Consider the following 55,382-nt stretch of genomic DNA (forward strand, 5'->3'; position numbering starts at 1 on the left):
GCGACAGAGCGTCAAAATCATGCCGGAGCCGGCAGGCCAGCACACCCATATCCTGCACCAGGAAACAGGCTACGAAAAAGGTAACGAGCGTCCGGCGGAAAGGGCGATTCGGTGAGAGAGGGCGCAACAGGACGGCCCTCCCGGAAGCAATCCGGGAGGGCCGTTCTGGCGAGCGTTACTGGTTCTTAGCGCTCGATGTCGCCGCGGATGAAGGCTTCAACCTTCTCGCGGGCGATGTCGTCGTTGAACTGCTCCGGCGGGGACTTCATGAAGTAGCTCGAAGCCGAGAGCAGCGGGCCGCCGATGCCGCGGTCCAGGCCGATCTTGGCGGCGCGGATGGCGTCGATGATCACGCCGGCGGAGTTCGGTGAGTCCCAGACCTCAAGCTTGTACTCGAGCGACACGGGAGCGTCGCCGAAGTTGCGGCCCTCAAGGCGGACGAAGGCCCACTTGCGGTCATCAAGCCAGGCAACGTAGTCCGACGGGCCAATGTGGACGTCGTCTGCGTGGAGCTCGGCCTCTACGTTGGAGGTCACGGCCTGCGTCTTGGAGATCTTCTTCGATTCGAGGCGGTCGCGCTCAAGCATGTTCTTGAAGTCCATGTTGCCACCAACGTTGAGCTGGTAGGTGCGGTCCAGGGTGACGCCGCGGTCTTCGAAGAGCTTGGCCATGACGCGGTGCGTGATGGTTGCACCGATCTGGCTCTTGATGTCGTCGCCAACAATCGGCAGGCCGGCAGCGGTGAACTTGTCTGCCCATTCCTTGGTACCGGCGATGAACACCGGCAGGGCGTTGACGAAGGCCACGCCGGCGTCGATGGCGCACTGGGCGTAGAACTTGGCTGCCTGGTCCGAACCGACGGGCAGGTAGCAAACCATGACATCGGCTTTGGCTTCGCGCAGGGCGGCGACGACGTCGACGGCTTCTTCGGGAGCCTCAACGATGGTCTCGCGGTAGTAGCGGCCCAGGCCGTCCAGGGTGTGGCCGCGCTGGACCTTCACGCCGGTGGCGGGAACGTCGGCGATCTTGATGGTGTTGTTCTCGCTGGCGCCGATGGCGTCCGCGAGGTCCAGGCCAACCTTCTTGCTGTCCACATCGAAAGCAGCAACGAACTCAACGTCGTTGACGTGGTACGGGCCGAACTCAACGTGCATCAGACCCGGGATCGTGGACTTCGGGTCGGCATCGCGGTAGTACTCGACACCTTGGACCAACGACGCGGCGCAGTTACCTACGCCGACAATGGCAACACGAATCGGATGTGAAGACACGGAACTCCTTTGGAAAAAACCTCAGGTGCCATGCGCTGCTCCGCTGAGCCCGGAGAGCGGCTGATTGGCACGGCGCCATTCGGCGCATACTTTTGCATTCTAACCAACAGGAGAGGGGCCGCCGTTATTCCCGGCAAGCCCCTCTCCCAATGTGTCAGTTGCTTGAGGCTATTTTTGTGCCCAGCGGTTGATGTCCGATTCGACGGCGAATTCGTCGATCGCGGTCAGCTCTTCCTCCGTGAAGTCAAGCTTGTTGAGGGCGCCCAAGGTGTCTTCGAGCTGGGCGACGCTGGATGCCCCCACCAGCGCGGACGTAACCGGCGAGCCCTTGGGCTGGTCGCGAAGGATCCAGGCAATCGCCATCTGCGCGAGGGACTGGCCGCGCCCTTCGGCGATCGCGTTCAAGCCTCGCACCCGGTTCAATCTGTCTTCCGTCAAGGAGGCCTCGGACAGGAAGCGCTCCTTAGCCGCACGGGAGTCAGCCGGGACGCCATTGAGGTAGCGGTTGGTCAGCATGCCCTGGGCGAGCGGCGAAAAGGCAATGGAGCCTGCGCCCACCTGGTCCAGGGCTTCGTAAAGGTTGGGCGAGCCATCTTCGGTCCAGCGGTTCAGCATGGAGTAGCTGGGCTGGTGGATGAGCAAGGGGGTGCCGAGGTCCTTCAGGATCCGGGCCGCTTCCAAGGTCTGCTCCGGGGTGTAGGAGGAGATACCGGCGTACAGTGCCTTGCCCGAGCGGACTGCGTAGTCCAGCGCGCCCATGGTTTCTTCCAGCGGCGTCTCGGGGTCCGGGCGGTGGCTGTAGAAGATGTCCACGTACTCCAGGCCCATGCGCTGCAGCGACTGGTCCAGGCTGGAGACGAGGTACTTGCGGGAGCCCCACTCACCGTAAGGGCCGGGCCACATGTAGTAGCCGGCCTTGGTGGAGATGACGAGTTCGTCCCGGTACGGCTTGAAGTCGTCCTTCAGGTGCCGGCCGAAGTTCGTTTCGGCGGATCCGTCCGGTGGCCCGTAATTGTTGGCGAGGTCGAAGTGGTTGACGCCCAGGTCGAACGCCCGGCGCAGGATGGCGCGCTGTTCGTCGAATCGCTTGTCGTCACCGAAGTTGTGCCAGAGGCCCAGCGAGATGGCGGGGAGCTTCAGGCCACTGCGTCCGACGCGGCGGTAGGGCATGGTTTCGTAGCGGTTTTCCGCAGCCGAATAAGTCATACGTACCATCCTGCCACCGCGCCGGGAGAGGTGACGGCGCCGTCCGCTATGTGGGCGCCGTCACCTCTTTCCGTCCCGCTTAGGTGACGCGAACGACGGCAGCGCTCTCACCCGGGAGGGTGAGCTTGCCTTCGTTCAGGGCTGCTTCGTGGTCGGTGGACAGGAGCATGGATCCTTCCACCGGGGTTTCCAAAGCCTCTGCGCCAAAGTTGCAAACCACCCGGACAGCACCGCGCGAAAACTGAAGCCAGCGCTCGTCCTCGTCGTACTCCACGGCTGTCTCGGAGAATCCGCCGTCCACCAGTTCCGGGTTTTCGCGGCGCAACTGTGCCAAATCCCGGTAGAGCCCCAGCAGCCGCGCATGCCTGCCTTCCCCGGCTTCCTCCCACTTCAGCTTGGAGCGCAGGAAGGTCTCCGGGTCCTGGGGATCGGGAACCACGGCGGGATCCCAACCCATGCGTTCGAATTCCTTGATCCGCCCTTCCGCCGTAGCCTTCCCCAGGTCTGGCTCCGGGTGGGACGTGAAGAACTGCCAGGGTGTGGAGGCAGCGAACTCCTCGCCCATGAAAAGCATGGGCGTGAACGGCGAGGTCATGGTGAGGACGGCACCGATGGCCAGCTTCCCCTCGGACAACGTCGCAGTGAGCCGGTCCCCGATGGCCCGGTTCCCGATCTGGTCATGGTTCTGCAGGCAGACCACCAACGCGGACGGGTGCGCCAGGTCATGCCGGATGGGCCGGCCGTGATGGCGTCCACGGAAGCTGGAATAGCTTCCGTCGTGCAGGAAGCCGTGCTCAAGTACCTTGGCCAGGACGGCGAGGGAGTCGAAATCCCCGTAGTACCCGGTGGTTTCTCCGCTCAGGTTCACGTGGAGCGCGTGGTGGAAGTCATCGCTCCACTGCCCCTCCAGGCCGTAGCCGTTGTCCTTCCGGGGATAGATGAGCCGCGGGTTGTTCAGGTCCGATTCCGCGATCAGCGTCCGCGGGATGCCGGTCTCGGCTTCGATGCGGTCCCCCAAGGCCCCGAAGTCTTCCAGGATGTGCACGGCGCGTTCGTCGCGAAGTGCGTGGACCGCGTCCAAGCGCAGGCCATCAACGTGGTAGTCGCGCAACCACATGGCTGCGTTCTCCAGGATGTACCGGCGGACCCAGTCGGACTCCTGGCCGTCAAGGTTGACGGAGTCGCCCCACGTGTTCCCCTCCCCGGATTTCAGGTACGGCCCGAACTTGGGGAGGTAGTTGCCGCTCGGTCCGAGGTGGTTGTACACCACGTCCTGGATCACGCCAAGCCCGGCCTGGTGCGCGGCGTCGACAAACCGTTGGTAGGCCGCCGGGCCACCGTAGGCCTCGTGGACCGCGTACCAAAGCACGCCGTCGTAACCCCAGTTGTGGACGCCATTGAAGGCATTCACCGGCAGGAGTTCAATGAAATCGACTCCCAATTCCACCAGGTAATCCAGTTTCCCGGCAGCAGCTTCCAGCGTCCCCTCGGGAGTGAAGGTACCCAGGTGCAGCTCGTAGATGAGGGCACCCTTGAGCCCACGGCCTTTCCACGCCTGGTCTTTCCACTCGTGGACAGCGGCGTCGAACGTCGCGGACAATCCGTGGACGCCGTCGGGCTGCCGCCGGGACCTCGGATCCGGGAACGGACCTTCCCCGTCGACTTTGTAGCCGTAACTCGCGCCGTCACCGGCCACGACGCCAGCCGGGGCGCGCCACCAACCCCGCGCTCCGGCGTCGTTGTTTTGCTCCATGGGGTACTCGCTGCCGTCCGCGAGCAGCGTCACCGAAGCGGCGTTCGGTGCCCAGACATCAAAAAGTCCTTCTCCAGCGTGCTCCAACATCATGCTCCCTGTGTTTGTAAGCGTGCGTTGTCTGTGTTCGTCGGATCGTCAGTCGACGGGGACCAAGAGGGCCACCGGGTACCGTTCCAGGAGGGTGCCGAGCTTCAACGGTCCTGCGGGGTAGGCAGTCCCAGTCAGTTCGTCGCGGCTGTCCACCGGCAGCTCAATGGCCGTGTCCCGCCAGCCGCCGTCGCGAGCCAAGCGCTTGGGCAGGCGCGTAGCCACGGTCAGGGCCCCGCGTTCTTCTGGTCCGCGGTCGAACGCAACCACGTGTCCGGCCGCTTCTCCAGTGGCTTGGACAGGACGGTAGCCGCCAAACAGCTCCGGGTGGTCGCGGCGCAGGCGGAGAGCGCGGGAAACCACCAACAGCTTGGCCTCTTCTTCGGTGTACTCCGGCTTGGCACCGGAATCGAGTTCCGCCAAGGCCGCGATCCGGGCCTCGAAATCCACTGGCCGCCTGTTGTCCGGGTCGGTCAGCGAACCGTCCCTGAACTCGGTGCCCTGGTAGACGTCCGGGACGCCGGGCATGGTCAGCTGGATGAGCTTGGCGGACAGCGAGTTGGACGTTCCGTACGGCTCCAGTTCGGCGACGAAGTTGTCCAGCGCGGCTTCCACTTCGGGATCGTCAAAGACGGAGTCGACGGCGGCAGCCACGTGGCGTTCGAAGTCCAGGTCCGGATCGGTCCAGTTGGTGGAATTGCCCGCCTCGCGTGCTGCCTTGAGCGCGTAGGACTGCAGCCGGCTGCGGTCGGCGGGCCATGCCCCGGCAATCGCCTGCCACACCAGCGCGGCCAGAGGACCGTCCGGGATGGTGACCCGGTCCTGCACGGTTCCCAGGAAGAGCTCCCATTCCGGCACCGACTCCGAGATGACGGAGATGCGGGCACGGGCATCTTCGCTGCGTTTGGTGTCGTGGGTGCTGAGCGTGGTCATGGACAGTGGAAGCTCGGCCTGGCGACGGGCCATGCGTTCGTGGAACACCTCGGTGGAAATGGCAAATTCCGCGGGATCGGCGCCCACTTCCGTCAACGTGCCCAAACGGGTGTACCTGAAGAACGCGGTGTCCTCCACGCCCTTGGCCATTACCATGCCCGAGGTCTGCTGGAACCTGCGGGCCAGTTCTCCTGAGGTATCCAAGAGGAGAGGCAGCAAGGCATCAAGGATACCCTTGAGCTCCGGGCGGTGCCGTGCCGCGTGCTCCACGGATTCCTCCAGGACCCCTTGGCTGTACGGAAGGTAGGTCCGGTAGATCGGGAACCAGCAGATGACCTCAGCCAAGGCATCGGCAACGTCAAGCCGGGGCAACGCCTGGGTCTCTGGAGCGAGCCGTGACAAACGAAGTATCTCCGAGCGGAGGATGCCATCGGCAATGCGTCGCTTGGTTCCGTGGATCATGGCCTGATAGTCGGCCGGTTCCGGCGCAGCCCGCAGCCGCGCATCGAGATCGTCCAGGAAGGGCTCTGCCGCGGGGTCTACGAACAAACGATCAACGTCCGCGAGCGCGTCGTAGCCCGTGGTGCCCTCGCATTGGAAGGTTTCCGGGAGCTTCTCCCCCGGTTCAAGGATCTTCTCCACCAGCAAGTAGGCGCCACCGGTTGCCTCACGAAGCCTGGCCAGGTACCCCTCCGGATCGGCGAGGCCGTCCGGGTGGTCGATCCTGAGGCCATCCACCAGGCCCTCGCGGAACCAGCGCGCAATTTCCTGGTGGGATTCGTCGAAGACCCAGGGAACCTCAACGCGGACACCCGCCAAACTATTGACCGCGAAGAAACGCCGGTAGTTCAGCTCGGCATCCGCCCGACGCCACCCCACGAGTTCGTAGTGCTGCCGGACGTGCACCTCGCGGGGGTCGTCGCCCTCGCTGTAGGTTCCATCCGCCAACGGGAAGCGGTGATCGTAATAGTGCAGCTCGCCGTCCGCCACGGTCAGCTGGTCAAGATCGTCATCGCTGCCCAGAACCGGGACGCGGATCTTTCCTCCGCCAAAGTCCCAGTCCACGTCGAAAGCTTCGGCGTACTTGGACGAACGCCCTTCCTTAAGGAGGCTCCACCACCAGGCGTTCTGGCCGGGGGTGGCTACGCCCATGTGGTTGGGAACAATATCCGCCAGGACCCCGAGGCCCTGCTCGTGCGCGGCCTTGGACAAAGCCGCCAGGCCCTCTTCGCCTCCGCGGGAAGGATCCACAGAGGTCGGATCGGTGACGTCGTAACCGTGGTCCGAGCCTTCTTCGGCGGTCAGGATTGGCGAGAGGTAGACCCAGTCGACGCCCAGCCGGTGGAGATACTCCGTGAGCCCGGCGGCATCCTGCAGGGTGAATCCGGGTCGGATCTGGAGCCGGTAGGTGGAGACGGGGGTCTTCACGCCTTCTCCTCCTTGGCTTCTGCGTTGTCGGGAGCAGCGTCGGCGGCCTCGTCTCCGGTAGCCCCGGCATCGTCGTCCTTGTATTCCAAGGGCAGCGACGTCACAGCCGGCGCCGTCATGGAGGCAGTCTCCGGCGTGCTGGTGTGGGTCAGGGCGGCCAGCGATGCCGCGACGGAATGGTCCGGCTCGATCTCCGGAGCCGTGTGGGCGCGGAGCACCACGAGGGACTTACCGGCGACCATCAGGATCCGGTCCGCCTTGACCACGCCGGCATCGGCGCCTTCACCTCCGGTATCGATCATGACGTCCCACGCCGGGGCGTACTCGTCCGAAGGAATGCGGAAGCCCACTTCGTCCTGGTCCGCGTTGAAGTAGAGCAGGAAGTTCACGTCCGTGATCCGGCGGCCCTGGTGGTCCCGGCCACGGATGCCGTCTCCGTTGAGGAACACGCCAACGGAGCGTCCCAGGGCTGTGTCCCAGTCCTCGGGCGTCATGGTGCTGGCGTCCGCGTCGAGCCACACGATGTCCGGAAGACGCTCGCCCTCGCCACGGACCGCTGGCCGGCCGTCGAAGAAGCGGCTGCGGCGCAGGCTGGGGTGCTTGGCGCGAAGCGCGCTCACCGCGGCGGTGAACTCGATCAGTGGCTGGTCCACGTTCTCCCAGTTGATCCATGTGATTTCGGAGTCCTGGCAGTACCCGTTGTTGTTGCCCTGTTGGGTCCGGCCCAGTTCGTCGCCGTGCAGGAGCATGGGCACGCCCTGGGACAGGAAGAGCGAGGCAATGAAGTTGCGCTGCTGGCGTGCGCGCAGGCCCATGACCGTGGGATCGTCCGTGGGTCCTTCCACACCGCAGTTCCACGAGCGGTTGTGGGATTCGCCGTCGTTGTTGTCCTCGCCGTTGGCCTCATTGTGCTTCTCGTTGTAGGACACCAGGTCAGCGAGCGTGAAGCCGTCATGGGCCGTGACGAAGTTGATGGAGGCTACGGGCCGGCGGCCGGAGTGCTCGTAGAGATCCGCGGATCCGGTGAGGCGGGAGGCGAATTCGCCGAGGGTGGAGGGTTCTCCGCGCCAGAAGTCGCGGACGGTGTCCCGGTATTTGCCGTTCCATTCCGTCCACTGCGGCGGGAAGTTGCCCACCTGGTAGCCGCCGGGGCCAACGTCCCACGGTTCGGCGATGAGCTTTACCTGCGAAACCACCGGGTCCTGCTGGATGAGTTCGAAAAAGCTGGAGAGCTTGTCCACGTCATAGAACTCGCGGGCAAGCGTGGACGCGAGGTCGAAGCGGAAGCCGTCCACGTGCATCTCGGTGACCCAGTACCGGAGCGAGTCCATCAGGAGCTGCAGGGAGTGCGGGCTGCGTACGTTCAGGGAGTTACCCGTTCCGGTGTAGTCCATGTAGTACTTCTGGTCGTCTTCTACCAAGCGGTAGTAGGCCGAGTTGTCGATGCCCTTGAAGGACAGCGTGGGCCCCAAGTGGTTACCTTCCGCGGTGTGGTTGTACACGACGTCCAGGATCACTTCGATACCGGCGTTGTGCAGGGAGCGGACCATTGCTTTGAAGTCCTGCACCTGCTGGCCGGTATCGCCCTTGGAGCTGTAGCTGTTGTGCGGGGCGAAAAAGCCGATGGTGTTGTAGCCCCAGTAGTTGTTCAGGCCCTTGTCCTGCAGGATGCCGTCATTGACGAACTGGTGCACGGGCATGAGCTCGATCGCGGTGACACCCAGCTTCTGCAGGTGGGAGATCACGGCGGGATGCGCGACGCCGGCATAGGTACCGCGCTGCTCTTCGGGAATCTCGGGGTGCAACTGGGTGAGGCCTTTGACATGGGCCTCATAGATCACCGACTTGTGGTACGGAATCCGCAGGAGCTTGTCGCCGTCCCAATCGAAGAACGGATTGATGACCACGCCCAGCATCATGTGCGGCGCGGAGTCCTCATCGTTGCGGGATTCCGGGTCTCCCAGGTTGTAGGCGAACAGGGACGGGTCCCAGTCGATCTGCCGGTGGATTGCTTTCGCGTACGGGTCCAACAGCAGCTTGTTGGCGTTGAAGCGCTGGCCCGAGTCCGGGTCGTAGGGGCCATGGACGCGGTAGCCGTACTTCTGTCCGGGCTGCACCTGCGGCAGGTAGCAGTGCCAGACATAGCCGTCCACTTCCTTGACGTCCACGCGGATTTCCTCGCCGTCGTCGTCGAAGAGGCACAGCTCTACCTTTTCTGCCTTTTCGCTGAACAGCGCAAAGTTTGTGCCGGTACCGTCAAAGGTGGCACCGAGCGGATAAGCCGATCCAGGCCAGACTTCCATGCGTTCTCCTCTGGGTGATGCGAACAACTGCTGCAAGCCTACTCATGACCTATGACACGGACAGTAACCTTACGGTCCGGTCCAGTCGCATTCCGCGTACAGCGAACCAAGGACGCGGGGTACCGCGTTCATGATCGCCGAGGCAGTAAGGGGTCCTCCATCGAATTCCTGTGACGCGGCAGAGCCTGCGCGGCCATGGACGCTCGCCGCCACGGCAGCCACGGCAGCCCACCGATCGTCCCGTTCAAGTCCAAGGGTGGCGTAAGCGCCGTCGTCGTCCATCAGGGGCCCGATGGACTGCGCCACCAAGGCGCCCAGAATGCCGCCCAGGACGTCGCCACTCCCCGCGGTTGCCATCCACGGCGTGCCCTCGGACTGGCTGAAGGCCATGCCCGACGGCGACGCCACCAGTGTGGTGGCACCCTTCAGGAGCACTGTGGCCCCGGTGAGTTCGGCCGCCTGGCGGACAAAGTGCAGTGGACGTGCTTCCACGTCGTCACGGGTGACAGCCACCTCGCCGGTGGCAGGCAGCATGCCAAGGAGCGTGGCCAGTTCGCCGGCGTGAGGTGTCAGGATCCAGTTTGGGGGGCACTTCTTCGGCAGCAGGGACAGGGCACCGGCATCGACGATCACCGGCGTTCCAGCCGCAAGCGCCGCCTTCATCGCGTTCTTGACTCGGCCCTGCTGCTCCACGCCGTCTACGCCCGGCCCCAGGAGCCAGGCCTGGACCCGCCCCGGCTCCTCCGATTCCCACAAAGCTTCGGGTGTCCTGGAGAGGACTTGCCGGGCCGCGGCTTCGGGGCCCAGGTACCTGACCATGCCCACCCCTGACAGGGCTGCAGCGTGGACGCATAACGCGGCGGCCCCGACATACCGGGAAGAGCCCGCCACTACGCCCAGGACGCCGCGCGTGTATTTCTGCGAACGCCGTTCCGCTTTGGGGACCAAGCGTGCAAGATCGGATGCCGCCAGGCGGCGCACTTCGGGAGGGAGCAGCCGAAGCGGGGCCTCGATGCCGATCTCAACGACAACCACGCGACCCGCGCAACCTTCGCCAGGATCGACGACGAGCCCCGCTTTAGTACCCCCAAAAGTGACGGTGACATCGGCCCTCAGGACCGGCCAGTGGACCTCGCCGGTGTTGGCGTCCAGCCCGCTGGGGACATCGCAGGCCACAACGCAGGCGGGACCGAGTTCTTGGATCAGGGAGACCAACTCGGCCGCGGCTCCACGCAAGCCACCCCGGGCACCTGTCCCCAGGAGGGCGTCGATCAGCACGTCGGCACCGGCGCAGGAAACCGCGAGCTCCTCGGCGTTGCCTGCGTTCAGCCTGAGCACCCGGCCGCCCGCCGCCTCAAAGGAGGCCAAGCCCTCGGCGTGGGCACCGTCCGAGGCGAGTACCGCCGTCGTACGCATTCCACGCCGCGCGAGCATGGCCGCGGCGAAGAGGCCGTCACCGCCGTTGTTGCCCTTGCCCACCAGGACGGTGACGCTGGCTCCGGCCAGCCTGCGGCGTTTGCGTATCTCCCGGACGACTTCCTGCGCCAGCCCGTAAGCGGCCCGTTGCATGAGAACAGCGCCCCCACCGGAGTCCAGGAACGGTTTTTCCGCATCCCTGATCTGTTGTCCGGTGAAGGCGCTGATCATTATTCTTTTGTGCCCGCTCTAGCCCTCGGCAAGGACAGTCGCCGTAGCGATGCCCCCGTCGTGGCTGATGGACAAGTGCCAGCGCTTGACGCCTTTGCTCTCGGCGACCGCCAGTACCGTGCCTTTGACCTGCACGGTGGGACCGTTCTCGTCCAGGCCGATCCAGCAGTCCTGCCAGTTCATGCCGGCAGGAGCCCCCAGAACCTTGGCCACGGCTTCCTTCGCTGCGAAACGGGCAGCCAGGGAACGGGTGTTGAGTTCCCGCTCAGCAGGAACGAACAAGCGTTCCTTCAGGCCAGGGGTCCGTTCCAGCTGCCGACCGAACCGCTCGATGTCTACGACGTCTACGCCAATGCCAACAATCATGCGGTTATTCTACGGTCACACTCTTGGCGAGGTTACGCGGCTGGTCCACGTCGTAGCCCTTGGCACCGGCCAGTTCTGCGGCAAAGATCTGCAGCGGAACCGTGGTGAGCAGCGGCATGAGGAGCGTGGGAGTCTCCGGGACGTAGAACACGTGCTCTGCGTAGTCCTTGACCGACTCGTCGCCTTCCTCGGCAATCACCAGGGTGCGGGCACCACGTGCGCGGACTTCCTGGATGTTGCTGACCACCTTGGAGTGCAGGGAGTCGCGGCCGCGCGGCGACGGAACCACCACGAAGACCGGCTGGCCGTCGTCGATCAGGGCGATCGGGCCGTGCTTCAACTCGCCGGCGGCGAAGCCTTCAGCGTGGATGTAGGCGATTTCCTTGAGCTTCAAGGCACCCTCGAGGGCCACCGGGAAGCCAACATGGCGGCCCAGGAACAGCACGGACTTCTCGTCCTTCATGCTGCGCGCGAGTTCCCGCAACGGACCGGCGGTGTCCAGGATCTGCTGGATCTTGGCAGGAATCTTGCCGAGGTCCGCCAGGACATCCTTGATCTGGCCGCTGAAGATGTTGCCGCGCAACTGCGCCAGGTACAGGCCCAGCAGGTAAGCAGCGGTGATCTGCGCCAGGAAGGCTTTGGTGGAGGCAACGGCGATTTCCGGACCGGCGTGCGTGTACAGCACGGCGTCGGATTCACGCGGAATGGTGGAGCCGTTGGTGTTGCAGATGGAGATGGTCTTGGCGCCCTGTTCGCGGGCGTAACGGACGGCCATGAGGGTGTCCATCGTCTCGCCGGACTGGCTGATGGAAACCACCAGCGTGTTGGCGTCCACGATCGGATCGCGGTAGCGGAACTCGTGGGCGAGCTCCACCTCGGTGGGGATGCGGCACCAGTTCTCGATCGCGTACTTGGCTACGAGGCCGGCGTAGGCTGCCGTACCGCAGGCCAGGACGATGATCTTGTTGACCTGCTTGAGCAGTTCCGGATCGATGCGGAGCTCATCCAGGGTCAGCTTGCCGTCGAGGTCCGAGCGGCCCAGGAGGGTCTGGCCAACGGCGTCGGGCTGGTCGTGGATTTCCTTCTCCATGAAGGAGCTGAAACCGCCCTTTTCGGCGGAAGCGGGATCCCAGTCGACGTGGTATTCCTTGCCCTCGGCGGGAGCGCCGAAGAAGTCGGTGATCTCCACGGAGTCGGCAGTGATGGTGACAATCTGGTCCTGGCCCAGCTCAACAGCACGGCGGGTGTAGTCGATGAAGCCGGAGACGTCGGAGCCCAGGAAGTTTTCGCCTTCGCCGAGGCCCACAACCAGCGGGGAGTTACGGCGCGCAGCCACAACCACGTCGGGCTGGTCGGCGTGGACGGCCAGGAGCGTGAAGGCCCCTTCGAGGCGCTGGCAGGCCAGGCGCATCGCCTGGGTGAGGTTGCCGGCGTCGCCGTTGAGCTCGTTGCGGAAGATGTCGCCCAGGAGGGCCGCCGCAACCTCGGTATCGGTTTCGGACAGGAAGGTGACGCCCTTGGCCAGCAGTTCCTGCTTAAGCTCTGCGAAGTTTTCGATGATCCCGTTGTGGATCAACGCGAGGCGCCCGCCGTCGGAAAGGTGCGGGTGGGCGTTGCCATCGGTGGGTCCACCGTGCGTGGCCCAACGGGTGTGGCCAATGCCGGTCAGGGATTCCGGGACCGGGTTTGCTTCAAGTTCGCTGACCAGATTGCTCAGCTTTCCGGACTTCTTCCGGGACGAGATGGTCCCGTCAGCCACTACTGCGACGCCGGCGGAGTCGTAGCCGCGGTACTCAAGACGACGCAGCCCCTCCACAACGACGTCAAGGGCGCTGTGTCCAGCTGCCTTACGAGACGAATTGCCAACATAGCCTACGATTCCACACATGGGTCCAAGCCTACCGGCTCAGTCAAACAACTGACGTGGGACATCCCCCCTCCACTTCGGCTGGTGCGTCGTGCATCACGGACAATTCACTTTGCCGTCGTCGCGCATTTCCTGTTCCGCCGCGTGAAGGGCAGAATCGTGAGCGTGACTTTGCAACGCACCGAAGCAAACGGCGACGGCGCTTCTCCCTTTGTTGAGCTCGATCGACACACCTGGTCCCGGCTTGCGGCCCAGATGGAGCAGCCCCTTAATGAAGAGGACATTTTCCGCCTCCGCGGCCTCGGCGATCCCCTGGACATGAAGGAAGTCCGGGAGGTCTATCTCCCGCTTTCGCGCCTCCTGCACCTCTACGTTGAGGCATCGCACCAGCTCCACGCCGCCACCACCACCTTCCTCGGCGAACAGACGCAACGTACCCCCTTCGTCATCGGCGTGGCAGGATCCGTGGCCGTAGGCAAATCCACCATCGCCCGCGTGCTCCGCGAAATGCTCCGCCGCTGGCCCGGCACACCCAATGTGGAGCTCATTACCACCGACGGATTCCTCTATCCCCTGGCCGAGCTCAAACGCCGGCACCTCCTGGAACGCAAGGGTTTCCCGGAGTCCTACGACCGCCGCGCGCTGTTGCGTTTTGTGTCGGAAGTCAAGGGTGGAGCGGAGGAAGTCCGGGCGCCATGGTACTCCCACGTGACCTATGACATTGTGCCGGGACGCGAGGTAGTGGTCCGCCGGCCCGACGTGCTGATTGTGGAAGGCCTCAACGTCCTGGCACCGGCAAGGCCCCGCATCGACGGCAAGCAGGGACTGGCCCTGAGCGACTTCTTCGACTTCTCCATCTACGTGGACGCCAAGACTTCCTACATTGAAGAGTGGTACGTGGACCGGTTCCGCAAGCTGCGTTCCACGGCGTTCGCCCAGCCTGAGTCCTACTTCCACCGCTACGCCACCCTCTCCGACGACGACGCCGAATCCACGGCCCGCGGAATCTGGAAGCGCATCAACGAGCCCAACCTCGAGGAGAACGTGTTGCCCACCCGTGGACGCGCACAGTTGGTCCTGACCAAGGATGCGGATCACTCCATCCGGCGCATGCTCCTGCGGAAGGTCTGATTCGTTGACCCATCCCCAGCCCAGCCGACGTGCTTTCGCAGGCCTTCTCACCGCAGGGGCCGGCATGCTTGCCTTGGCTGCCTGCACCCCGGACAGCACAGCCCCCTCCCCTGCCGTTGCGGACGCTCCCACAGCTTCGCCCAGCGCCACCCCCACTGCCACTCCCAGCGTGACCCCGGCGGCTGCCGCCACCAGCACCCCACCCAGCCCATCGCCGTCGAGCACGGCAACCACGCAGTTCTCCCTCACCGACCCCACCAGCCCGTGGGTGGTGGTCAACAAGCACCGGCCGCTCAACCCGCAGAACTACGTGCCGGCCGACCTGGTGCAGCCGAAGATCCGCCTCGCAGTCAGCGGCGAGGCCACCCTCCTGAACAGCACGACGGCGGCTGCCGCGGAAAAGCTGTTTGGCGCGGCTGCAGCCGAAGGCGTCGTCATGGCGCTGGCATCGGGCTACCGCTCATACTCCACGCAGGTCACCACATACGGCGGGTATGTGGCCAGCAGCGGACAAGCGGCCGCGGACCGGGCCTCCGCCCGCCCGGGCTACTCGGAACACCAAACCGGTTGGTCCTTCGACATCGCTGACGGTGGGGGCGCGTGCAGCTTCCAACCGTGCTTCGCTGAGCAGCCGGCAGCCGTCTGGGCCAAGGCCAACGCCCACAAGTACGGCTTCGTGGTGCGCTACCCGTGGATGTTCCATGAGATCACCGGCTATTACTACGAGTCCTGGCACCTGCGGTACATCGGCGTCGAGGCAGCCACGGCCATGGCAACCAAGGGCATTGCCACTCTCGAAGAGTACTTCGGACTGGAGGCTGCGCCGGATTACCTGGCTTAGCCTGCACGCGAAAGGCGGCCCGCTCCAAACCGGAGCGGGCCGCCTTTCGCGTAGTACGGAGTCCTAGACAGCCACGTCGCTGGTGACGCTCAAGCGTTCCTTCACGACGGCGGCGAGGCTCTTGCAGATACGCTCAGCAGTTTCCATGTCAGCGGCCTCCACCATGACACGGACCAAAGCCTCCGTGCCGGACGGGCGCAACAGGACGCGGCCGGTCTCTCCGAGTTCCTCTTCCGCGGCGACGACGGCAGCTGCTACGCCTTCGTCGGTGGCTGCGCGGCCCTTGTCCACTCCCTTGACGTTGATCATCAGCTGCGGGAGCTTGGTCATCGCGGTGGCCAGGTCCTTCAGGCTGCGGCCGGTGAGGGCTACCTGGGCTGCGAGCTGCAGGCCGGTGAGCACGCCGTCGCCCGTGGTGGCGTAGTCGGAGAGGATCACGTGTCCGGACTGTTCGCCGCCGAGGTTGTAGCCGCCGTCGCGCATTTCTTCCAGTACGTAACGGTCGCCAACGGCGGTTTCGCGGATGGTGATTCCGGCGTCGCGGAGCGCGAGCTTGAGCCCGAGGTTGCTCATGACGGTTGCCACCAGGACGTTGTCCTTGAGCTTGCCCGCCTTGTCCAAGGCCAACGCCAGGATCGCCATGATCTGGTCGCCGTCCACCTCGTTGCCTTCGTGGTCCACGGCAAGGCAGCGGTCAGCGTCGCCGTCGTGGGCGATCCCGAGGTCCGCGCCGTACTTAACCACGGCTTCCTTCAACGGGCCCAGGTGCGTGGAGCCAACGCCGTCGTTGATGTTGAGGCCGTCCGGTTCGGCACCGATCACCACAACGTCGGCGCCGGCGTCCTTGAAGACCTGCGGCGAGCAGCCACTCGCTGCCCCGTGCGCGCAGTCCAGGACGACCTTCAGGCCGTCGAGTCGCTTGGGGATGGTACCGAGCAGGTGGACGATGTAGCGGTCCTCGGCGTCCGAGAAGCGCTGGATGCGTCCCACGTCCCCACCTACCGGACGCTGCGGCTCTTTGCCCAGGTGCGCTTCTATGGCGTCTTCGACGTCGTCCGGCAGCTTCTGGCCGCCGCGGGCGAAGAACTTAATGCCGTTGTCCGGGGCCGGATTGTGGGAAGCAGAGAGCATGACGCCGAAATCGGCGTCGAGGTCGGCTACCAGGTACGCCGCAGCCGGCGTGGGGAGTACACCGGCGTCGAACACGTCCACACCGGAGCTGGAGAGCCCGGCTTCGACGGCGGCGGCGAGGAATTCGCCGCTGGCCCGGGGGTCCCGTGCGACAACGGCGCGGGGCCGCTTGCCGTCGGTTGTGCGGTCATGGCCGAGTACGACGGCGGCGGCCTGGGCAAGCTGCATAGCCAGCTCGGCGGTGAGCAATCCGTTCGCGAGACCGCGCACGCCATCTGTTCCAAATAATCTAGACATCGGCTCAAGTTTAGACGACGACGGCACAGCGACCGTCCACGGCACGTTCCGGAGCGTCACAACCGATGGATTAAACGGCGGAAGCCCGCCCCACCGGAGTGGAACGGGCTTCCTGCGAAGCGCGGTTTAGCGCTTGGAGTACTGCTGAGCCTTACGTGCCTTCTTGAGACCGGCCTTCTTACGCTCGATGACGCGGGCGTCACGAGTGAGGAAGCCAGCCTTCTTGAGGGTGGGGCGGTTGTTCTCGACGTCGATCTCGTTCAGCGAACGAGCGATGCCGAGACGCAGTGCGCCAGCCTGGCCGGAGGGGCCACCGCCGTGGATACGGGCGATGACGTCGTAGGCGCCTTCGAGGTCAAGAACGCGGAACGGTTCGTTGACATCCTGCTGGTGCAGCTTGTTCGGGAAGTAGTTGGCCAGCTCGCGGCCGTTGATGATCCACTTGCCGGAGCCCGGTACAACGCGGACGCGTGCAACGGCTTCCTTGCGGCGGCCAACAGCTGCGCCGGCAACGGTCAGTGCCGGGCGCTCCTTCTTGGGCGCGTCCTCGGCGGGTGCGCTTTCAGAGGTGTAGCTGGTGAGGTTTTCCTCGGCCTCGACGGCCTCGGCGGTCAGTTCTTCGTTCTGAGCCACGGTTCTCCTTGGAATAAAAAGTTAGTTGGTGGCCAGGACTACTGGGCGACCTGGGTGATTTCGAAAGTCTTCGGCTGCTGTGCAGCGTGCGGGTGCTCGGAGCCTGCGTAGACCTTGAGCTTGCCCAGCTGCTGAGCGGCGAGGGAGTTCTTGGGGAGCATGCCCTTGATGGCCTTCTCAACAGCGCGAACCGGGTTCTTCTCCAGCAGTTCGGCGTAGTTGACGGAGGTCAGGCCGCCCGGGTAACCGGAGTGGCGGTATGCGCGCTTCTGCTCCAGCTTGGCACCGGTAAGGGCAACCTTTTCAGCGTTGATGATGATGACGAAGTCGCCCATGTCCATGTGGGACGCATAGGTCGGCTTGTGCTTTCCGCGCAGCAGTGTTGCGGTCTGGCTGGCAAGACGACCAAGGACAACATCGGTGGCGTCAATGACGTGCCACTGGCGGTTGATATCGCCGGGCTTCGGGGTGTACGTACGCACGGTTTGGCCTCGTTCTTGTTCTGGCGTTCATGTTTCAGGGCACGCAATAAGACGTGCACCTACTATGTATGCGCTACCGGAGCAGAGGTGAGGGCTCTATAGACCAGTCATCCAGGAGTCTCGATATGCCACCTGAGTTACTGACCCTGCAACTGGATCCCCTGGTGGGCATGTGTCATCGAGATAGGACACGCACAACGACTATAAACAATACCTTCAACGGTATGTCCGGGTCAAAATGGGGTGACCGCGCCTGGGTGCGACTGTGTTAATTGAGGAGGACACATGACCGACGGACCTGCCCTGCCGCTCCTGCTTGCCCTGGCCGGCCTGGTCCTGAGTCCGCTCTGCGAGCTGCTGATCGCCCGCGCGTTGCCACGGCTCGGCGGACTCCCCTCCTTAAAGGTACGGATCACGACGGCGGCAGTCACCGCGCTGCTGTTCGGCCTGCTCGCGTGGCGTTTTGGCTTTGCTTTTGAACTCCCGGCCTATCTTTTATTGGCGCTTTTGGGCGTGCAGCTTTCACGCATTGATTTCGCCCTTCATTTGCTCCCCAACCGGCTCGTATTGGCCCTTCTTGGCGGCGGCCTGGCGCTCCTGGGAGTGTCCTCGGCGGTGCTTCCGGGCTGGCCCGAGCTGCTCCGGGCCCTCGCGGGAGGGGCAATCCTGTTCGCCGGCTACCTCATTTTGGGACTTATTTCGCCACGTAGCCTCGGAATGGGCGATGTGAAGCTCGCCGCGCCCTTGGGAATGTACCTAGGCTACTTGGGTTGGCCCCACGTACTGTACGGCGGACTATTGGGGTTCGTGGTGGGCGGGGTGCTGACGGTGCTGATGTTACGGCTGAGATCCGCTGAAAAACCGGCCGAAACAGCCCACGGTCCAGCCATGATGGCTGCGGCGCTGGGCGTTGTCCTGTTCATGAACTGAACGGCTGAGTACCGCCCCCGGACTGCGCGCCGATGACCCCAAACTCATAAGGGGCCTTAATTTTCCAAGTAGTCGCTTGGTGTTTTGGCGTCGAAAACTGAGTACCCGCCTCCACGGCATCGAGTACCTGGCAGCGGACCCTGGAAAAAAATTCGAGTACGCCTACGCATTGTTGAATCCATCCCAAACCAGCAATTCTTGTCATATCGAAATCCGAACCGCTAAAGGCAAAACGGGGGTAGTTCGGAATTCGAAGCAAATTCCGATAATTTGCTGGACCTATGTAACACAATTTCACATAGAAAATTCTGGGAAGGATTTACCATGAACTCGCTTATGGTCAACATGATTGCTTTCGTCGCCGGCATCAAGGAACGCTTCACCTCCGAGAAGGGCGCCACCGCCGTTGAATACGGCATCATGGTCGCACTCATCGCCGTGGTCGTCATCGGTGCTGTCACCCTCATCGGCACCAACCTGGACCTTACCTTCGACAAGATCGCGGACAACGTCAAGCCCAAGCCGTAGCGGTTAGTCAACATCTCCATCTGCCGGCTGTCCGCCCAATCTGGACAGCCGGCAGCGGTGTTTACGGAGTACACCGGGAAGCGTCTGGGCGCCCCGGCGAGCCTCCGAGGTATTGAGGTGTACCAAAGATGAGGAAACAATCATGAAAACGCGATTAATCGGGGGCATCGCCGCGCTGGTCCTGGCTGTCATTGGGACTGTGCTGCTGGTGAATTATGTCTCCAACGCGGACCGGCGGGCGCAATCGTCCCTGGATCCCGTCGACGTCGTTGTCGTCGAAAAGCCAATTCCGGCCGGCACCAGCGTCCAGGAACTCAGTTCCTACGTGCAAATCAAGTCGGTGCCCAGCGCTGCCAAGGCTGACGGGGCGCTGACCGCACTCGACAAAGGCAGTGGGCAGGTCACGTCGGTCGCTCTGGAACCTGGTGAGCAGCTCCTGGGAAGCCGACTCATTAATCCTGCCGAACGCATTATGGAAGGTGCCGTTCCTGTTCCGGAAGGGATGCAGGAAGTAACTATTCTGTTGCCCCCTGAAAGCGTTGTGGGCGGAACCATCAGGGCGGGAGACCTCGTGGGTCTCTTTGTCACGCAAACAGACCCCACCAATGCCCAGATTGCCAGCACGCAGCTGGTGTTTGACAAAGTTCTGGTCACCGCGATCCAGCAGGCACCGGCAACAACTGGTACCGCGCAGGAAGGCACCTCGGCTGTGCCCAGTGGCTCGTCGTTCGTCACTCTTGCCAGGAACTCCACCGATGCCGCCAAGGTGATCCTGAGCGCCAAGGTCGGGAGCATCTGGCTGAGCAAGCAAACAGCAAACACACCGGAGAGTCCCAAGACTCCCGTCAGCACGTCGGGGATCTTCCAATGAGCCGCTTCCTGGCCCTGACCACATCACCTGGGTTCGAACAGCGCCTGGTTCTCTCACTGGCAGCGGGGCATGAAGTGCAGGTTCTCAGCGGACCAGCAGGCCACCAGTCTCCGGCCGATGTTCTGAGTCGGAACCTCGGCGGGCCAATCGACGTCGTCATCTTCGGCCCCGACGTCAGCGTGGAAGACTGGTTCGCCCTGGCCTCCGCGATCGACGCGGAGAACCCGGAGATCGTCCTCGTCCTCGCCGCAGCGCCGAGCAGCGAGTTGACGTTGTCTGCCGTGCGCTCAGGCATCCGCGACATCATCGATCCGGGAGCAGACGCCCACGACCTCACCCAAGCGTTGGAGCGTGCTGCCAACACCGCTGCGAGTCGCCGGCAGGCATCCGTTGCCGGTGCCCGGGAGGAGCAACCGCGAGGCCGAGTCGTCTCCGTCATGTCCCCCAAGGGTGGTGTCGGCAAGACTACTGTGTCCACCAACCTCGCAGTGGGCCTCGCCCGAACAGTCCCCATGGGTGCCGTTATCGTGGACCTGGACCTTCAGTTCGGTGACGTCGGATCCGGGCTGGGTCTTGAACCCGCACACACCATCACCGACGCGGTCCGTGGATCGGCGGCCTCCGATTCGATGGTCCTCAAGGCGTTCCTGGCTCCGCACCCCAGCGGTGCGTATGCCCTGTGTGCTCCGCTTCGACCTGCTGAAGCGGACCTGATCGAGCCTGCCCATGTGGCTGCCTTGGTGCACCAGTTGTCGCTCGAATTCCCTTACGTCGTCCTCGACACCTCTCCGGGGCTCGGTGACGTGGTGTTGGCGGTGCTCGAACTGGCTACTGACGCTGTGTGGGTCTGCGGCATGGACATTCCGTCCATCCGAGGCCTCAACCACGGACTGGAGGTTCTGAGGCAGCTTGACCTGATGCCGCCGTCGAGCACTGTTGTCTTGAACTTCGCCGACAAGCGGAGCGGGCTGACGGTCAAAGACGTGGAGGCCACGGTCGGTTTGCCCGTGGAGGTGGTACTTCCTCATTCGCGGGCCGTCCCGTTCTCAACCAACGCCGGCGTGCCGATGCTTCAAAGCGGTCGCCGTGATCCTGTCGCCAAGGGCCTTGGGGCGCTGGTGGCCAAAATCGCCGCCGGTGGAACCGTCGTCGGCGCCAGGAACTCGCGTCGAAGGGTGGCAGTGTCATGAGCCTCATCGCACGTTTGGAAGCGGCCACCGCAAGTAGCGGAGTTGCCACTCCGTCAGGTCCTCAACCGGCGCCAACAGACGCGGCCGCCGCAGCGCCCGCGTCCAAAGAACCGCGGCAGATGGAAGAACTGGCACGTGCCACAGCTAAACCCTCCACCGATGCCCTGGCGGGGATCAAGAAGCGGGCGGCCGATGAGCTGACCAGTCGCTTGGGGAGCCGTATCACCGACAGCGGCCTCGATGAGGGCGATGTGCGCCGCATGGTCCGCGAAGCCCTCAGTGAGTTCATCGACGACGAACAGGTTCCGTTGACGCCGGAAGAACGCCGCCGACTCATTCGAGAAATCGTCGATGAAGTCCTGGGACTGGGGCCACTGCAGAAACTGCTCGATGACCCGATGGTTACCGAAATCATGGTCAATGGTGCACAGAGCATCTACGTGGAGAGGGCAGGCAGGCTCCATCCGACAGGGACGACATTCAGCTCAGATTCGCATCTACGGCGCGTGATTGAGCGGATTGTCTCCAGGATCGGTCGTCGAATCGATGAATCCTCGCCCTTGGTTGATGCCCGCTTGGAGGACGGCTCCCGCGTTAATGCCGTCATCCCGCCTCTGGCAGTCGATGGCCCGTCCCTGACCATCCGCAAGTTCTCGGCCGTGCCCCTGACGGTGGACGACTTGATCAAGTTCGACTCCATCTCCCCCGCGATGGCACAGGTACTGGACGCCTGTGTTAAGGCGAGACTGAACATCATCGTCTCCGGTGGCACCGGTACCGGCAAGACCACCTTGCTGAATGTACTCTCCTCCTTCATTCCCGAAGAAGAGCGCATCGTCACCATCGAGGATGCCGTGGAACTGCAACTCCAGCAGGACCACGTGGTTCGCCTGGAAAGCCGGCCGGCAAACATCGAAGGCCGCGGTGCGATCACCATCCGGGATCTAGTTCGGAACTCCCTTCGAATGCGGCCGGACAGAATCGTCGTTGGCGAAGTCCGCAGCGGTGAGGCCTTGGACATGCTGCAGGCCATGAATACCGGCCACGACGGTTCCATCTCCACAGTGCACTCCAACTCCCCCAGGGACGCGGTTGCCCGTATGGAAACCCTGGTGCTGATGGCAGGAATGGAGCTGCCCCTCCGTGCCATCCGCGAGCAGATCGCCTCTGCCGTGCACTTGATCGTCCAATTGAGCAGGCTCAGGGACGGCACCCGACGCGTCACCCACATCACCGAAGTCCTGGGCATGGAGGGCGATGTGGTCACTTTGCAGGACGCGTTCTCCTTCGATTTCGCGGCAGGTGTCAACGCCGAAGGCCGCTTCATCGGAAAGACCGTGGCTACCGGTGTCCGTCCGAGGTTCGTCGAAAGGTTGGCGGACATGGGCATCTACCTGCCTGCCGAGGCCTTCATGCCGCAACGGCAGATGGGCAGGTGATCACCGTGAATCTGGACTTCACACTCCTGGCCGGATTATTGGCCGTTCTCCTCGCTGTGTCCCTGCTGTTGTTCGTCGCCCTGAGGCCGCGCTATCAGGATATCGACGTAACTCGGCGCAGGCCCACGGGTGATGTCGACGGAGGGGAATCGGTCATCACCAGGATGGCTGATGCGACCGTCTCAGCCGTCGAACGTGGGGTCGGCCGCAATCGGGGCGGAATGTTCGGGCGTGATGCTCTTCAGGAGGCAGGTCTGGCCATCAAGCAATCGGAATTCGTGGTCCTTATCTTGGTGGGCAGCTTCGTCCTTAGCGTTGCAGGCTTCATCCTCGGAGGGATCCTGCTGGCCCTTTTCCTGGCGGCAGTGTCTCCCTTCATCGCATGGTTGCTGCTTGCAATGCGGACCGGAAAGCGGCGCAGGAAATTTGGGGAACAGCTCACGGACATGCTCCGTGCCATTTCCGGCAGCCTGCGGTCCGGCCACAGCATCACCTCCAGCATGCATAGCGCCAGTCTCGAAATGCCTGCCCCAATGTCCGAAGAACTTGCCCGGATAGTCAACGAGAACCGTGTGGGCAGGCCAGTATCGGATGCCATGGCTGACGTCGGGCGAAGGATGCAATGCGAGGACTTCGAATGGCTCAGCCAGGCCATCGAGATCAACCGTGAAGTTGGCGGCGACCTCGCCGGGGTTCTGGACCATGCAGCAGAAACGGTGCGGGAACGCTCCCAAATAAAAGGTCAGGTCCGTGCCCTGGCGGCCGAAGGTAAATTCTCTGCCTACATCCTCATCGGCTTGCCATTCGTGGTTGCCATCCTCATCAACGTGGTTAATCCCGGCTACATGGCCACTCTTTTCCAGTCTTTACTGGGTTGGATCTTCATTATCGTCGGCGTGATCATGATGGCCATCGGCTCCTTTTGGATCAGCCGCATGGTCAAGATCGAATTCTAGGAGGTGCTGTCATGTCCGCATACGTTTGGCTTCTGATCGCCGCAGTGGTCTTGCCGGCATCCTATTTCGCGTGGTCACTCATTGCCGTTGACCGGACATCGAGTCGTTTGATCCGTTCCAGGCTCCAGGCTGTTGGCGAAGGACCGGTCAACGACGTCGCCACCGGCCCGTCCCTGCTGACCCGGATCGCGCGCAGGTTTACCCCCAATTCCTACGCTCTGCGGCTCGACCAGATCCTCGCCAAGGCCGGACGCCCCGCATCCATGCCATTGGAGCGATTGTTGACCCTCAAGCCACTCGCCGCTCTTGGTGGCGGACTCCTCGTCTTGGTACTGGGTGGCGCCCGCCCGGGGGCCGGGTTGTTCCTGGCTCTGGTCCTGGCGGGCGTCGCCTACTTCCTTCCGGACCTGTTGGTGTACAACAACGGCATCAAACGCCAAGCGACAATCGAGAAGGACCTTCCCAACGTCCTGGATCAGTTGCTGATCTCAGTCGAAGCAGGGCTCGGCTTCGAGGCGGCTGTCGCCCGCGTCGGGGCAAACGGAAGCGGTCCGCTGGCCGAGGAGCTCGTCCGAACCCTTCAGGACATCCAGGCAGGACGGTCCCGCAGGGAGGCCTACCGGGCCTTGGCCGACCGTTCGACGGTTCCTGACCTGCGCAGCTTCGTCGGCGCTGTTATCCAGGCGGACATCCAGGGACTGGCCATCGCCCGGATTCTGAAACCCCAAGCCGAACAAATGCGGATCAAGAGAAAGCTCCGAGCCGAAGAAAAGGCCATGAAACTGCCGGTTGCCGTGATCTTTCCGTTGATTCTCTTTATCTTTCCGCCGCTGTTCATCATCATCCTGGGCCCTGCAATTATCAACGCAATCGCAACATTCGCCGGCAAGTGAAGGTTGGGTGAATACCATGTCAAGGCTAGTCAAGGCGCGTCACCGGAGACCGGATGACCGGCAACGAGGCGCCTCCATCGTAGAGTTCGCGATCATCGTTCCACTGCTGTTGTCCATGCTGCTCGGTGTCATCGACTTCGGCGTCGCTTACAGCGAAAACATCAGCCTGCAGGCAGCTGCCCGCGAAGGCGCACGCCAAGGAGTCACCAACGGAGACGTCATCGCATCCGTGACCGGCTCAAGAGGCAACCTCGAAGCCGCCAAGCTCCAATCCAAGTTCGTCGTAGACACCTCCGGCGGTGCCCCGGGGAAGCTCGTTGTCTGCCTGCGCTACCCGCAGCGCTCTGTCAGCGGTTTCTTCAGCTGGATGCTCAACGGCTACTTCGACACCCAATACGTCATGAAAATGGAGGGCACGGCAAGCGTGACTTCCGGAGCCAAGAACTGGACCGGTGGAACATGCGCAGCATAGCCATACGCAGGATCTCGACGCGCGCAAGCAACGAGACCAACGCACCCGACGAACGCGGGGCGTCCATCGTCATTTTCGCGCTCATGGTCCCGCTGCTTTTCGCCGCACTTGCCATTGCCCTCGACTTTGGCAAACTGGCCTACGAGCGCCAGGACCTCAGCAACGCCCTGGACGCGGCAGCCCTTGCCGGGGCGGGATCCTTGCCCAACGATCCCACCGCTGCCCGAAGCGCTGCCATCGCCTACGCAAAAAACAACGACCCACAGGCTGATCCCGCCATCACGTTCACCTGCCTGGTTGCTTCCACCGGCGCCTCAAAGACCGTGGCGGCCGGGCAGGTTCCCAACGTCTGCGACCCCGGCACGACTGCAGGTGCCAAATGCAACGAAACCTTGTGTTCCATCCCGTGCGTTCCGGGTGGAAACAAGACGTGCAACACCATCATCGTGACAGCCGCGAAAGATGTTCCCTTCGCGTTTGCCCCCGTCATCGGGGTCACCACAGGGACCACCGGTTCACTGTCCTCCATTGCCTGCAAAGGGTCATGCGGATCGCAGGTACCGAATCCCATGGACATCGTGATGGTCGCGGACCGCACCGGCAGTATGTCCACAGCAGACCGCAATGCGATGGTCGCCGGGATCAAGAGCACCCTGCAAACCATGACCAAGGAACAGCAGTACGTTGCCCTGGGCACCATCGGCCGAAGCAGCACGAGTCCGGGCAGTTGCATCACCACCCCATCAACATCGCAGACCACGGGACCATGGCTGCCTGTGGCTTTCTCCAACAACTACACCACCAACCCCGCAATACCCGGCGGAACGCCCCCACTGAACAACAGCAGCACGCTGGTCAGTGGCCTGAACTGTCTGGGCGCTTCCAGTACCGGCACCTATCTCGCATCACCGCTGAAGTCGGCCGCCAGGTACGCTCTCGGGCTGACACCCAACAACCTCGGTTCGCTCCCGGTCAGGTCAACCCCGGCCAAGAAGGCCATCATCCTGGAAACCGACGGCGAACCGAACGAACAGAACATCACGGGCGGAACCACGGCGTTGAGCAACAGCGGCGACCTTGGCACGACGAACGGTGCCACAGCGTGCCAAAACCTCAAGGACGTCGCAACCAACGCCAAGGCCCAAGGCTTGCTGATCATCACCGTCGCTTTTGGCGATGCCAACACGGCCCGGTGCACCACCGGTGGATCCTATGTCCGGGACGTGTTGGCCGCGGCAGCGTCGCCCAAGTCCGAGGGTGTTCCCACCGCGGCATCCAATGACTGCTCCACCACGGCGTTGAGGGCCACGGAGAACGCGGACGGTGACTTCTTCTTCTGCGCCGCGACGGGGGCGGAAATGGGACCGATCTTCGCCTCCGCCGTCAACGCCATCAGCACCAGCTCCCGACTGATCAGGTTGCCCGAATGAGCAACTCTGGCTAGACGCGGGCCCAGGACCGGCCGTTCGTGGATCCCAGACTACGGGCGGCCGACAGGGCCCCCTCCCGGTACCCAGAGCCGGGAGGGGGTCTGCCCAAGGAACCGAGTACCCGGAGTCCACCCGGCAAGTAGCGGCCTAAGGAAAAGTCGAGTACTTCCAGGGCATGTCTCATCCCTTTCAGTTCATCTACACTCCACATACAGGCTGGGGTGCGCCATTATTCAGAGCATTTTGAGCATCAGGAAGCCGCCATGAAAATATCAAGCTCGTCCTGGAAACCGGGGAAGAAAGGCACAGTAACCTTCGCCATCGCCTCGGCTCTGACCGCACCGCTCCTGGCGTCCACTTCCGCCTGGGCCGACGTCAATTCGGACACCATCGACAAGTCCATTGTGTGGGTGGACACCACATGGTCGGCCACCGTTCAAGTCCCCTTCAAAGATGGGACCACGGAAACTTACCGGACCACCCTGGTCACGCTTTGTACCGGTTGGTTCGTCAGCAACACAGGGCACGTCGCGACTGCCGGCCATTGTGTGGACGCTGATGACGCCCTGTACACCAGCATCTACGCGAAGGTCATTGATGAGCAGAGCCTCACGGGCGTCAAGCCGGAAAACGTTGACTGGCCCTTGTCATTGGCAGACCCACAAATCAAGATAGACCAACCATCCGGCATTGAGGGCGGCGTCTTGAGCGGCAAGACCGCCATCACGGCCCAGCTCATCGCCAAGCAAGGATTTGAAAAGGGCGACAACGCCCTGCTCCGGATAGCCGATATGAAAGACACTCCGGCACTGGCCCTCGGCTCCGCGGCACCAAAGGTCAGGGACAAGGTCACCTCCATAGGCTTCCCCGATCTGGTTGGCTCCACCTCCGACGTCGAACGGCAGAAGCCGTCCTACCGCTCGGGAGCCGTGAGCTCACGTAGCTATTCGACCCAGGGCGTCCCCCGCACGGAAATTGATACGGACATCACACCAGGAATGTCCGGAGGCCCCTCAGTCAACGAAGCCGGTGAAGTCATCGGCATCAACTCCGCCTACGTCTACCAAGGTTCCGGCCAGGCCAACTACATCACCGATACGCAAACGCTTCGGGATTTTCTGACGTCCAATGGGGTCAAACTCACCGAGACAGCGTCCGCGAGTCCGACGCCGGCAGCCGCTGCGGATGTGCCGACGGGCAATACCCAGGACGGCGTGCTGGGCATCCCGATCTGGATCATCGCCACTATTGCTGTGCTGGTACTCGCTGTTCTGGCGATGGGCGCCCTGCTGTTCGTGACCTTGCGAAAACAACGGAAGCCTGCCGTGTATGCCCAGTTCCCCGCAGGCCAGCCGCCAGCCGGCCCACCGCCCGCAGGCCCCCAGCTGCCTTGGATGCAGGATCCACCGCAGCCTGGCAACGGCCCACGACCCTGATATCCACATCCGGCCCGGCCGCAGTGAGTTGAGGAACTCTTGAGCCATTCCCACCACCTGCGTTGAGCCAGACGGTTCACACTCATAGCCAGAAGTCGAACAGGTCCGTTGAAGGGACACAGATAGCATGAGCGCGCTGACCAGCATAAACAAAACAGCGGACCACGATCCTGGACTGGCTATCCTGAACCCTGTCCGTCTGCAGTCGTTGGCTGACGAACTTGAATCTTTTGCAGAGGCCCAGCGCTTCCTGTCGGCCTATCTGCAAATGCTTCCCGAACGCGTCGAACGGATCGTGGACGCTGTCATGGACCACGACGAAGAGAGACTGACCGTTGCGCTCCTGAGCCTTGGGACGGCCTCGAATATGGTGGGTGCGTTCGAACTGGAAGCCATCTGCGGCGGCCTGAAAAACCTCGCCGCCACTGGTTCCTTCATCCCCATAGTGCTGGATTTACCAGTGATTCGTGCCGCCGCAGCCAGGGTCAGGGCCGCCGCATTGTGGACCGGCCAGTGCGTTCGTCAGGAGAGCTTGGAATCCGCGCCCGATTCACTGCTGGAGCGCACATAGTCTTGCATGAGGTCCACGAACACTTGCTGGTTCGTCGCAAAGGCGTTCTTCGCGTGCCCGACGATTTCCTCTTTCTCCTCAGCGCTGAAGGGCGCCGAATCCAAGTGATGACGATAGGCGTCCTTGTACGGCTTAATTTTGTCGATGCCTTCGAAAGCGTAAAAGTTCAGGCCTTCAGGCCCCAGGCCGTAGTGGCGTCGAACCAATGACGAAATGATCTGCCCTCCCGAGAGGTCGCCCAGATAGCGCACATAGTGGTGAGCCAAAAGGTAGGTCACCGACACTGGACCCAGGGAAGTGAGCTCCGCAGCGTAGGCATCGGCACCGGGTGTCACATGCAGGGTTCCGGAGTCGAGCTGTGCCTTCCAGTCGCCGCCGAAGTGAACATCCAGGTCCTTCTCCAAGGCATGGACCCGTAGCAACGCAGGGTCTGAAAACGCGGCAAGCCGGGGATCATCATTGACCACCAGCGCCGCTTCCAATGCACGGTAGATCACCAGATTCTGCAGCAGCAGCTTGGATACCTGTTTCGCGTCCAGGCGCCCTGCCAGGAGTTCCGTGACGAAGCCAGTCTGTTCTGCCTCCTCGTGCGCTGCAGCAGTCTGGGCTTTCAACACCTCAGAAAAACCGGTCATGGCTTACTCCATTCAGACGACTCGGACGAGCGGGATCCTGCCAGCAGCGCCAGTGAAGCACTTTGGCAATACTTTTATGACCTAATTCTCCACACAAATGCAAGGCCGTATCACCGTGCGTTACCCGGTCAACTCTTGAGGTTTTCCTGAGGAACTGTTGATCGATTGCAGGATGGGTTCTTGATGTGTGCCCGGCAAAGTATTTCTTGTCAGCCAGAAAGGCTGGAAAACAAGGAAACGGCCGTCCGGGGAAACGGTGGCCACTTTGAAAAGGACACTGATTCACATGGCCATCAGCCTCAAGACCACCTCCGGCAAGATCCTCGCCTCCGTCGCCCTGGTCGGCACCGCAGCCGCCGTCGCCGGAATGGGCACCTACGGCGCGTTCACCTCCTCCACCTCCGCCTCCCAGGCCGTGACCGCCGGGACCGTGACCATCGCCCTGGGCACCGGGGCATCGAACACCCTGAACCTCCCGGTCGCCGGCCTGCTGCCCGGTGACAAGGTCGAAAAACTCGTCACCCTCGCCAACACCGGCAACTCGGACCTGAACAACATCACCCTCACCACCTCCGCCGGCGCCACCGCCTCCCTGCTGACCACCGACACCACCAACGGTTTGCAGCTGACCATCGAGAACTGCTCCGTTCCGTGGACCGGGTCCGCCGCCCCCTACACCTGCGCAGGGACCAAGACCACCGTGCTGGCCTCCGCCCCGGTGATCGCCGCGAACAAGGTCCTGAACAACCTGACCTCCCTGACCTCGGCCAAGACCGACAACCTCAAAGTCACCACCGCGTTCCCCACCACCGCGGACAACACCTTCCAAGGCGCCACCTCCACCATCGCCTTCTCCTTCACCGGCACCCAACGCACCGAAACCACCAAGTAGGCGCTGCGCAAAGAGCTTCGCCGGGCCTGATCGGATTCACCAACCCCAGCCCGATCAGGCCAGGCGAGAATACCCAAGAGACCGGCCGCCATCAGGACAAGGAGACTGCAGATGCTTACGTTCAACCGCCTTCTCCGGACCTTGATGGCCGTCGCCGTCGTCGTCATTGGACATCTCGCAGCACCCACCGCAGCTCTGGCGTCATTCAAGGACAGCGAACAGGCCGCTCCCCAGTTCTCAGCAGCAAACATCTCCGCCCCGGCCAGTGCAAACGTCACCATGAGCTGCACCTTCGGCATCCGGGCAACCGTGACGGTCAATTCCTTCAGCGCGGTGGCCAACGCCAATTACCACGAAGTCAAGATCTTCGACCGCTCCGGAAACCTTGAGTTTACCGGCGACCTCAGCAAGGCTGCCGGCAAGACCTACACCTCCGGCTACGAAGTCATCGGCACGTGGTCCTACGAAATCCGCGGCTACTACAAGGTCCCCGGCACCTCCAACACCTGGACCGGCAAAGTCCTCAAAGGCAACCTCACCTGCGCCTGAGCGCCGAGTTACTCCCGCCGCGCCCGCGTCAGCTCCGCCCGGGCCAGAAGCTCATCATCGGACGGATAGGCAACTTCCTCCAAAACCAGCGGATGCGGCGCCGCCAACAAAGACTTCGGATCCCGGGCACGTGCCAACAAACGCTCATGCAACCAGGTTGGCGGTTCCAGCCCCTCCCCCACCCGCAAAGTGGAGCCAACCAAGGAACGAACCATGTTGTGGCAGAAAGCGTCCGCCTGCACGGTCGCGACGATGATCCCGTCTGCTCCCCGGGAAAAGGAGAACTGCTGGAGCACACGTATGGTGGTGGCACCCTCACGGGGTTTGCAGTAGGAACGGAAGTCCTGCAACCCGAGCAACAGTGACGCACCGGCATTCATCAGCGATACGTCCAAGGAAGCTTTGTGCCACAACGTAATCCCACGAAGCACGGGGTCCCAGCGCCCGGGGCCATCGGCAATCCGGTAACTATAACGGCGCCACAACGCCGAGAACCGGGCGTCGAAGCCCAGGGGCGCCAGGCCGGCGTCGTGCACTTCGATGGCACCGGTGAGGTCACCGAGAACGCGGCTCAGCGCACCGCGCAGGCGCCGCAGCAGCGAAACGGAAGGATCGACGTCGTGACCCCGCGTCAGGCCGGACCATTCGTCTGAGGTGAAGTCGACGTGCACCACCTGTCCGCGGGCGTGGACACCCGCGTCCGTCCGCCCGGCGACGGTAACCCGAACGGGGCGGCGTACCAAAAGAGCAAGCGCTTCCTCAAGGGACCCCTGGACGGTCACCAGTCCCGGCTGCACGGCCCAGCCGCTGAACGGGCCGCCGTCGTAAGAGAGATCCATCCGGATACGCAAAAACCCGCCGCCCTCCAAAACGGGGGCAGCGGGTTTTTGTTCGTTCATAGACTCAAGTCTACTGAAATTTACTTCTTGTCCTCGTCGGCCGGAGCCTCTTCGGACTCAGCAGCTTCGGCCTCGGCAGCGGGGGCTTCTTCAGCCTCAGCAGCTTCGGTTTCTGCAGCTTCGGTCTCAACAACCTCTTCCTCAGCAGCAGGAGCTTCGGCAGCCGGAGCAGCCTTGGCAGCAGCAGCGGTTGCTTCAGCAACTACGGCCTGCTTCGGGGAAACGGGCTCGAGAACCAGTTCGATGACAGCCATGGGAGCGTTGTCGCCCTTGCGGTTGCCGATCTTGGTGATGCGGGTGTAGCCACCGTCACGGTTGGCAACAGCGCCGGCGATGTCGGTGAACAGCTCGTGGACAACGCCCTTGTCGCTGATCAGGCCGAGGACACGACGGCGGGAAGCGAGGTCGCCACGCTTGGCGAAGGTGACCAGACGCTCTGCGTACGGCTTGAGGCGCTTGGCCTTGGTAACCGTGGTGGTGATGCGCTTGTGCTCGAAGAGCGATGCTGCCAGGTTCGCGAGCATCAGGCGCTCGTGAGCCGGGCCGCCTCCGAGGCGCGGACCCTTAGTGGGGGTAGGCATAGTTATTTCTCCTGTTGTGGAGGCCGGTCGGTTCCATCACTGGACCCGACGGCCAAGATCTGCTTTTTAGAGCTCGTCGTCGCTGAACGCGGCGTCGTCCTCTTCGATGGCTGCGGCGCGGGCTGCGAGATCGAAACCGGGAGGGGAGTCCTTGAGGGACAGACCCAGTTCAACGAGCTTTGCCTTGACCTCGTCGATGGACTTTGCACCGAAGTTGCGGATGTCCATCAGGTCAGCCTCGGAGCGGGCAACGAGTTCACCCACGGTGTGGATGCCCTCACGCTTGAGGCAGTTGTAGGAACGGACCGTGAGGTCCAGATCCTCGATCGGCAGAGCCATGTCAGCTGCAAGTGCAGCGTCAGTCGGCGACGGGCCAATCTCGATACCTTCAGCTGCGGTGTTCAGCTCACGGGCAAGACCGAACAGTTCCACCAGGGTGGTGCCTGCAGAAGCAACAGCGTCACGCGGAGCGATAGCCTGCTTGGTCTCGACGTCGACAATGAGCTTGTCGAAGTCGGTGCGCTGCTCAACACGGGTAGCTTCCACGCGGAAAGTTACCTTCATGACCGGCGAGTAGATCGAGTCGACCGGGATACGGCCGATCTCGGAGTCGCCGGACTTGTTCTGAGCTGCCGAAACGTAGCCACGGCCGCGCTCGATGGTCAGTTCGAGTTCGAACTTGCCCTTCGAGTTGAGGGTGGCAATGTGCAGATCCGGGTTGTGGAATTCGACGCCAGCCGGCGGAGCGATGTCCGCGGCGGTGACGACTCCAGGGCCCTGCTTGCGCAGGTACGCAACAACCGGCTCATCGTGCTCGGAGGAAACCGAAAGGTTCTTGATGTTCAGGATGATCTCAGTGACATCTTCCTTGACACCCGGAACCGTGGTGAACTCGTGCAGCACGCCATCGATCCGGATGCTGGTAACAGCGGCACCGGGGATGGAGGAGAGCAGGGTACGGCGGAGGGAGTTTCCGAGGGTGTAACCAAAGCCCGGCTCCAGCGGTTCAATGATGAAACGGGAGCGGTTCTCGGCTACAACTTCTTCAGACAGAGTGGGGCGCTGTGCAATGAGCACTTAGGTTTCCTTTCGGCGAGCATCCGCTATATGACGCAACACAGGTGGTGGAAATCGGCTTCGGTTTCCAGCCTGACCAGCCGGACCATGCTTGTGGATCCACAAGCAGGCCCGGCCGTCAGGCAGGTTGAACCTAATTAGACGCGGCGGCGCTTCGGCGGGCGGCAACCGTTGTGGGCGCTGGGGGTGACGTCCTGGATGGAGCCAACCTCAAGGCCAGCAGCCTGGAGCGAACGGATTGCGGTTTCGCGTCCCGAACCCGGTCCCTTGACGAAAACGTCAACCTTGCGCAGACCGTGCTCCTGGGCGCGCTTTGCAGCGGCTTCGGCAGCCATCTGGGCAGCGAACGGGGTGGACTTACGGGAGCCCTTGAAGCCAACCTCACCGGCGGAAGCCCAGGAGATCACAGCGCCAGTCGGGTCCGTGATGGACACGATGGTGTTGTTAAAGGTGCTCTTGATGTGCGCCTGTCCAAGCGCAATATTCTTCTTATCCTTGCGACGCGGCTTACGGACCGCTCCACGAGTCTTCGGGGGCATTGTTTCTCCTACAGAAAGTTATCGGGGGAAAACCAGGTCAATCCCGAGGGATTAACGTCCGGCCTTCTTCTTGCCGGCGACGGTGCGCTTCGGGCCCTTGCGGGTACGAGCGTTGGTCTTCGTACGCTGACCGCGTACGGGCAGGCCCTTGCGGTGGCGCAGGCCTTCGTAGCTGCCGATCTCAACCTTGCGGCGGATGTCAGCGGCTACCTCGCGGCGAAGGTCACCCTCAACCTTGTAGTTGCCTTCAATGTAGTCACGCAGCTGAACCAGTTCGGCGTCAGTCAGGTCCTTGACGCGAACGTCAGGGCTGATGCCGGTGGCAGCCAGGGTTTCGTGTGCACGGGTCTTACCCACGCCGTAGATGTAAGTAAGCGCAATTTCCAACCGCTTTTCGCGGGGAATGTCTACGCCAGCGAGACGAGCCATAGTGGCGGTACTCCTTGAATAAACCGGAGGTCGTAGGCAGTACACCCGCATTTTCCATGCGGCCCCAGCCTCCGACCGGGGGTTCGCTGTCCGGGCTCTGTAAAGCGTCCCAGCTCAGCTTGTGCTGCCTTTATTTACTTGCGTGGGTTAAGCAACCCAGGTTTGCCCTTGCGGGCGCTGGTTCCCTTGCGGGGAATCAGCCCTGGCGCTGCTTGTGGCGCGGGTTCTCGCAGATCACCATGACCCGGCCGTTACGGCGGATCACTTTGCACTTGTCGCAGATCTGCTTGACGCTCGGCTTGACCTTCATGGCGTTCCTTTGCGTGTTTAGCAGTTGATCAGCTGGAGCAACCAAGGCATTGCCTTAGCCGCCCAGCAATTTACTTGTAGCGGTAGACGATACGACCACGTGTGAGGTCGTACGGGCTCAGCTCCACCACTACCCGGTCCTCGGGGAGGATACGAATGTAGTGCTGACGCATCTTCCCAGAGATGTGCGCGAGAACGACGTGCTTGTTGGTGAGCTCAACACGAAACATCGCGTTGGGCAGCGCCTCAGTCACAACGCCCTCGATCTCAATGACCCCGTCCTTCTTGGCCATATCCTCCGCTAACTGTTGTTTGCCGCAGTCCTCCGGTTAGGCACCGGCGATCCAGCGGACGTTTTTTGTTTGCTTTGGTCCTCTTGGAACCACCACACCAAAAAGGGCGTGGCTGTACAGACAACCAACAGACAACTCTACGCCACTCGGGCGGGAAAGTTAAATCCGATCATGGTAGCGCACGCGGGCGTCCCCGTCACCCTCCAGAGGCGAGGTAAGAGGGGAAGCTGCCGGCCGGCGTCGTGATGCTTTCCGCGGCCGAAACGCCGTCCAGGATCGCCAACCGCACCGCCTCCGCCGCCGCGCCCTGGAGGGTTATCAGGGATACCTGCCGCGCCTGCTCGGTACTGCGGTCAAGCCCGACGGCGCCAGTCGCCAGGGCGAAAACGGTGTCACCGTCCGCGAGGGTATGGGACGGGTCGAGGGCCCTGGCCAGCCCAGCGTGACCCGAACCGGCGGTCCGCTTGCACTCGGCAACATCCAGAACAGCGTTGGTAGCAATGACGACGAGCGTGGTGTTGAGTCCCTGCGGCGGGGCCGCTGGGGCTGCGCCCCTCTGCGCGCTCGGTCGCTCCTCCCCTAGACGCGCGCTGCCGGGGCCCAGCCCCAGCGGCATTCCCAGCGCATTGACCACGGCAATGGCCCCCACGACGACAGGTCCATGGGCCGAGATGTTTTCCAGCGAGATCGAGGACGTCCCCACGCCCCCTTTGTACTGGCCGCGGGCAATGACGGCGCCGGTGCCCGCACCCACGTTTCCGCGCACGACGGCGGCATGGTCGCCTGATGCGAACGCCGCGGCGGCTGCCTGGTAGCCCATTCCGGCGTCGGGCCGGGCGCGCACGTCGCCGCCGCGACCGAGGTCGAAAATGGCGGCGGCGGGAACGATCGGGACAACAGTCCCGGGGACCGCGAAGCCCCTCCCCTGCTCTTCGCACCACTGCTGAGCCCCATGCGCGGACACCAAACCGAAGGCGCTCCCACCGGTCAGCACAACGGCGTCCACAGTTGAAACCAGGGTGGTCGGGTCCAGAGCGTCGGTCTCATGCGTCCCCGGTCCCCCGCCCCGCACGTCCACCGACCCCACGGTTCCCGGAGGCGGAAGGACCACGGTCACGCCACTGAGCCACCCGTCGTCGTTCTTCTGGGCGTGGCCAATCCGGATTCCTGGCACGTCGGTTATCTGACCCATGGCTCCATTCTCCACCCGGACCATCGAGGGCCAACTGGTAGCCCGGCCTCGAATTCGAACTCCGGAGTAACAGCGAGTAAACGGGTCCGGAAGTGTCAGCCAACTATCGGTACGGTGCCGACTTTTGGCCCGAAGGAGCCTCGGCCCTGTGGTGAGCTAGGGCTGTCTCCCGCCGCCCCGATCCGGGCCGGCACGCAAAGTTCGCCTCGCAAACGTAAGTGATCCATGACTACCCGACTCGTCAACACCCCCACGGACCGTGCGGACGTTCCGCCCACGGTGCCGCCCCCAACCGGGTCCGCACCTGTCCGCAACGCCAGGCGGTGGTCCGGCCGAAGCCGCAAGGACTTCTTCGTTTTCCTCGCCATGGCCCTGCCCAACATCGCCCTGATTGCCACGTTCACGTACTGGCCCCTGATCAACAACATCTATTACTCCACCTTGGACTGGACGCTGGGTTCGGCGTCGGCAACGGTGGTGGGACTACAGAACTACGTCACGTTCTTCACCAGCGAGGACGCGGCCAAGGTCCTCGGAACCACGGGCATCTTCACGGTCGTGACGGTGGGCGGTTCCATGGTGCTCGGCCTGCTGGTTGCCTTGGCATTGAACTCGATGGTCCGCGGCACCACGTTCGCCCGTTCGGCGGTCTTTGCACCCTACGTGCTCTCCGGCGTGGGGGTGGGCCTGGTGTGGCTGTTCATCTTCGACCCCGGCTACGGTGTCCTCGCCTGGATCCTTCGCGGCCTGGGCCAGCAGAGCCCGCAATGGATCAACGATCCCCAACTGTCCCTGGTGATGGTCATCATTGTGTACGTCTGGAAGAACCTCGGCTATTGCGCCGTGGTGTACTTGGCCGGGCTTCAGTCGCTCCCCCGCGATGTGATGGAAGCCGCGGCACTGGATGGCGCGAACAGCATCCGGCGGTTCTTCGACATCTCGGTCCCGCTGCTCTCCCCCACCACGTTCTTCCTGCTGATCACCACCATGCTCAGCTCCCTGCAGGCCTTCGACCTCATACGCATCATGACGCCCCTGGGGAACGGCACCAGCACCCTGATCTACGAGGCCTATCTGCAGGCCTTCGGCGCCTACAACCGGGCAGGCTATTCGGCCGCGATTTCGGTGGTGCTCTTCGCCATCCTGCTGGTCATCACCGTCCTCCAACTGCGCTTTGTTGAGCGAAAGGTCCACTACTCGTGAGCGCCCAGTCTCCCGCCGCCGTCGTACGTCCCGCCGAACCGGACCAAACGGGACCGCAGCCGCCGCACGTTCCGCGTCCGCTGTCCAGGTCCAACCTGGTCCAGACTCTGGCAACCGGGTATGTTCCGCTGCTCGTCGCAACGCTGGTGGTCTTCCTGCCCTTGCTGTGGATGCTGCTCAGCTCCTTCAAGCAGCCCGGCGAGATTGTTACCACGGACCTGAAGATCCTGCCCGAATCGCTGAACCTTGAGAACTATGCCACCGCGATGACCACCGTCCCGTTCGCGCAGTTCTTCGCCAACAGCCTGATCGTCACCACCGTTGGTTCCACCATCAAGGTGGTCCTGGCGATCCTGACGGCGTATGCCTTGGTGTTCGTCCGGTTCCCGTACAAGAACGTCATCTTCGTGTTGATCCTGGTGGCGCTCATGGTGCCGGCGCAGGTCTCGATCCTGCCCAACTACATCCTGATCGCGGGCATGGGCGGCAAGAACACATTGTGGGGCATCATCCTCCCCGGCCTGGGCACCGCGTTCGGCACCTTCCTGCTCCGGCAGCATTTCCTCACCCTTCCGCCGTCCATCCTGGAAGCGGCGGAGATCGACGGCGCCGGACATTGGCGGCGTCTGTGGCAAATCATTGTGCCCGTTTCCCTGCCCTCGGTGGCCACCGTGGCATTGGTGACCGTGGTCAGTGAATGGAACGACTACATCTGGCCGCTCATCATCACCGACCGGCCCGAAACCATGACGCTCCCGGTGGGCCTGACGTTGCTGCAGAACTCCGAAGGCAACGGCTCGGGCTGGGGAATCCTCATGGCGGGGGCCGTCCTGGTGATCGTCCCCATCCTTCTGGTCTTCGCCGCCCTTCAGCGCTACATCGTCGCCGGCCTGACGCAAGGCAGCGTCACCGGCTAAGAACTCCACCCGCACTATTTCGCATCGAAGTCAGTAATTGAGAGGAAGCACCATGCGCACGAATCTTGACCGTCGGCATTTCCTTGGCCTCGCAGGCCTGGGCGCAGGAGCAGCGGCACTGGCCGCTTGCGGTGGACCGTCGACGGCGGGCCCCGGCACCACCGTGGAATCGGCGGCCGTCGACTTCAGCGGCGTCAAGCCAGCCGCGTCCATCGATTTCTGGACCAACCACCCGGGCAAGTCCCAGGACGTGGAAAAGTCCATCATCGACAAGTTCCACGCCAAGTTCCCGGACATCAAGGTGAACCTGGTGACGGCGGGCGCCAACTACGAGGAGATTGCCCAGAAATTCCAGACGTCGCAGGCTGCCAAGACCGGCCTGCCCGGCCTGGTTGTCCTCTCCGACGTGTGGTGGTTCCGCTACTTCTCCAACGGCAGCATCATCCCCCTGGACGGGCTCGTGAAGCAGCTGGACATCAAGCTCGATGACTTCCAGAAATCGCTGGTTGACGACTACAAGTACGACAACCAGCAGTGGGCCCTTCCCTACGGCCGTTCCACCCCGCTGTTCTACTACAACAAGGACCACTTCAAGGCCGCGGGCCTTCCGGACCGTGCTCCGGCCACGTGGCAGGAATTCGCCGAGTGGGCACCCAAGCTCAAGGCATCCTCCGGTGCGCAGCACGCCTACATGTACCCCGCCCTGGCCGGCTATGCAGGCTGGACCCTGCAGAACAACCTCTGGGGCTGGGGTGGCAGCTGGTCCAAGGACTGGGACATCACGTGCGATTCGGACAAGGCAGTGGCTGCCCTCCAGTGGGCGCAGGATTCCATCTACAGGGACGCCTGGGCCGGCGTTTCGTCCAAGGAAGCTGCCGACGACTTCGCCGCGGGCATCGCCTCCGCCACAATTTCCTCCACAGGTTCGCTGCTCGGTGTGCTCAAGGCCGCCAAGTTCAATGTCGGCGTCGGCTTCCTGCCGGGCGGCCCCGAGGTTGCCACGGGCGTCTGCCCTACCGGCGGCGCAGGCCTGGGCATCCCCAGTGGCATCAGCAAGGAAGAGCAGCTCGCCGCCGCCACGTTCCTCAAGTTCATGACCGAACCGGAGAACACGGCCGCGTTCTCCGCCGCCACCGGCTACATGCCCACGCGGCTTTCGGCGGACATGTCGGCCGTCCTGGCAGCCACGCCGCAGATCAAGACCGCCATGGACCAGCTCGCGGTCACCCGTGTCCAGGACAACGCCCGTGTGTTCCTGCCCGGCGCGGACCAGGAAATGGCCAAGGCTGCCGCCAAGATCCTGACCCAGCAGGGAGACGTCAAGGCGACCATGACCGAACTCAAGAAGACGCTTGAAGGCATCTACACCAAGGATGTGAAGCCCAAGCTGAAGGCGTAGCCTCCCGGCTGGATGAAAAAAGCGCGGGGCTGCTTGGCAGCTCCGCGCTTCTTTCGGGTTTGCTACGGGATCGGAACAGGAACGACGCCGAGCGGCGCCAACTGCTCGGCGCCACCGTCCGGCGCAGACAGGACCCAGATGCCCTTTTCGTGGACAGCGACGGAGTGCTCCCACTGGCAGGATCGCTTGCCGTCGGTGGTCACCACGGTCCAATCGTCGTCAAGGGTGGCGGTCTCGATGCCACCGCGCACCAGCATGGGCTCAATGGCAAGGCACAGCCCGGGACGGACCTTGGGACCCCGGTGGTTGGTGCGGTAGTTCAGGACATCCGGTGCCATGTGCATTTCGGAACCGATGCCGTGGCCCACGTAGTCCTCAAGGATGCCCAGCGGCTTGCCCGGAACGGAGGAAACGTAGTCATCGATCGCATTGCCGATGTCCCCCACGAACTTTCCCTTCGCGAGCGCGGCGATCCCCCGCCACATGGCAGCCTGCGTGACATCCGAGAGGCGCTGGTCCTCCGGATCCGCCGTGCCGACGATCACGGTACGGGCGGAGTCCGAGTGCCAGCCGTCCACGATGCAGCCGCCGTCGATCGAAATGATGTCGCCGTCCTGCAGCACACGGCCGCCCGGGATCCCGTGGACCACTTCCTCATTTACGGAGGTGCAGATGGTGGCCGGGAAGCCGTGGTAACCGAGGAAGTTGGACTTGGCTCCGGCGTCGTTCAGGACAGCAGCGAAGACGTCGTCAAGGTCCTTGGTGGTCACACCCGCCTTCGCCGCCGCAACTGCAGCGTCCAGCGCACGGCTCAGCACCAGGCCGGCCTCGTGCATCTTGCGCATCTGCTCGTTGGACTTGTATTCAATGCGGGGCTGACCGAACGCCATGTTCTCCTCTGGAATGTTTATACGGGTGCCGATCGGGCCCCACGCTCCAACCATTTTCCAGCATCTGACAGCGTGGTAGAAATTGGCTCGACCCCCAGGCCTTCCCGGAGCCTGTCCAAGCGGTAGGTCCGTTCGCGTCCAAGTTGGCTCACGGCGTACCGCGTCAGCCTCGGCGGCCTGCCGGTGACCAAGGCAGCGGCCTCCGAACCACGCGCCAAAGCCATGGCCCCCGGCACCGGAATGTACCGGATCCGCACCTCCCTGTGTCCTGTCGCGTCCAGTACTTGCCGGAGCACGGCACCGAGCTCCACGGGTTCCGCGTCAGCGACGTTGACGGCTCCCCGGAGCCCTGACGTGCAGGCAGCGAGCGCGGCGCGGACCAGATTGCTGATGTGGGTCAGTTGGTGCCGCACCGAAGCATTTCCAACGCTAAGGAGTTGTCCTCCATGGATGTTCCCCACAAGCCTCGGCAGCAGCGTGCGGTCCCCGGGACCGTACACACCGTGTGGCCGCAAAACCAGGGCGTTGCCGTGCTGACGCGCCTCGATATCCGCGAGCGCTTTGCTGCGACCGTAGGCGTTGAGGTGCCGCGTTGCAGGCTCCTCCTCGCCGCGGTTGAGGCATGGTTCCCACCATGGGTAGACGCTTGAGCTTGAGATCTGCACCAGCCGCGTTCCGGCAAATGCTTCCGCTACCGCCCGAGTCCCCAGGACGTTGGTGCGGTGGAAGTGCCCGGCGTCGCCCCAGTCGGCCACAAGGGCCCCGGCATGCACGACGGCGTCAACGTCCGGTAAGCGGGCAGGCGCAAGGCCGGCGAGATCCCAGTAAGCTATGCCGTCCCCTGCGCGCCGGCCATAGCGGACTACTTCCCAGCCCCGGGCTTCCGCCGCCTGGGCCACGGCTCCCCCGATGAATCCGGTAGCTCCCGTGACGGCGATTTTCATGCGTGGTCCACGGCAACCATTGTGGCCGCGAACTGCCGCCGAAGGGCCTCGCGGTCGGGCTTCCTGTGGCGTCCGGCCGCCGGGATGCTGTCCAGTATTTCCACACGGTCCGGAAGGGCGGATTCGTCGATCAGCCGGGACAGGTCCTTTGCCAGCCGTGCCCGGAGGACTTCCGCGCTGTGGCCCGGGGCCGGCACCACGGCGAGCCACACCGACTCGTCGCCAATGGAGTCGGTCACGCCAATCATCACGGCCTGCTGCACACCCTCCACGCCGGCGATCACCGGTTCATACAAGGCCGGATAGATGTTGGTCTTTCCTCGGATGATCATGTCCTTCTTCCGGCCGATCATCACCAACCGGGTCCGCCCATCTGATCCGCCCTTCCCGTGGTCCAGGCGAACCAGGTCCCCCGTGGCATGCTCTACCATGGGCTTCTCGCCAAGATAGCCCAGGCACATGTTGGGGCCGTGCGCGAACAGTTCGTGGTCCTCGCCCACGCGGACGCCGACGGCGGGCAGCGGCTCCCCGAGGAAGTCACCTTCACCGCTTCCATCAGCCGCAGTGAACTCGGCAGTGGTTCCCGCGGCGAAGGCAAGTTTTTCCGGGCCGTCGGCGATGGCTATGGGCAACAATTCCGTCATACCGTAGATGAGCTTGAAATCGACACCAGGCAGCAAGTCCGTGGCACGTTGGAGGAAAGGCGCCAGAACAGGAGCCGCACCCAGCATCACGGTCTTCAAGGTTGCCGGAAGCGCGACAGAGCCTTCCTCCACCGCGTCCAGGATGGGCGCCAATTGCGAGGGAACCAGGAAGAGGTGGGTGGCCGCGCCATAGCCGTCGCGTTTCCCACTCACCGGCCCCAACTCACCTGCCAAACGGAGAGGATCAATGTGGGCCGAGAAGCCATAGGCCGGCATGGTCCAATGGGCACCGGCGATCAGTGCGGGAAGGCCCATCATGAGCTGCTCTGAATGGATCCTGTCGCCCTCCCTGAAAGTGCAGCGCCAGGTGAGCTGGCTGAAGCCCGCGGCGAGCGAACCCCGCGTGTGGACCACGCCTCTGGGGGCTCCTGTGGTCCCCGAGGTAAAGATGATCACCGCTTCCTGCCCGGAGTGGCCGGCGGGGAGCTTCTCGTGGGAACCTGCCAGTGGTTCGTGGGCCGTTCCCGCCTGCGGCAACGGACGCCACAACTTTCCCACCGCCATGGCTCCGCCCGGGACACCGGGGAGCCACGGCCCCGCGTAATAGTGCCGGACGTTCATGGCCCCGTAATCGGGAAGGAGCAAGCCCCGCCGACGGGCCAGTGGCCGCAGGGGACTCCTGGTGCTCAGCGCATACAGCAGCGATTCCGCAGCCGCCCAGCGGGGAGCGGCGAGTTCGGCCCGGTCGCGGAAGAGGGAAGGACCGATGCCTGGATCGATGAACACCACCGAGCCACCCGCCCTGACGGCGCCCAAGGCGAGAATGAAGGCGGCCGCGCTTGGCCTGACCGAGAAGAGCATCCGCTCTCCGGGGCCAAAGCCCTGGTCCTGGAGCCGGGTGGAGGTCGCCTCGATTCCGGCCACAAGTTCCCGGTAGGTGATGGTCTTTCCGGGTTTTCCTTGGCTTCGCTTTCCGCGCGCCCGGCCGGGGGCCGTGATTGCCGGATGGTCCGGGACCTTCGCGGCTGCTGCATACACAGCCTCCACCAAATCCGTATGCGCCTCAGCTTCCATTGGCCAACTCCAGTTTCTGATAACCCGGGATCAGCACGCCCGTGCTGACTTTTCTGGATGGGATGGTCCAGGGCTTCTTGAGGTACCTGTCCAGCAGTACGTCCAGGGCAGCGTTGATTTCTGCCATGGCAAGCGGCATGCCGATGCAAAAGTGGGGTCCGGCCCCGAACCACAACTGCCGGGCCTGCGGCGGCGTGGGCTGGTCGGGATCAAACCCTCCCAGGCTCTTGGCGGCGTGCACGGTGGACAAGAGGATACGATCGCCGGTGCGGACCGCCTTTGCCCCGATGGCTCCGTCAACAACGACATTCCGGAGCATCATGGGTGACGGCACGGTGTACCGCAAAGCCTCGTTGACCGCCGCAGGCAGGCCCGAGCGATCGGCCGCGAGCGCAGAAATCCGTCCGGTATCGCTAAGCAAGGCCACCAACCTCGGCACGAACGAAACCAGCGTTTCCGTGCCCACCATGACGAAGGCACTGATGATGCCCAGGGCTTCTTCCTCGGTCATGCCCAAGCTGCGAAGCCGGCCGGGGAACGTCGCGGGGTCATTCCCGTGGAAGGCCGCCCTCGCCGGTCCGGCCAGAAGCTCGACGGCGGCACGCCCCTTGGCGGCCTGACGCGGCGTCAGGCTGGGGCGACCCAAGCGGACCAGCGAGGAAATCGAGGAACCGAGATTGAACAGGTCCCTGTCCGGCAAACGACCTGGTGCGTCATCCAGTACGCCCAGGAGCCGGGAAATGACGCCCCCGGCCAACTCTTTGACGCAGTCCACCAGGTCCACCCTGGCCCCGTTGTCCAGTCCATGCTCCACGCGGGACAGGAATCTTTCCCTTGCCGGCTCCACCATGGCCGCGACGGAGCCCGGAGTGAAGAGGTCGGCCAGCTTGCGCCGCAGTTCCCGGTGGTCCTTTCCGTCCATGTTGACCAGCGCCCGCGGACCAACCACGGGGGTCCACAAGCCACCTGAGGCCGAGGCTCCGTTCTTCACGAATCGCTCCCCGTCCATCAGCACACAACGGACCAGGGACGCTTCGCTGACCAGGACGCCCAGCCCGGGAAGGCGAAGCACGGGACCCAAAGCACCCAGCGAACGGACCAGCGGATAGAGCACCGGATGGGCGCCCAGTTGGACCCTGCGTTCCCAACGTTCTGCCGCGGTGACGGACCCCGTCATCGGATGTCTACGTGCTCGGGACGGTAGCGGTGGTCCGCATACCAGGCCAGGGTGTTCTTCAGCCCCCAGGCCTTCACCCGCCGGGAAGAGCCGTACACCACCACATCCCGGCGCAGGGCGTAGTTGCGGGTCAATTTCCGGACTTGGTTGGATAGAGCCCGGTCCTCGTGCAGATCCTCGATCCGGGTCCTGGGGAAGCCTCCTGAACGGTGGTACATGTCTGCGGTGATGGCCATGTTGCAACCCGGCAGCATCTGGTACGGACCCAGGTAGCCTTCCCCCTTGTTGCCGGGACGGATCCTGCCGAAGAACGACGCCACCTCAACAGCCAGCAGCATCATCCTCCGCTCCCCGGCCGTGATGCCCTCGTCATGCCGCGGTACAAGCTGCCCGGCGATGAGTTCAAGCCCCGCTTCGAATCCGGCCACGATGCGGGCCGTCCAGTCGCTCGCGGCGAGGCAGTCGGCGTCGGTCCGTGCAAGCCAGGTGGCTCCGTGGTCAACGCCGAAGCGCATCCCGGTATCAGCGGCCGCGCCAGTCCCCTTCTCCGCCTCATGCAGGAGGCGGATATCCATGCCGGGGTTCTCAGCGGCGAACGCCGCCACAATGCCGCAACTATCGTCGGTGGAACCGTTGTCCACCACCACAACCGTGAAGTTGGCCTCGTCCTGGGCCGCGAGGGACTCCAAGGTCTGCCGGACCAGCTTCGCTTCGTTGAGCATGGGCACGGCGATGGACAAACGGCGGGTGGGAGCAAGGCTGCCCAAGGATCCGGACTGCTCTGTGTTCATAGCCGCACCACGGCCATTCCCAGGCTCACCCCGCCGGCCAAACCAACCAGCGCCACCAGGTCACCCGGACCGCAACGCCCTCCATCGATGGCGATTTTGAGCTGCAGCGGCAAACTCACCGACGCGAGGTTGCCGAACTCCTCTACCGTGGGCACCAATTTGCCCTGCGGTACCCCTGCGCGCTCAGCAAAGATTTCGCGATAGGGGGCGCTGACCTGGTGTACGCAGACAACAGCGAAGTCCTCCCACTCCATGCCCAAGTTCGCCAGGGTCTGGTCCAGCACTTCACAACCAAGGTCCAGGAACGCGTCTTTGAGCTTCTCCCCATCCATGGCGAAGTACGTGGCCTCGGGGTCACGGGGAAAGGCCGATCCGCCCCCGGCCAGCGTCCCGACGGACCAATGGCTGCTCTTGGCCGTGAACGCCATGGCGAGGATTCCCTCCGACGCCGCCTTGGCTGAATCCAAAGCCGTGCGCGGCGGGAGCGCAGCCTCAAGCAGCACGGCAGCACCGCCGTCGCTCATGGTGTACCCGGGAAAGCTGCCCGCGAACGTCTCGAAGTCAGGAACCGACCAGCGGACCGCCCGCGACGGCGACTCCCCCGTGACCACCAAGACGCGGGCATAGCGTCCGGCTGCGATCAGGGAATCGGCGACCTCAACACCGTTCAGGAAACTGTTGCAGGCGTTCTTGACGTCCATCACGGGGCATTGCAGCCCCAGTTTGGCGGCGACCATGTGGCCGGTAGCCGGCTCCACCATGTCCTGGCTTGCCGAGGCGAAGATCAGCAGGTCAACGTCCGGAGCCTGGAGCCCGCACCCTGCCAGGACCTTTGCCGCGGCGTTCGCGGCCAGATCGGAGGCCTGCTCGGTTTCAGCCATGACGCTTCGTGTCTTGATCCCGGTGACCCGTCCTATGAGGCCCTTCGGTACGCGGAACCCGGGGCTCTGTTCAGCGATGCGACGCTCGACGGCGGCAGTGTCCAAGCGTGCGGGTGGCAGGTAGACCTCCAGGCCCGCGATCCGGCTGTTCCCGGAAAAGACTCCATGCATGCGGTTCCCCCAAGATTGCCGCGGAAAAGGAAAAGGGTGTGTCCCGCACCAATCGTACGGGACACACCCTTTGCGTCCGGAGCCGCTTTACGGGCTATGTGGACAACCTGCTTAGACGGCCTTCGCCGACTCGATCGCGGTGAGGACGCGGTCGGTGACCTCATCAATGCCGCCGATGCCGTCAACCTGCGTCAGGATGCCACGCTCGGCATACTTCGCAACAACGGCCTCGGTCTGCTCGTGGTACAGGTCAAGGCGGTGGCGGATGACGGCTTCATTGTCGTCAGAACGGCCGGTTTCCTTGGCGCGACCGAGAAGGCGCTGCACCAGTTCCTCGTCATCGGCGGTCAGCTGGAGCACGACGTCGAGCTCCTGCTCGCCCTCGGCGAGGATGTGGTCCAGGTAGTCCACCTGGGCCGTGGTGCGCGGGTAGCCGTCAAGGAGGAACCCGTTTTCGACGTCGGATTCGCCCAGGCGGTCGCGGACCATCTTGTTGGTGACGCTGTCCGGAACGAAGTCCCCGGCGTCCATGTACTTCTTGGCCTCGATGCCCAAAGGTGTTTCGCCCTTGACGTTGGCCCGGAAGATGTCGCCGGTGGAGATGGCGACTACGCCAAGGCGCTCGGAAATCCGCTCAGCCTGCGTACCCTTGCCCGAACCCGGAGGTCCGATAATCAGCATTCTCGTCATCGCAAAAGCCCTTCGTAGTGACGTTGTTGTAGCTGCGCATCAATCTGCTTGACGGTTTCCAGGCCCACACCCACCATGATCAGGATTGACGTGCCACCGAACGGGAAGTTCTGGTTGGCGTTGATCAGGACGAGTGCAACCAGCGGAATCAGCGCCACGAAGCCCAGGTAGAGGGCTCCAGGCAGGGTGATCCTGGAAAGCACGTACTGCAGGTAGTCCGCGGTCGGTTTACCCGCCCGGATGCCCGGAATGAACCCGCCGTACTTCTTCATGTTGTCCGACACTTCTTCAGGGTTGAAGGTGATGGCCACGTAGAAGTAGGTGAAGAACACGATCATGGCGAAGTAGAGCGCCATGTAGATGGGGTGGTCGCCACGGGTGAGGTTGTTGTTGATCCACTCAACCCAGGGCGCCATCTGCTCCCCTGCCTTGGGCTGGTTGAACTGAGCAATCAGGCCCGGCAGGTAAAGCATGGAGGAAGCGAAGATGACGGGCACCACGCCGGCCATGTTCACTTTGATGGGAATGTAGGTGCTGGTTCCGCCAACCGTGCGGCGGCCAATCATGCGCTTCGCGTACTGCACCGGAACGCGGCGCTGCGACTGCTCAACGAACACAACCAACGCCACAGTGACCAAGCCGATGGCCAACACGATGAAGAACGTGCCAGGACCCTTCGAATTCCAGATGGCCCCCAAGGACGTGGGGAAGCCTGCAGCGATGGACGTGAAGATGAGCAGGGACATGCCGTTGCCCACGCCCTTCTCCGTGACCAGTTCGCCCATCCACATGATGAGGCCGGTACCGGCGGTCAGGGTGATGATGACGAGGATCGTGGTGACGATGCTGTCATCGGGAATGATCGGCAGGTTGCAGCCCGGCAGCAATTGGCCCGAACGGGCGAGCGACACCAAGGTGGTCGCATTCAAGAGGCCCAGCGCGATGGTGAGGTACCGGGTGTACTGGGTGAGCTTCGACTGGCCGGACGAGCCTTCCTCATACAGTTGCTGGAACCGGGGAATGACCACCCGGAGCAGCTGCACGATGATGCTCGCCGTGATGTACGGCATGATGCCGAGGGCGAAGATGGAAACCTGCAGCAAAGCGCCGCCGCTGAACAGGTTCACCAACTGGTAGATGCCCTGCGAGGTATCACCGGACTTCAAGCATTGCTGGACATTCTGGTAGTTCACACCAGGCGAGGGGATGAAAGCTCCCAAGCGGAAGATTGTGATGATTCCCAGCGTGAACAACAACTTGCGTCGCAAATCGGGCGTCCGAAACGCCCGTCCGAATGCGCTGAGCAAGCGTCCTCCTGAGTTTAAGTACAAGGATGTGGATGGGCTCAATGAAACCCAACAACCGAGTCTAGCCGCTTGTGACGCCGTCGTAATAATCGAGAGTCCACAACCACGAAAAAAATCCCGGCCTGCAGGGCCGAAGCCCCGCAAACCGGGATCCTTTCACAACGGGCTATTGCCCCGCCAACTCTTAGAGAGCGGTGGTGCTTCCGCCTGCTGCAGCAATCTTTTCAGCCGCGCTGGAAGAGAATGCGTGGGCGGTGACGTCAACCTTGACGGTGATGTCGCCGGTGCCCAGCACCTTGACGGGCTGGTTCTTGCGAACGGCGCCCTTCTCAACCAGGGACTCAACGGTGACAGCGCCACCTTCCGGGAACAGCTCGTTGAGCTTCTCCAGGTTTACAACCTGGAACTCAACCCGGAACGGGTTCTTGAAGCCGCGCAGCTTCGGCAGGCGCATGTGCAGCGGCAGCTGGCCGCCGGCAAAGCCAGCCTTTACCTGGTAGCGGGCCTTCGTACCCTTGGTACCGCGACCAGCGGTCTTACCCTTGGAGCCTTCACCACGACCAACACGGGTCTTGGCGGTCTTGGCACCCGGGGCGGGACGCAGGTGGTGGACCTTCAGAGCGTTCTGCTTCTCAGCAGCCTCTGCGGCGGTCTTGTTCTCTGCCATTACTTCGCCTCCTCAACATTCACGAGGTGCGGAACCGTGTTGAGCATTCCAACGGTCACGGCGTCGGCGTCACGGACAACGGTGTGTCCGATGCGCTTCAGGCCGAGGGACCGAAGGGTGTCGCGCTGGTTCTGCTTGGCGCCGATGACGCCCTTGATCTGGGTGATTTCCAACTTAGCGTCGGAAGGAGTCAGGTTCTTAGCCATGACTAGACACCTGCCTTCTGGTTCTGGAGCGCACGCACCAGGGCAACCGGAGCAACCTCGTCCAGCGGCAGGCCACGGCGGGCTGCCACGGAAGCGGGCTCTTCGAGCTGCTTCAGGGCGTCAACGGTCGCGTGAACGATGTTGATCGCGTTGGAGGAACCGAGCGACTTGGAGAGGATGTCGTGGATACCCACGCACTCCAGTACTGCGCGGACCGGACCACCGGCGATAACACCGGTACCAGCGGAAGCCGGACGCAGCAGGACAACGCCTGCAGCAGCTTCACCCTGCACGCGGTGCGGGATGGTGCTGCCAACGCGCGGTACGCGGAAGAAGGACTTCTTGGCCTCTTCAACGCCCTTGGCGATAGCTGCGGGAACTTCCTTGGCCTTGCCGTAGCCAACGCCAACCAGACCGTTGCCGTCGCCGACGACGACGAGAGCGGTGAAGCTGAAGCGACGACCACCCTTGACGACCTTGGCAACGCGGTTGATGGTTACAACGCGCTCTACGAACTGGCTCTTCTCGGCCTCACGGCCGCCGTCGCGGCCACCACGGCCACCACGGTCGCCGCGGCCCTGGCCACGCTCGCCGCGCTCGCCACGACGTCCGCCGCGGCGGTCGTCGGTAGCGGCTGCGGTCTCAGTTGCTTCAGCAGCTGCAGCTTCAGTCACCTGAATGTCCTTTTCGTTGTTTTCAGCGGTCACAGTGCCAGCCCACCTTCGCGAGCACCGTCAGCGACGGCGGCGATGCGGCCGTGGTACTTGTTACCGCCACGGTCGAAGACAACAGCTTCGATGCCTGCAGCCTTGGCACGCTCGGCGACGAGTTCGCCAACGCGCTTGGCCTTGGCCGTCTTGTCACCGTCGAAAGCGCGGAGGTCGGCTTCGAGGGTGGAAGCCGAAGCCACGGTGACGCCCTTGCTGTCATCGACAACCTGGACGAACACGTGACGTGCCGAACGGTTGACGATCAGGCGGGGACGTACAGCCGTGCCCGTGATGCGCTTGCGGATACGAAGCTGGCGGCGGCTGCGTGCAGCAGACTTGCTCTTGTTCGAACGCTTCTTGTTAATTGCGATGGCCATGGTTTACTTACCAGCCTTTCCGACCTTGCGGCGGATGACTTCGCCGGCGTAACGGACACCCTTGCCCTTGTAGGGGTCGGGCTTGCGCAGCTTGCGAATGTTGGCAGCAACCTCGCCGACCTGCTGCTTGGAGATACCCGAAACAGAGAGCTTCGTGGGGCCCTCCACTGCGAAGGTGATGCCTTCGGGAGCCGAGACGTTGACCGGGTGGCTGTAGCCCAGAGCGAACTCCAGGTCAGCGCCCTTGGCCTGAACGCGGTAACCGGTACCGACGATTTCAAGCTTCTTCTCGTAGCCCTCGGTGACGCCCTGGATCATGTTGGCGATCAGGGTGCGGGTCAGGCCGTGCAGCGAACGCGAGTTGCGCTCGTCGTTCGGGCGGGTAACCGTGAGGGTGTTCTCTTCGAGGGAAACCTCGATCGGGCTGGCAACAGTGTGGCTCAGCTCGCCCTTGGCACCCTTGACGCTGATGACGGAGCCATCGAGCTTGACCTCAACGCCGGCGGGAACGGTGATGGGGAGACGTCCAATACGTGACATTATTCTCTTCCTTTCCCGTTACCAGACGTAAGCGAGGACTTCGCCGCCCACGCCCTTCTTGCCGGCCTGCTTGTCAGTCAGGAGGCCGGAAGAGGTGGACAGGATTGCGATACCCAGGCCACCCAGCACGTGAGGCAGGTTGGTGGACTTCGCGTAAACGCGGAGACCCGGCTTGGAGATGCGGCGGACACCAGCGATCGAACGCTCGCGGTTCGGACCGAACTTGAGGTCGATGGTCAGCTTCTTGCCAACTTCGGCTTCCTCTTCCTTCCAGCCGGCGATGAAGCCTTCTGCCTTCAGGATGTCGGCAACGCGTGCCTTCAGCTTGCTGTACGGCATGGTCACGGAGTCGTGGTATGCCGAGTTTGCATTGCGCAGACGCGTGAGCATGTCTGCGACAGGATCTGTCATAGTCATTTGGGCTATAGCCCTTCCTCGTACTGGTTTCCGCTGCGCTTGCTCTCATGAGCCTGCGCTGCCGGACCTGTTACGTAGTTAGTTTTCAGTCTTGAACGGGAAACCAAGCGCCTTGAGCAGCGCGCGGCCTTCGTCGTCGGTCTTGGCAGTGGTGACGACCGTGATGTCCATACCGCGAACGCGGTCGATGGAGTCCTGGTCGATTTCGTGGAACATAACCTGCTCGGTCAGACCGAAGGTGTAGTTGCCGTTGCCATCGAACTGCTTGCCGTTGAGGCCGCGGAAGTCACGGATACGCGGCAGTGCCAGCGATACCAGACGGTCCACGAATTCCCACATGCGGTCGCCACGCAGGGTTGCGTGTGCACCGATCGGCATGCCTTCGCGCAGCTTGAACTGTGCGATCGACTTGCGGGCCTTGGTTACCTGCGGCTTCTGGCCGGTGATCAGGGTGAGGTCGCGGACAGCGCCGTCGATCAGCTTGGAGTCCTTTGCGGCATCTCCAACACCCATGTTCACAACAACCTTCACCAGGCGGGGAACCTGGTTCACGTTCGCGTAGTTGAACTCGTCCTGCAGGGACTTCTTGATGGTCTCTGCGTACTTCGTCTTCAGACGCGGAACGATCTTCACTGGAGTCTCGAGAGTCTCAGTCATTAGATGTCCTTCCCGGTGGCCTTGGACACGCGGATACGAACGGTCTTGGTGCGGCCGTCCTTCTCAACGGTGTCGAGACGGAAACCAACGCGGGTCGGCTTCTTGGTCGACGGGTCTACCAGAGCAACGTTGGACACGTGGATCGGGGCTTCAACAACCTCGATGCCGCCGGTCTTGGTGCCGCGCTGGGACTGACCAACCTTGGTGTGCTTGGTGACGCGGTTGATGCCCTCGACCAACACGCGGTTGGTGTCCGGGAATACGCGCAGGACCTTGCCCTGCTTGCCGCGGTCGCCGCCGCGTTCCTGCTTGGCGCCGGTGATGACCTGAACCAGGTCACCCTTCTTGATCTTAGCCATGGACTAAAGCACCTCCGGGGCCAGCGAAACGATCTTCATGAACTTCTTGTCGCGAAGTTCACGACCAACCGGACCGAAGATACGGGTACCGCGGGGGTCACCGTCGTTCTTCAGGATCACAGCTGCGTTCTCGTCAAACTTGATGTAGGAACCATCCGCACGGCGGCGTTCCTTCTTGGTACGAACGATGACAGCCTTGACGACGTCACCCTTCTTTACGTTGCCGCCAGGGATAGCGTCCTTGACGGTTGCGACGATGACGTCGCCAATGCCTGCGTAGCGACGGCCGGATCCACCGAGAACGCGAATGGTAAGGATTTCCTTAGCACCCGTGTTGTCGGCGACCTTGAGTCGCGACTCCTGCTGAATCAATTTTTACTCCTTGCGTCGCGCCGGTTCTCAGGCCGAAATCATGCATACGGAATGAGCCTTGCGGAACGGTTGATCGGGGTGTCTCTGGACCTGCCTGGATTTTGCCAGAACAGGCCTAAACGCCCGTGCCACAAGCATCAGCTTCCCTTGCAGGAAAACCCTGCGCGGGGCAGTATGCAGTGGCACGATTGTTTACGAGGTGGTTGATGACGCACAAATGGCGCCATACAAACTCAAAATCTTAGCATGCTTTGAGGCCATACCATAACTGGCCGGAAAAGCGGAAGGGCCCGCGCTCCACAAGGAACGCGGGCCCTTCCAGTAAGCCCGGCCGGGCATGCCCGGCGTCGGATCTACTTGGCCTTTTCGAGGATCTCCACCAGGCGGAACCGCTTGGTAGCGGACAGCGGGCGGGTCTCGGCGATCAGAACGAGGTCGCCGATGCCGGCGGTGTTCTGCTCGTCGTGAGCCTTGATCTTCGAGGTGCGGCGAATAACCTTGCCGTACAGAGCGTGCTTCACGCGGTCTTCAACCTCAACAACGATGGTCTTTTCCATCTTGTCGGAGACTACGTAGCCGCGACGCGTCTTACGGTAACCGCGCTGTTCAGCGCTGGCTGCTGCTTCCGTCACGTTTTCCTTCTCGCTCACTTGGCGTCCTCTCCAGCCTCAACCTCGGCAGCTTCTGCCTTGGCAGCCTTCTTGGACTTCTTTTCTTCCTTGGCTTCCACAACCGGTGCGGCAACCTCGGCACGAATGCCCAGCTCGCGCTCACGGAGAACGGTGTAGATGCGTGCGATGTCCTTCTTTACCGCGCGCAGACGACCGTGGTTCTCCAGCTGGCCGGTGGCGGACTGGAAACGCAGGTTGAACAGCTCTTCCTTGGACTTGCGGAGTTCTTCAACGAGACGCTCGTTGTCGAAACCGTCCAGCTGTGCGGGTGCGAGATCCTTCGACCCTACTGCCATTTCTATTCACCACCTTCGCGACGCACAATGCGTGCCTTCAACGGGAGCTTGTGGATTGCCAGGCGAAGGGCCTCGCGAGCTACCTCTTCATTGACACCGGAGAGTTCGAAGAGAACCCGGCCCGGCTTGACGTTTGCGACCCACCATTCCGGAGAACCCTTACCGGAACCCATACGGGTTTCAGCAGGCTTCTTCGTCAGCGGACGGTCCGGGTAGATGTTGATCCAGACCTTACCGCCACGCTTGATGTGGCGGGTCATCGCGATACGGGCGGACTCGATCTGACGGTTGGTGACGTATGCCGGGCTCAGGGCCTGGATGCCGTACTCACCGAAAGTGACCTTGGTGCCACCCGTAGCAGCGCCGGAACGACCCGGGTGGTGCTGCTTACGGTGCTTGACTCGACGTGGGATAAGCATTTAAGCCTGTCCTCCTTCTGCTGCCGGAGCAGCAGCTTCAGCGGCCGGTGCTTCAACGGCAGCAGGTGCTGCCTCAGCTGCCGGACGGTCGTTACGACGACGGCGGTCGCCACCCGGGCGGCCCGGACGGTCTCCTCCACGGCCACGGGACGGAGCAGCAGCTGCCTGCTGTGCCAGTTCCTTGGCGGTGACGTCACCCTTGTAGATCCAAACCTTCACACCGATGCGGCCGAAGGTGGTCTTGGCTTCGTAGAAGCCGTAGTCGATGTTCGCGCGGAGGGTGTGCAGGGGCACACGGCCTTCGCGGTAGAACTCCGAGCGGGACATTTCTGCGCCACCCAGACGGCCGGAGCAAGCAACACGGATACCCTTGGCACCTGCGCGCTGTGCGGACTGCATGGCCTTCTTCATCGCACGGCGGAAAGCCACGCGGGAAGTCAGCTGCTCGGCGATGCCCTGGGCAACGAGCTGTGCTTCGATCTCCGGGTTCTTGACCTCGAGGATGTTCAGCTGGACCTGCTTGCCGGTGAGCTTTTCGAGCTCGCCGCGGATGCGGTCTGCTTCAGCGCCGCGGCGGCCGATGACGATGCCCGGACGTGCCGTGTGGATGTCCACGCGGACACGGTCGCGGGTGCGCTCGATCTCGACCTTGGCGATGCCGGCGCGCTCCATGCCGGTGGACATGAGCTGGCGGATCTTGATGTCCTCGCGGACGAAGTCCTTGTAGCGCTGTCCCGGCTTGTTGCTGTCAGCAAACCAGTGCGAAACGTGGTCGCTGGTGATGCCGAGTCGGAACCCGTGCGGGTTTACTTTCTGTCCCACTTAGCGAGCCTCCTCTTTCTCCGGGGTTGCGACGACCACGGTGATGTGGCTGGTCCGCTTCTTGATGCGGTAGGCGCGGCCCTGGGCACGCGGCTGGAACCGCTTCATGGTCGGGCCCTCATCAACGAATGCTTCGCTGATGAAGAGGTCACTGTCGTCGAATGCAACGCCGTCACGGTCCGCGAGGACGCGTGCGTTGGCCATTGCCGACTGAAGTACCTTGAATACCGGCTCCGAAGCTGCCTGCGGGGCAAACTTCAGAATTGCCAGAGCCTCATTCGCTTGCTTGCCACGAACAAGGTTGACGACGCGCCGGGCCTTCATAGGCGTTACGCGGATGTGACGCGCAATTGCCTTGGCTTCCATTGCTTTCCTTCTCTCGTCTAAGACGTAAGGTCAGGCGCCTTAGCGGCGCTTGCCCTTACGGTCGTCCTTAACATGGCCGCGGAATGTCCGCGTAGGAGCGAATTCGCCGAGCTTGTGCCCGACCATCGACTCAGTGACAAACACCGGGATGTGCTTGCGTCCGTCGTGTACGGCGATCGTGTGCCCGAGCATGTCGGGGATGATCATCGAACGGCGGGACCAGGTCTTGATGACGTTCTTGGTGCCCTTATCGTTTTCCCGTGCGACCTTCACAAAGAGGTGCTGGTCAACGAAAGGACCTTTTTTCAGGCTGCGTGGCATGTGTCCAGGCTCCTATCGCTTGTTCTTGCCAGTACGGCGGCGACGAACAATAAGCTTGTCGCTCTCTTTGTTCGGACGGCGGGTACGGCCCTCGGGCTTGCCGTTCGGGTTGACCGGGTGACGACCACCGGAAGTCTTACCTTCACCACCACCGTGCGGGTGGTCAACCGGGTTCATGGCTACACCACGGACGGTCGGGCGAACGCCCTTCCAGCGCATACGGCCGGCCTTGCCCCAGTTGATGTTCGACTGCTCGGCGTTGCCAACCTCGCCGACGGTTGCGCGGCAGCGCACGTCAACGTTGCGGATTTCGCCGGAGGGCAGGCGCAGCTGTGCGAAGCGGCCTTCCTTGGCGACGAGCTGAACCGAAGCACCTGCGGAGCGGGCCATCTTGGCGCCGCCACCCGGACGCAGTTCAACTGCGTGGATAACGGTACCAACGGGGATGTTGCGCAGCGGCAGGTTGTTGCCCGGCTTGATGTCAGCGTCGGGACCAGCCTCGACGAAGTCACCCTGGGACAGCTTGTTCGGAGCGATGATGTAACGCTTGGTGCCATCAACGTAGTGCAGGAGGGCGATGCGAGCCGTGCGGTTCGGATCGTAC

Annotated in this window: 62 protein-coding genes (1 of these 62 running past the window's edge); 18 read left to right on the plus strand and 44 right to left on the minus strand. The window is 63.0% G+C overall.

Annotated elements, in window-relative coordinates; genetic code table 11:
• Positions 1–185 precede the first annotated feature (185 nt).
• The 8 genes from ACH488_RS17310 to glmS all read right to left on the minus strand — a co-directional run bounded on the left by ACH488_RS17310 (position 186) and on the right by glmS (position 12,885).
• Positions 186–1,271 (minus strand): inositol-3-phosphate synthase, encoded by a 1,086-nt coding sequence (locus tag ACH488_RS17310; protein ID WP_397325810.1) that lies wholly within the window; start codon positions 1,269–1,271, stop codon positions 186–188.
• A 168-nt stretch (positions 1,272–1,439) separates the two neighbouring features.
• A complete protein-coding gene (mgrA, locus tag ACH488_RS17315; RefSeq protein WP_397325811.1) occupies positions 1,440–2,477 on the minus strand; it encodes an L-glyceraldehyde 3-phosphate reductase in 1,038 nt (345 codons plus the stop codon).
• A 79-nt stretch (positions 2,478–2,556) separates the two neighbouring features.
• Entirely contained in the window at positions 2,557–4,320 is a 1,764-nt protein-coding gene (treZ, locus tag ACH488_RS17320) for a malto-oligosyltrehalose trehalohydrolase (protein WP_397325865.1), read from the minus strand.
• Positions 4,321–4,368: 48 nt separating this feature from the next.
• The gene (gene treY, locus ACH488_RS17325) at positions 4,369–6,681 is read right to left on the minus strand and encodes a malto-oligosyltrehalose synthase (protein WP_397325812.1); all 2,313 of its coding nucleotides are present in this window, start codon (positions 6,679–6,681) and stop codon (positions 4,369–4,371) included.
• The gene (glgX, locus tag ACH488_RS17330) at positions 6,678–8,984 is read right to left on the minus strand and encodes a glycogen debranching protein GlgX (protein WP_397325813.1); all 2,307 of its coding nucleotides are present in this window, start codon (positions 8,982–8,984) and stop codon (positions 6,678–6,680) included. The genes treY and glgX overlap by 4 nt, the downstream gene beginning before the upstream one ends.
• A gap of 69 nt (positions 8,985–9,053) precedes the next feature.
• The gene (locus ACH488_RS17335; protein WP_397325814.1) at positions 9,054–10,631 is read right to left on the minus strand and encodes an NAD(P)H-hydrate epimerase; all 1,578 of its coding nucleotides are present in this window, start codon (positions 10,629–10,631) and stop codon (positions 9,054–9,056) included.
• Between the two features lie 18 nt (positions 10,632–10,649).
• Positions 10,650–10,997 (minus strand): holo-ACP synthase, encoded by a 348-nt coding sequence (locus tag ACH488_RS17340; RefSeq protein ID WP_397325815.1) that lies wholly within the window; start codon positions 10,995–10,997, stop codon positions 10,650–10,652.
• A gap of 4 nt (positions 10,998–11,001) precedes the next feature.
• A complete protein-coding gene (glmS, locus tag ACH488_RS17345; protein ID WP_397325816.1) occupies positions 11,002–12,885 on the minus strand; it encodes a glutamine--fructose-6-phosphate transaminase (isomerizing) in 1,884 nt (627 codons plus the stop codon).
• 138 nt (positions 12,886–13,023) lie between these two features.
• Here glmS and coaA point away from each other — a divergent pair, with 138 nt between their 5' ends.
• Together coaA and ACH488_RS17355 are read left to right on the plus strand one after the other, a co-directional pair.
• Positions 13,024–13,995, plus strand: a complete 972-nt coding sequence (gene coaA, locus ACH488_RS17350) for a type I pantothenate kinase (RefSeq protein WP_397325817.1) — start codon at positions 13,024–13,026, stop codon at positions 13,993–13,995.
• Positions 13,996–14,059: 64 nt separating this feature from the next.
• On the plus strand, positions 14,060–14,836 hold the full coding sequence (locus ACH488_RS17355) for a D-alanyl-D-alanine carboxypeptidase family protein (protein WP_397325866.1): 777 nt from the start codon (positions 14,060–14,062) through the stop codon (positions 14,834–14,836).
• 63 nt (positions 14,837–14,899) lie between these two features.
• Here the strand turns inward: ACH488_RS17355 and glmM are convergent, their stop codons facing one another.
• From glmM to rplM, 3 genes are all read right to left on the minus strand, one after another.
• Positions 14,900–16,264 (minus strand): phosphoglucosamine mutase, encoded by a 1,365-nt coding sequence (gene glmM / locus ACH488_RS17360; protein WP_397325818.1) that lies wholly within the window; start codon positions 16,262–16,264, stop codon positions 14,900–14,902.
• A 126-nt stretch (positions 16,265–16,390) separates the two neighbouring features.
• A complete protein-coding gene (gene rpsI, locus ACH488_RS17365; protein ID WP_387435019.1) occupies positions 16,391–16,897 on the minus strand; it encodes a 30S ribosomal protein S9 in 507 nt (168 codons plus the stop codon).
• Between the two features lie 38 nt (positions 16,898–16,935).
• Entirely contained in the window at positions 16,936–17,379 is a 444-nt protein-coding gene (gene rplM / locus ACH488_RS17370; protein ID WP_347108042.1) for a 50S ribosomal protein L13, read from the minus strand.
• Positions 17,380–17,664: 285 nt separating this feature from the next.
• Here rplM and ACH488_RS17375 point away from each other — a divergent pair, with 285 nt between their 5' ends.
• The 11 genes from ACH488_RS17375 to ACH488_RS17425 all read left to right on the plus strand — a co-directional run bounded on the left by ACH488_RS17375 (position 17,665) and on the right by ACH488_RS17425 (position 28,095).
• Positions 17,665–18,309: a prepilin peptidase gene (locus ACH488_RS17375; protein WP_397325819.1), complete on the plus strand. Its 645-nt coding sequence runs from the start codon at positions 17,665–17,667 to the stop codon at positions 18,307–18,309.
• A 324-nt stretch (positions 18,310–18,633) separates the two neighbouring features.
• Entirely contained in the window at positions 18,634–18,837 is a 204-nt protein-coding gene (locus tag ACH488_RS17380) for a Flp family type IVb pilin (protein ID WP_397325820.1), read from the plus strand.
• Between the two features lie 142 nt (positions 18,838–18,979).
• Positions 18,980–19,708: a Flp pilus assembly protein CpaB gene (cpaB, locus tag ACH488_RS17385; RefSeq protein WP_397325821.1), complete on the plus strand. Its 729-nt coding sequence runs from the start codon at positions 18,980–18,982 to the stop codon at positions 19,706–19,708.
• The gene (locus ACH488_RS17390; protein WP_397325822.1) at positions 19,705–20,898 is read left to right on the plus strand and encodes a CpaE family protein; all 1,194 of its coding nucleotides are present in this window, start codon (positions 19,705–19,707) and stop codon (positions 20,896–20,898) included. The genes cpaB and ACH488_RS17390 overlap by 4 nt, the downstream gene beginning before the upstream one ends.
• Entirely contained in the window at positions 20,895–22,337 is a 1,443-nt protein-coding gene (locus ACH488_RS17395) for a CpaF family protein (protein WP_397325823.1), read from the plus strand. Before ACH488_RS17390 ends, ACH488_RS17395 begins: the two co-directional genes overlap by 4 nt.
• Positions 22,338–22,342: 5 nt before the next feature.
• A complete protein-coding gene (locus ACH488_RS17400; protein ID WP_397325824.1) occupies positions 22,343–23,293 on the plus strand; it encodes a type II secretion system F family protein in 951 nt (316 codons plus the stop codon).
• Between the two features lie 11 nt (positions 23,294–23,304).
• A complete protein-coding gene (locus tag ACH488_RS17405) occupies positions 23,305–24,186 on the plus strand; it encodes a type II secretion system F family protein (protein WP_397325825.1) in 882 nt (293 codons plus the stop codon).
• A 16-nt stretch (positions 24,187–24,202) separates the two neighbouring features.
• Positions 24,203–24,658: a TadE/TadG family type IV pilus assembly protein gene (locus ACH488_RS17410; protein WP_397325826.1), complete on the plus strand. Its 456-nt coding sequence runs from the start codon at positions 24,203–24,205 to the stop codon at positions 24,656–24,658.
• Positions 24,646–26,088 (plus strand): pilus assembly protein TadG-related protein, encoded by a 1,443-nt coding sequence (locus ACH488_RS17415; protein WP_397325827.1) that lies wholly within the window; start codon positions 24,646–24,648, stop codon positions 26,086–26,088. Before ACH488_RS17410 ends, ACH488_RS17415 begins: the two co-directional genes overlap by 13 nt.
• Before the next feature lie 263 nt (positions 26,089–26,351).
• Positions 26,352–27,524, plus strand: coding sequence for a trypsin-like peptidase domain-containing protein (locus ACH488_RS17420; protein ID WP_397325828.1), 1,173 nt, complete (start codon positions 26,352–26,354; stop codon positions 27,522–27,524).
• Between the two features lie 127 nt (positions 27,525–27,651).
• Complete coding sequence (locus ACH488_RS17425) at positions 27,652–28,095, plus strand: Hpt domain-containing protein (protein ID WP_397325829.1); 444 nt, start codon at positions 27,652–27,654, stop codon at positions 28,093–28,095.
• Here ACH488_RS17425 and ACH488_RS17430 read toward each other — a convergent pair.
• Positions 28,047–28,730, minus strand: a complete 684-nt coding sequence (locus ACH488_RS17430) for a heme oxygenase (biliverdin-producing) (RefSeq protein ID WP_397325830.1) — start codon at positions 28,728–28,730, stop codon at positions 28,047–28,049. The genes ACH488_RS17425 and ACH488_RS17430 overlap by 49 nt on opposite strands.
• 286 nt (positions 28,731–29,016) lie before the next feature.
• On the opposite strand from ACH488_RS17430, the gene ACH488_RS17435 reads away from it, so the two are divergent.
• Complete coding sequence (locus ACH488_RS17435) at positions 29,017–29,622, plus strand: TasA family protein (RefSeq protein WP_397325831.1); 606 nt, start codon at positions 29,017–29,019, stop codon at positions 29,620–29,622.
• A 111-nt stretch (positions 29,623–29,733) separates the two neighbouring features.
• The gene (locus tag ACH488_RS17440) at positions 29,734–30,171 is read left to right on the plus strand and encodes a hypothetical protein (protein ID WP_397325832.1); all 438 of its coding nucleotides are present in this window, start codon (positions 29,734–29,736) and stop codon (positions 30,169–30,171) included.
• Positions 30,172–30,179: 8 nt separating this feature from the next.
• On the opposite strand, the gene ACH488_RS17445 is transcribed toward ACH488_RS17440, so the two are convergent.
• The 8 genes from ACH488_RS17445 to ACH488_RS17480 all read right to left on the minus strand — a co-directional run bounded on the left by ACH488_RS17445 (position 30,180) and on the right by ACH488_RS17480 (position 35,490).
• On the minus strand, positions 30,180–31,070 hold the full coding sequence (locus tag ACH488_RS17445; RefSeq protein WP_397325833.1) for a tRNA pseudouridine synthase A: 891 nt from the start codon (positions 31,068–31,070) through the stop codon (positions 30,180–30,182).
• A gap of 20 nt (positions 31,071–31,090) precedes the next feature.
• Entirely contained in the window at positions 31,091–31,651 is a 561-nt protein-coding gene (rplQ, locus tag ACH488_RS17450) for a 50S ribosomal protein L17 (RefSeq protein WP_397325834.1), read from the minus strand.
• Positions 31,652–31,717: 66 nt separating this feature from the next.
• Complete coding sequence (locus ACH488_RS17455) at positions 31,718–32,728, minus strand: DNA-directed RNA polymerase subunit alpha (RefSeq protein ID WP_347108054.1); 1,011 nt, start codon at positions 32,726–32,728, stop codon at positions 31,718–31,720.
• A 137-nt stretch (positions 32,729–32,865) separates the two neighbouring features.
• Positions 32,866–33,267 (minus strand): 30S ribosomal protein S11, encoded by a 402-nt coding sequence (gene rpsK, locus ACH488_RS17460; RefSeq protein ID WP_021472435.1) that lies wholly within the window; start codon positions 33,265–33,267, stop codon positions 32,866–32,868.
• A gap of 51 nt (positions 33,268–33,318) precedes the next feature.
• Positions 33,319–33,696 carry a 30S ribosomal protein S13 gene (gene rpsM / locus ACH488_RS17465; protein ID WP_021472434.1) on the minus strand — a complete coding sequence of 126 codons (378 nt, stop codon included), beginning with the start codon at positions 33,694–33,696 and terminating at the stop codon, positions 33,319–33,321.
• 196 nt (positions 33,697–33,892) lie between these two features.
• Positions 33,893–34,006 (minus strand): 50S ribosomal protein L36, encoded by a 114-nt coding sequence (gene rpmJ / locus ACH488_RS17470; protein WP_011775570.1) that lies wholly within the window; start codon positions 34,004–34,006, stop codon positions 33,893–33,895.
• A 70-nt stretch (positions 34,007–34,076) separates the two neighbouring features.
• On the minus strand, positions 34,077–34,298 hold the full coding sequence (gene infA, locus ACH488_RS17475; protein WP_011775571.1) for a translation initiation factor IF-1: 222 nt from the start codon (positions 34,296–34,298) through the stop codon (positions 34,077–34,079).
• A gap of 196 nt (positions 34,299–34,494) precedes the next feature.
• Positions 34,495–35,490: a P1 family peptidase gene (locus ACH488_RS17480; RefSeq protein ID WP_397325835.1), complete on the minus strand. Its 996-nt coding sequence runs from the start codon at positions 35,488–35,490 to the stop codon at positions 34,495–34,497.
• Positions 35,491–35,715: 225 nt separating this feature from the next.
• On the opposite strand from ACH488_RS17480, the gene ACH488_RS17485 reads away from it, so the two are divergent.
• The 3 genes from ACH488_RS17485 to ACH488_RS17495 all read left to right on the plus strand — a co-directional run bounded on the left by ACH488_RS17485 (position 35,716) and on the right by ACH488_RS17495 (position 39,009).
• The gene (locus tag ACH488_RS17485; RefSeq protein WP_397325836.1) at positions 35,716–36,693 is read left to right on the plus strand and encodes a carbohydrate ABC transporter permease; all 978 of its coding nucleotides are present in this window, start codon (positions 35,716–35,718) and stop codon (positions 36,691–36,693) included.
• A gap of 80 nt (positions 36,694–36,773) precedes the next feature.
• The gene (locus tag ACH488_RS17490) at positions 36,774–37,610 is read left to right on the plus strand and encodes a carbohydrate ABC transporter permease (RefSeq protein WP_397325867.1); all 837 of its coding nucleotides are present in this window, start codon (positions 36,774–36,776) and stop codon (positions 37,608–37,610) included.
• Positions 37,611–37,662: 52 nt separating this feature from the next.
• Entirely contained in the window at positions 37,663–39,009 is a 1,347-nt protein-coding gene (locus ACH488_RS17495; protein ID WP_397325837.1) for an ABC transporter substrate-binding protein, read from the plus strand.
• A 62-nt stretch (positions 39,010–39,071) separates the two neighbouring features.
• Here the strand turns inward: ACH488_RS17495 and map are convergent, their stop codons facing one another.
• From map to rplB, 24 genes are all read right to left on the minus strand, one after another.
• Entirely contained in the window at positions 39,072–39,899 is an 828-nt protein-coding gene (map, locus tag ACH488_RS17500; RefSeq protein ID WP_397325838.1) for a type I methionyl aminopeptidase, read from the minus strand.
• A 17-nt stretch (positions 39,900–39,916) separates the two neighbouring features.
• Entirely contained in the window at positions 39,917–40,843 is a 927-nt protein-coding gene (locus ACH488_RS17505) for an NAD-dependent epimerase/dehydratase family protein (protein ID WP_397325839.1), read from the minus strand.
• Complete coding sequence (locus ACH488_RS17510) at positions 40,840–42,561, minus strand: class I adenylate-forming enzyme family protein (RefSeq protein ID WP_397325840.1); 1,722 nt, start codon at positions 42,559–42,561, stop codon at positions 40,840–40,842. Before ACH488_RS17510 ends, ACH488_RS17505 begins: the two co-directional genes overlap by 4 nt.
• Entirely contained in the window at positions 42,551–43,738 is a 1,188-nt protein-coding gene (locus ACH488_RS17515; protein WP_397325841.1) for a cytochrome P450, read from the minus strand. Before ACH488_RS17515 ends, ACH488_RS17510 begins: the two co-directional genes overlap by 11 nt.
• Positions 43,735–44,529: a glycosyltransferase gene (locus ACH488_RS17520; protein ID WP_397325843.1), complete on the minus strand. Its 795-nt coding sequence runs from the start codon at positions 44,527–44,529 to the stop codon at positions 43,735–43,737. The genes ACH488_RS17515 and ACH488_RS17520 overlap by 4 nt, the downstream gene beginning before the upstream one ends.
• Positions 44,526–45,581 (minus strand): 3-oxoacyl-ACP synthase III family protein, encoded by a 1,056-nt coding sequence (locus ACH488_RS17525; protein ID WP_397325844.1) that lies wholly within the window; start codon positions 45,579–45,581, stop codon positions 44,526–44,528. The genes ACH488_RS17520 and ACH488_RS17525 overlap by 4 nt, the downstream gene beginning before the upstream one ends.
• Before the next feature lie 111 nt (positions 45,582–45,692).
• Positions 45,693–46,262, minus strand: coding sequence for an adenylate kinase (locus ACH488_RS17530; protein ID WP_397325868.1), 570 nt, complete (start codon positions 46,260–46,262; stop codon positions 45,693–45,695).
• A gap of 5 nt (positions 46,263–46,267) precedes the next feature.
• Positions 46,268–47,578: a preprotein translocase subunit SecY gene (gene secY / locus ACH488_RS17535; protein ID WP_397325845.1), complete on the minus strand. Its 1,311-nt coding sequence runs from the start codon at positions 47,576–47,578 to the stop codon at positions 46,268–46,270.
• Positions 47,579–47,762: 184 nt separating this feature from the next.
• Positions 47,763–48,245 carry a 50S ribosomal protein L15 gene (gene rplO / locus ACH488_RS17540; protein ID WP_347108065.1) on the minus strand — a complete coding sequence of 161 codons (483 nt, stop codon included), beginning with the start codon at positions 48,243–48,245 and terminating at the stop codon, positions 47,763–47,765.
• Complete coding sequence (rpmD, locus tag ACH488_RS17545; RefSeq protein WP_347108066.1) at positions 48,245–48,451, minus strand: 50S ribosomal protein L30; 207 nt, start codon at positions 48,449–48,451, stop codon at positions 48,245–48,247. Before rpmD ends, rplO begins: the two co-directional genes overlap by 1 nt.
• A 2-nt stretch (positions 48,452–48,453) precedes the next feature.
• A complete protein-coding gene (rpsE, locus tag ACH488_RS17550) occupies positions 48,454–49,125 on the minus strand; it encodes a 30S ribosomal protein S5 (protein ID WP_397325846.1) in 672 nt (223 codons plus the stop codon).
• A 29-nt stretch (positions 49,126–49,154) separates the two neighbouring features.
• Positions 49,155–49,538 (minus strand): 50S ribosomal protein L18, encoded by a 384-nt coding sequence (rplR, locus tag ACH488_RS17555; RefSeq protein ID WP_397325847.1) that lies wholly within the window; start codon positions 49,536–49,538, stop codon positions 49,155–49,157.
• Positions 49,539–49,541: 3 nt separating this feature from the next.
• Positions 49,542–50,078 carry a 50S ribosomal protein L6 gene (gene rplF / locus ACH488_RS17560; RefSeq protein WP_347108069.1) on the minus strand — a complete coding sequence of 179 codons (537 nt, stop codon included), beginning with the start codon at positions 50,076–50,078 and terminating at the stop codon, positions 49,542–49,544.
• Between the two features lie 18 nt (positions 50,079–50,096).
• On the minus strand, positions 50,097–50,495 hold the full coding sequence (gene rpsH, locus ACH488_RS17565; protein ID WP_397325848.1) for a 30S ribosomal protein S8: 399 nt from the start codon (positions 50,493–50,495) through the stop codon (positions 50,097–50,099).
• Between the two features lie 78 nt (positions 50,496–50,573).
• Positions 50,574–51,152 (minus strand): 50S ribosomal protein L5, encoded by a 579-nt coding sequence (rplE, locus tag ACH488_RS17570; RefSeq protein WP_144659421.1) that lies wholly within the window; start codon positions 51,150–51,152, stop codon positions 50,574–50,576.
• Positions 51,152–51,511, minus strand: a complete 360-nt coding sequence (gene rplX, locus ACH488_RS17575) for a 50S ribosomal protein L24 (protein WP_144659420.1) — start codon at positions 51,509–51,511, stop codon at positions 51,152–51,154. The genes rplE and rplX overlap by 1 nt, the downstream gene beginning before the upstream one ends.
• A 3-nt stretch (positions 51,512–51,514) precedes the next feature.
• Positions 51,515–51,883 (minus strand): 50S ribosomal protein L14, encoded by a 369-nt coding sequence (gene rplN / locus ACH488_RS17580; RefSeq protein ID WP_003803789.1) that lies wholly within the window; start codon positions 51,881–51,883, stop codon positions 51,515–51,517.
• 353 nt (positions 51,884–52,236) lie between these two features.
• Entirely contained in the window at positions 52,237–52,533 is a 297-nt protein-coding gene (gene rpsQ / locus ACH488_RS17585) for a 30S ribosomal protein S17 (RefSeq protein WP_144659419.1), read from the minus strand.
• Complete coding sequence (rpmC, locus tag ACH488_RS17590; RefSeq protein ID WP_347108074.1) at positions 52,530–52,850, minus strand: 50S ribosomal protein L29; 321 nt, start codon at positions 52,848–52,850, stop codon at positions 52,530–52,532. The genes rpsQ and rpmC overlap by 4 nt, the downstream gene beginning before the upstream one ends.
• Positions 52,851–52,852: 2 nt before the next feature.
• The gene (rplP, locus tag ACH488_RS17595) at positions 52,853–53,269 is read right to left on the minus strand and encodes a 50S ribosomal protein L16 (RefSeq protein WP_021472412.1); all 417 of its coding nucleotides are present in this window, start codon (positions 53,267–53,269) and stop codon (positions 52,853–52,855) included.
• Positions 53,270–54,091 carry a 30S ribosomal protein S3 gene (gene rpsC / locus ACH488_RS17600; protein ID WP_387435059.1) on the minus strand — a complete coding sequence of 274 codons (822 nt, stop codon included), beginning with the start codon at positions 54,089–54,091 and terminating at the stop codon, positions 53,270–53,272.
• A complete protein-coding gene (rplV, locus tag ACH488_RS17605) occupies positions 54,092–54,457 on the minus strand; it encodes a 50S ribosomal protein L22 (RefSeq protein WP_021472410.1) in 366 nt (121 codons plus the stop codon). It lies immediately after the preceding gene.
• 39 nt (positions 54,458–54,496) lie between these two features.
• The gene (gene rpsS / locus ACH488_RS17610; protein WP_011775591.1) at positions 54,497–54,778 is read right to left on the minus strand and encodes a 30S ribosomal protein S19; all 282 of its coding nucleotides are present in this window, start codon (positions 54,776–54,778) and stop codon (positions 54,497–54,499) included.
• A gap of 12 nt (positions 54,779–54,790) precedes the next feature.
• A protein-coding gene (gene rplB, locus ACH488_RS17615) for a 50S ribosomal protein L2 (RefSeq protein WP_021472409.1) crosses the window boundary here: on the minus strand, positions 54,791–55,382 show its 3' portion. It continues 248 nt past the right edge of the window; only the last 592 of its 840 coding nucleotides appear in the window; the start codon falls outside the window, past its right edge; its stop codon occupies positions 54,791–54,793.

Source organism: Paenarthrobacter sp. NPDC018779 (genome assembly GCF_044391085.1).
Taxonomy (GTDB): domain Bacteria; phylum Actinomycetota; class Actinomycetes; order Actinomycetales; family Micrococcaceae; genus Arthrobacter.

Bases quoted from the DNA above. Each gene is read 5' to 3' on its own strand.
- mgrA (WP_397325811.1), bottom strand. From the start codon at position 2,477: ATGACTTATTCGGCTGCGGAAAACCGCTACGAAACCATGCCCTACCGC.
- treZ (WP_397325865.1), bottom strand. From the start codon at position 4,320: ATGTTGGAGCACGCTGGAGAAGGACTTTTTGATGTCTGGGCACCGAAC.
- glgX (WP_397325813.1), bottom strand. From the start codon at position 8,984: ATGGAAGTCTGGCCTGGATCGGCTTATCCGCTCGGTGCCACCTTTGAC.
- ACH488_RS17335 (WP_397325814.1), bottom strand. From the start codon at position 10,631: ATGATCAGCGCCTTCACCGGACAACAGATCAGGGATGCGGAAAAACCG.
- ACH488_RS17340 (WP_397325815.1), bottom strand. From the start codon at position 10,997: ATGATTGTTGGCATTGGCGTAGACGTCGTAGACATCGAGCGGTTCGGT.
- glmS (WP_397325816.1), bottom strand. From the start codon at position 12,885: ATGTGTGGAATCGTAGGCTATGTTGGCAATTCGTCTCGTAAGGCAGCT.
- ACH488_RS17355 (WP_397325866.1), top strand. From the start codon at position 14,060: ATGCTTGCCTTGGCTGCCTGCACCCCGGACAGCACAGCCCCCTCCCCT.
- glmM (WP_397325818.1), bottom strand. From the start codon at position 16,264: ATGTCTAGATTATTTGGAACAGATGGCGTGCGCGGTCTCGCGAACGGA.
- ACH488_RS17375 (WP_397325819.1), top strand. From the start codon at position 17,665: ATGACCGACGGACCTGCCCTGCCGCTCCTGCTTGCCCTGGCCGGCCTG.
- ACH488_RS17380 (WP_397325820.1), top strand. From the start codon at position 18,634: ATGAACTCGCTTATGGTCAACATGATTGCTTTCGTCGCCGGCATCAAG.
- cpaB (WP_397325821.1), top strand. From the start codon at position 18,980: ATGAAAACGCGATTAATCGGGGGCATCGCCGCGCTGGTCCTGGCTGTC.
- ACH488_RS17390 (WP_397325822.1), top strand. From the start codon at position 19,705: ATGAGCCGCTTCCTGGCCCTGACCACATCACCTGGGTTCGAACAGCGC.
- ACH488_RS17395 (WP_397325823.1), top strand. From the start codon at position 20,895: ATGAGCCTCATCGCACGTTTGGAAGCGGCCACCGCAAGTAGCGGAGTT.
- ACH488_RS17405 (WP_397325825.1), top strand. From the start codon at position 23,305: ATGTCCGCATACGTTTGGCTTCTGATCGCCGCAGTGGTCTTGCCGGCA.
- ACH488_RS17410 (WP_397325826.1), top strand. From the start codon at position 24,203: ATGTCAAGGCTAGTCAAGGCGCGTCACCGGAGACCGGATGACCGGCAA.
- ACH488_RS17415 (WP_397325827.1), top strand. From the start codon at position 24,646: ATGCGCAGCATAGCCATACGCAGGATCTCGACGCGCGCAAGCAACGAG.
- ACH488_RS17420 (WP_397325828.1), top strand. From the start codon at position 26,352: ATGAAAATATCAAGCTCGTCCTGGAAACCGGGGAAGAAAGGCACAGTA.
- ACH488_RS17425 (WP_397325829.1), top strand. From the start codon at position 27,652: ATGAGCGCGCTGACCAGCATAAACAAAACAGCGGACCACGATCCTGGA.
- ACH488_RS17430 (WP_397325830.1), bottom strand. From the start codon at position 28,730: ATGACCGGTTTTTCTGAGGTGTTGAAAGCCCAGACTGCTGCAGCGCAC.
- ACH488_RS17435 (WP_397325831.1), top strand. From the start codon at position 29,017: ATGGCCATCAGCCTCAAGACCACCTCCGGCAAGATCCTCGCCTCCGTC.
- ACH488_RS17440 (WP_397325832.1), top strand. From the start codon at position 29,734: ATGCTTACGTTCAACCGCCTTCTCCGGACCTTGATGGCCGTCGCCGTC.
- ACH488_RS17445 (WP_397325833.1), bottom strand. From the start codon at position 31,070: ATGAACGAACAAAAACCCGCTGCCCCCGTTTTGGAGGGCGGCGGGTTT.
- rplQ (WP_397325834.1), bottom strand. From the start codon at position 31,651: ATGCCTACCCCCACTAAGGGTCCGCGCCTCGGAGGCGGCCCGGCTCAC.
- rpsK (WP_021472435.1), bottom strand. From the start codon at position 33,267: ATGCCCCCGAAGACTCGTGGAGCGGTCCGTAAGCCGCGTCGCAAGGAT.
- rpsM (WP_021472434.1), bottom strand. From the start codon at position 33,696: ATGGCTCGTCTCGCTGGCGTAGACATTCCCCGCGAAAAGCGGTTGGAA.
- rpmJ (WP_011775570.1), bottom strand. From the start codon at position 34,006: ATGAAGGTCAAGCCGAGCGTCAAGCAGATCTGCGACAAGTGCAAAGTG.
- infA (WP_011775571.1), bottom strand. From the start codon at position 34,298: ATGGCCAAGAAGGACGGGGTCATTGAGATCGAGGGCGTTGTGACTGAG.
- ACH488_RS17480 (WP_397325835.1), bottom strand. From the start codon at position 35,490: ATGGGTCAGATAACCGACGTGCCAGGAATCCGGATTGGCCACGCCCAG.
- ACH488_RS17485 (WP_397325836.1), top strand. From the start codon at position 35,716: ATGACTACCCGACTCGTCAACACCCCCACGGACCGTGCGGACGTTCCG.
- ACH488_RS17495 (WP_397325837.1), top strand. From the start codon at position 37,663: ATGCGCACGAATCTTGACCGTCGGCATTTCCTTGGCCTCGCAGGCCTG.
- map (WP_397325838.1), bottom strand. From the start codon at position 39,899: ATGGCGTTCGGTCAGCCCCGCATTGAATACAAGTCCAACGAGCAGATG.
- ACH488_RS17505 (WP_397325839.1), bottom strand. From the start codon at position 40,843: ATGAAAATCGCCGTCACGGGAGCTACCGGATTCATCGGGGGAGCCGTG.
- ACH488_RS17510 (WP_397325840.1), bottom strand. From the start codon at position 42,561: ATGGAAGCTGAGGCGCATACGGATTTGGTGGAGGCTGTGTATGCAGCA.
- ACH488_RS17515 (WP_397325841.1), bottom strand. From the start codon at position 43,738: ATGACGGGGTCCGTCACCGCGGCAGAACGTTGGGAACGCAGGGTCCAA.
- ACH488_RS17520 (WP_397325843.1), bottom strand. From the start codon at position 44,529: ATGAACACAGAGCAGTCCGGATCCTTGGGCAGCCTTGCTCCCACCCGC.
- ACH488_RS17525 (WP_397325844.1), bottom strand. From the start codon at position 45,581: ATGCATGGAGTCTTTTCCGGGAACAGCCGGATCGCGGGCCTGGAGGTC.
- ACH488_RS17530 (WP_397325868.1), bottom strand. From the start codon at position 46,262: ATGCTGATTATCGGACCTCCGGGTTCGGGCAAGGGTACGCAGGCTGAG.
- rplO (WP_347108065.1), bottom strand. From the start codon at position 48,245: ATGGCAGAGAACAAGACCGCCGCAGAGGCTGCTGAGAAGCAGAACGCT.
- rpmD (WP_347108066.1), bottom strand. From the start codon at position 48,451: ATGGCTAAGAACCTGACTCCTTCCGACGCTAAGTTGGAAATCACCCAG.
- rplR (WP_397325847.1), bottom strand. From the start codon at position 49,538: ATGGCCATCGCAATTAACAAGAAGCGTTCGAACAAGAGCAAGTCTGCT.
- rplF (WP_347108069.1), bottom strand. From the start codon at position 50,078: ATGTCACGTATTGGACGTCTCCCCATCACCGTTCCCGCCGGCGTTGAG.
- rpsH (WP_397325848.1), bottom strand. From the start codon at position 50,495: ATGACTATGACAGATCCTGTCGCAGACATGCTCACGCGTCTGCGCAAT.
- rplE (WP_144659421.1), bottom strand. From the start codon at position 51,152: ATGACTGAGACTCTCGAGACTCCAGTGAAGATCGTTCCGCGTCTGAAG.
- rplX (WP_144659420.1), bottom strand. From the start codon at position 51,511: ATGGCTAAGATCAAGAAGGGTGACCTGGTTCAGGTCATCACCGGCGCC.
- rpmC (WP_347108074.1), bottom strand. From the start codon at position 52,850: ATGGCAGTAGGGTCGAAGGATCTCGCACCCGCACAGCTGGACGGTTTC.
- rplP (WP_021472412.1), bottom strand. From the start codon at position 53,269: ATGCTTATCCCACGTCGAGTCAAGCACCGTAAGCAGCACCACCCGGGT.
- rplV (WP_021472410.1), bottom strand. From the start codon at position 54,457: ATGGAAGCCAAGGCAATTGCGCGTCACATCCGCGTAACGCCTATGAAG.
- rpsS (WP_011775591.1), bottom strand. From the start codon at position 54,778: ATGCCACGCAGCCTGAAAAAAGGTCCTTTCGTTGACCAGCACCTCTTT.